The following is a 57,671-nucleotide window of genomic DNA, read 5'->3' on the forward strand; positions in this document are numbered from 1 at the left end:
CGCGGCGCAGGGGTTCGCCCTGCCAGTACACCTCGCCGCCGTCCGGGCGCGCCAGCCCGGTCAGCAGGCGCAGCAGGGTGGTTTTTCCGGCGCCGTTGCCGCCGGTGACCTGCACCCACTCCCCGGCCTCCACGGTGAACGACAGCCCGCGAAACAGCGTCCTCTCGTCCCGCTCGCAGTACAGATCTCTGGCTTCAAGCATTCCCACTCATCAACGTCCTGTCAGAAACCTGGTTTAACATCACGCATATCCGGCAGTTTATGCGCGATCCCTTTGTGGCAATCGATACAGGTCTGTCCATCTTTTACCGCCTGATCGTGCATTTTCGCCGCGACGCCTTTTTGCGCGGTCAGATCCATAAAGTCGAAATTGTGGCAGTTACGGCATTCCTGCGAGTTGTTGTCTTTCATGCGCCGCCACTCATTTTGTGCCATTGTCAGGCGATGAGCTTCAAATTTCTGCGGTGTATCTATCAGCCCAAATACCTTCGCATACAGCTCTTTACTGGCTTTGATCTTACGGATCATCTTCGGCCCCCACTCATGCGGCACATGGCAGTCAGGACAGGTGGCACGAACGCCGCTACGGTTGTTGTAGTGGACGGTTTCCATATACTCCTCATACACCGTGTTGCGCATTTCATGGCAGCTAATACAAAACTCTTCGGTGTTAGCCTTTTCCATTCCGGTATTGAAGCCGCCCCAGAAGATGATGCCGCCGATAAAACCGATTAACAGCAGCGTCCCCAACGCCAGGCGGCTGGGGCTGCGCCACCATCGCCAGACGCGCTTTATCCAGCCGGGTTTACGGTTAGAATTTTCCATAATGACCTCTTATTTCCCGTAACCTTGCGAGGGGGTAAAGGTATTGTCGATAATCGGCGCGGTATCAGACTGCGGTACGTGGCACTGCAGGCAGAAATAACGACGCGGCGCGACGTTGCCCGACACTTTACCGTCGCTGTCCATAAAGTGCGTCGGACTGATACGCGGCGCGCCCGTCGTACGATAACTTTCCACGCCGTGGCATTGCAGACAGCGGTTGGTATTGGTCGTCACCTGGTAGCCCTCGACGCTGTGCGGGATCATCGGCGGCTGGTTGACGTAATTTAGCGGCATACGTTCCTGCTCTTTCGGCATACGAATCGCCCCTTCCTGCGTCCCGGATACTTCCGGCGACTGGCTCAGATCCACTCCGTTTGCCGCCCAAACCGCACCACTTACCACCAGGGCAAGCGTGGCCATCCATTGACACAGCGCTTTCATCAGGTCATGGCTTTTCATTGTTTCGCTCCCGAACTCCATCGCATTTACACTTCATCCTTCGAGCTGCCTCTTTGTTGGCTGCGCTCGAAAATCCCAGTCACATCGTTATCTATGCTCCCGGGGATTTCCTCGCTTACCGCCGCGATGCATCCCGAATGATGTTGCGTATCGTTATTGTAAAAACATCCTCAGAACAGACATCCACGCAGCGACCGCAGGTCATGCAGTCGCGGTGAGTGACCTGCGCCGGGCTTTGCTCATCCAGCACCGGCGCACGTAGCACATGCGGTTCCGGGCAAACATGAAAACAATCCATACAGCGATTACATTTCTCACGTTTTTTGGCCGTCACGGTCACTACGCCTTTACTGCCTAGCACGCCATACAGCGCGCCCATCGGGCAAATATGACCGCACCAACCGTGCTCAACGACTAATAAATCAAATAAAAACAAAGCAATAATCAACAACGCGCCGCTACTAAATCCCATAATCAGACTACGACCTAACAGCGACACGGGATTAATCCATTCCCACAGCAGCGTGCCGGTCAACGCCGAACCGATTAACACCACCACCAGAAGGACGTACCGTATATGGCGTGGAATCGTCGCAGACTGGTTCAGGTCAAATTTCCTGCGCATCCAGTTAGCCAAATCGGTAACGGGGTTTAGCGGGCAAACCCAACTGCAAAATAATCGCTTTCCCGCCAGCGCATACAGCACAGCGATAATCACTGCTCCCGTCAGCGCCACGGTAGCGGGAAGATGTCCACTGGCGAGACTTTCCAGGGTAATCAGCGGATCGGTCAACGGGAGGGTATCGAACAGCAAACTACTGCTGTAGTTGCCATGCAAAACCCAAAAGCCCAGCCACGGGCCGCTGAGAAACATCCCCAGCACCATAAACTGGCTGATACGGCGTAACACCAGCCAACGGTGGCTACGCCACCAGCCTTTTTTCGCCCGCGCTTCTCGCCCGGCGTCGCGTTTACGATTTGCCATCTTTCCCCTCCAGCCAGCCGAAGCGGTAATGGTGTCCTAACTCCCCTTTCGCCAATGACAACGGCAACACTTTTATCGCTGGTTGCTCCAGTACGCAGACTTTTTCGCATTTGCCGCAGCCGGTACAGGCGTCGCTGTGTACGGTGGGCAGAAAGCGCGCATGTTTGCCGGTGCGCATGTTGCGATCCAGCTCCAGCGTGATGGCCTCATCGATTTTCGGGCATTCGCGGTAACAAACGTCGCAGCGCAGCCCCTGAAAGTTGAGGCAGTTTTCCTGATCCAGCAGCACCGCCAGCCCCATGCGCGAGTCATCAATGGAGGCGATATCTTTATTCAGCGCCCCGCTGGGGCAGACTTTGGCGCACGGAATGTCTTCACACATTTCGCAGGGGATGTCGCGAGCGACGAAATAGGGCGTGCCTGCCGATAGCCCGGAGGCCAGCGTCGCCAGTTTTAGCGTGTCGTATGGACACGCCTGAACGCACTGCCCGCAGCGCACACAGGCGCTGGCGAAGACATTTTCATTCAGCGCGCCAGGCGGACGCAGCCGCACGCCCGATGCGCGCGCGGTTTGCTGTTGCAAGCCCAGCGCCACGCCAACCGCCGCCAGCCCGCCCGCAGTGCGCACAACATCACGCAGGAAGCGGCGGCGGCCATTTTGGGGTTTCGCTGTACGGGACATAACGCGTTACACCTTCGCCAGCTTAACGGCGCACTTCTTGAAGTCCGTCTCTTTAGAGAGCGGGTCCGTCGCATCCAGCGTCAGGTTGTTCACTAGCTGAGCGGCATCGAAGAACGGCATATACACCAGTCCCTGCGGCGGACGGTTACGTCCACGCGTTTCGACAATCGAAATCACTTCGCCGCGGCGGGACGACACTTTAACCTTATCCCCACGACGCAGATCGCGCGCTTTCGCATCCAGCGGGTGAATAAAGACCACCGCTTCCGGGAAGGCGCGATGCAATTCAGGCACGCGGCGCGTCATACTGCCGGTATGCCAGTGTTCCAGCACGCGACCGGTGGAAAGCCACAGATCGTACTCGTTGTCCGGCGACTCCGCCGCGGGTTCAAATGGCAGCGCGAAGATCACCGCTTTGCCATCCGGTTTACCGTAGAATTTGTACCCTTCCCCCGCTTTTACATACGGGTCGTTGCCTTCGCTGTAACGCCATTGCGTCTCTTTGCCTTCGACGACCGGCCAGCGCAGACCGCGCGCGTTGTGGTAATCGTCGAACGGCGCCAGATCGTGCCCGTGGCCACGTCCAAACCAGGCGTATTCTTCAAACAGCCCTTTTTGCAGATAGAAGCCCAGCTCACGAGACTCATCGTTTAACTGATCCTCTTTCAGCTCGCTCAGCGGGAATTTGCTGACCGCCGGCGTGGCGAACAGAACGTCATACAGCGTTTTGCCGCGCAGCTCCGGCTTCTGAGCCAACAACGCCTCCGGCCAGACCTCCTCGGTTTTAAAACGACGGGAGAACTGCACCAGTTGCCAGAGGTCGGATTTAGCTTCGCCCGGCGCTTTAATTTGCTGACGCCAGAACTGCGTGCGGCGTTCGGCGTTGCCGTAAGCGCCTTCTTTCTCAACCCACATGGCGGTCGGCAGGATCAGATCCGCAGACAGCGCGCTCACCGTCGGGTAAGGATCGGAAACAATGATAAAGTTACGCGGATCGCGCCAGCCCGGCATCCGATCTTCATTGATGTTCGGCCCGGCCTGCATATTGTTATTACACATTACCCAGTAGACGTTCAGCTTGCCGTCTTTCAACGCGCGATCCTGCGCCACCGCGTGTAAACCCACTTTTGCCGGAATAGTGCCAGCGGGGATCTGCCAGTGTTTTTCGCAGATATCACGGTGTTTTTCGTTCGTCACGACCATGTCTGCGGGTAGACGGTGTGAGAAGGTTCCCACTTCACGCGCCGTACCGCAGGCGGAAGGCTGGCCTGTCAGCGAGAAAGGACCGCAGCCAGGCTGGGAGATTTTTCCGGTCAGCAGATGGAGGTTGTAAACCAGGTTATTCGCCCACACGCCGCGGGTATGCTGGTTAAAACCCATCGTCCAGTAAGAGATCACGCGCTTATTCGGATCGGCGTAGAGCTGTGCCAACTGTTCCAGTTGATCTTTCGGCACGCCGGTCATTTCAGCGGTCTTGTCCAGCGTATATTCTGCCACGAAGGCTTTATACTCGTCGAAGCTCATCGGCTCGGAAGCGTCGGAGCCCGGATTCTTCGCCGCTTTTTCCAACGGGTGCGTCGGGCGTAAGCCGTAGCCGATATCCGTCGCCCCTTTACGCAGGTTCACATGCTTTGTGAAGAAATCCTGATTTACCGCGTTGTTCTGAATAATGTAATTCGCGATATAGTTAAGGATCACCAGATCGCTTTGCGGGGTAAAGACAATACCGTTGTCCGCCAGTTCAAAGCTGCGGTGCTGGAAGGTGGAGAGGACGGCAACCTTCACGTTCGGGTCGGACAAACGGCGGTTAGTGATGCGCGACCATAAAATCGGGTGCATCTCCGCCATGTTGGAACCCCACAGCACAAACGCATCGGCCTGCTCAATATCGTCGTAGCAGCCCATCGGTTCATCCATGCCAAAGGTGCGCATAAAGCCCACCACCGCCGAGGCCATGCAGTGACGCGCATTCGGGTCGATGTTGTTAGAGCGGAAACCAGCCTTGAACAGTTTCGCGGCGGCATAGCCTTCCCAGATGGTCCATTGACCCGATCCAAACATGCCGATCGCTTCTGGTCCTTTCTCTTTCAGGGAGGTTTTAAACTTCTCTTCCATCACATCGAAGGCCTGTTCCCAGCTCACCGGCGTAAACTCGCCGTCTTTGTGATAGCTGCCGTCTTTCATGCGCAGCATCGGCTGCGTCAGACGATCTTTACCGTACATGATTTTGGGCAGGAAGTAGCCTTTAATGCAGTTCAGACCACGGTTGACCGGCGCGTCGGGGTCGCCCTGGCAGGCGACCACACGGCCCTGCTGCGTTCCCACCAACACACCGCAACCCGTTCCGCAAAAACGGCACGGCGCTTTATCCCATTTGATGGCTTCCTGCTGCCCGACAACGGCGCGGGCGACGCCCGGCACGCTCAGACCGGCAGCCGCCGCAGCGGCCGCAACGGCGTTAGCTTTCATAAAGCTACGACGACTGAGTTTCATGGTGTTTCCTCACCTTGCTCATCCTGCTGGTGATAAACCAGCGACACCGCCAGTACGCCCTCGACATTGCGTACTGACTCAATTGTTTGCATCAGCGTTTCACTCTGATCTGCTTCCGCCACCACGATCAGTTGCCCGCTTTCAACATCGCTTAACGCGACTTCGCAACCCGGCAACGTGTTCAACTGTGTGCCAATGGCGGCGATGTTCTGACTTTTGGCCTGCACGACCAGGCTACAGACCTGCCAGTTAGTGCGCATGGTGGTTCTCCGCTTTGATGGCTGACACGGGGCAGATAGCCACACACGCCCCGCATCCGTTACAGGCCTGCGAGTCAAGCTGCGGCTGGTAAATACCGGATAACGTGGGACGAAAGGTAATGGCCATAGGTTCACAACTGTCCTGGCAACGATGGCATTCAACCGATTGCCTGGCGAGGCAGTTTTCCGTGAGCGTAAAAACCAGATCCCAGGCCCTGGTGTGGCGCGGAAGAAAAAGCGATTCGGTACAGGCCTGCGCACAGGCATAACAAAAGCTGCACTCGCCCCGTTTGAAATCTACGCTCGGATATCCCCCCGCCCCTCGCTGCAGGATGTCGGCCTCACACGCCTGGATGCAGGCGTCGCAACGCAGACAATGTGCGAGAAAATAGGTCGTTTCTCTGGCCCACGGCGGAAGAATCCCATTGCTGGCGTTGCGCCAACTGCCGGTCAACATGCTTCGACGGGATAAATCAACCATGATATCGCCCTTCCATAACGACACGCTTCCATAGGGAGTGAATACCAATAAAAACCGTACAATTTATGAGTAGTTGTTTTTGTAAATAAGATATTTCAGGATGTGTAAGAGATGCATACCCCGATAGAGGTAAATGCTGTTGCCGGATCAAAAGAGTGCCGGGTAAAGACCCGTAAACGTGCTTTTTCTCACATTTCAATGAGTTATATAGATATTTATATAACGAAAACCACTAATAGCTGATAATTTCATTTACATTATCAATATCAGAATATTCCACTATATAAAAAGACGCTATTTTATTAATAATCTTGAAAATATGAGTAAATACAGATTAATAGATAATATGAATGTGTTAATCTGTTGTCAGTGAATACCGAAAACAGCAGAAAGGAAATACTGTGAACAATCAAATGAAGATGTTTGTCCCTGCCGTCGTCTTCGCCGCCCTCGCCAGCGCCTCTGCCTGGGCTAACAATGGCGATACCGCCCAGCCGCTGGAAAAAATCGCCCCCTATCCGCAGGCGGAAAAAGGAATGAAGCGGCAAGTGATAACCCTTACCCCTCAGCAGGATGAATCTACCCTCAAAGTGGAACTGTTGATTGGCCAAACGCTGAATGTGGATTGTAACCAGCATCGCCTCGGCGGCACGCTGGAAACAAAAACGCTGGAAGGCTGGGGCTATGACTATTATGTCTTTGATAACGTCACCTCTCCGGTATCAACCATGATGGCCTGCCCTGAAGGTAAGAAAGAGCAAAAATTCGTCACCGCCTGGCTGGGTGAAGACGGGATGCTGCGCTACAACAGCAAGCTGCCGATCGTGGTGTATACCCCGGCGAATGTGGACGTGAAATACCGCATCTGGAAAGCGGACGCTAACGTACAGAACGCCGTCGCGCGATGATGTTACGCTGCCCGGTCACACTTACCGGGCATCTGAACACGCCGACTCACGCAGCGCTCCGGGGTTCTTTTTAAAACACGTCTGGAAACCCGCTCGCCCGCAGCAAAAAATACCCCGATGCCTGGTGGCGACGCGTGGCATCTTATCAGGCCTACCCGCGTGCGGACGTAGGGCTGCCATCAGGCGGTTTATCCGGCGCCATAATCCATTACGCAGTACGCGCAACCGCATCACGCGAAGCGGCGTCACGTTCGTCGCCGGTGAGTTCGGTTAACTGCCCGTTACGCATTTCAAGCAGACGATCGGCGTGAATAAAATAGTGATCATCATGGCTGATGGCGAAAATGGTTTTGCCCATTTCCTGCATTAACGGCAACAGTACCTGATAAAACTCCCGGCGGAAATGCGGGTCCTGATCGGCGGCCCACTCATCCAGCAAAATAATATCGCGCTCTTCCGCCAGCGCCAGCAGCAGTGCAATGCGCTTTTTTTGCCCTTTCGACAGTTTAAGATTCAAGATGCGCCCGTCGTTTAGTTCCAGCTTGTGCGTCATTTTCAGGTGCTCAAGCCACTTTTCGACCAGCGCGGGATTGGCGGGTTTCCCCTGCGGCCCCAGCAGGCGGTCGAATAACCACACATCGGTGAACACCGCAGAAAACAGTTTGCGATAATCTTCCGGCTGCCCGGCGGCAATAGGTTGACCGTCAAGTAAAATCGTTCCCGATTGCGGCTGGTATAAACCGGTCAATAACATGGCCAGCGTCGATTTCCCGCTACCGTTGCCGCCAATTAAAAACAGCAGTTCGCCGCGGTGAATCGTCAGGTTGATGGGCCCCACGGAAAACGCGTTATCCTGATAGTGGAAAACCACGTTGCGCAGCTCCAGCGTCTTCCAGTCGGGAAAGGCTTTCGGCTGTGGAAAATCAGGCTTATACGGGGCGAGCGCGAATTTATTCAGTTTATTAAACGCCACCTGGGCGGTCAGTAGCGTTGGCAACGCCCCCACCGCAGACAGCAGCGGCGTGCGCAGGAACAGCAACGTCAGTGAATAGGTCGCCGCGACGTTGGTATCCGCCCAGCCGAGACTATTCGCCATCCAGAAGACCAGGCCTATCGCTCCCAGCATCATGATATTCGACCAGTTGACGGCGCTCAGATGAAAAGTATCGGCACGGATAATGTGATGACGGTACTCTTTGGCGTCCGGGGTATAGCATTGCTGAAAAATCTGCTCCGCACGCTCGCGGTTTAGCGTCAGCTCTTTGCGTCCTTCCAGCACCGTCTGATAGTCGTTGTACAGCTTATCTTCGGTCTCGCGCAGGGTCGCCATATGCTGGTAAACCCGCGCCACCAGCACAAATCCGCCCCAGATAGTGACCACCATCCAGATAGCCGTAACCAGCAGCATTTTTGTCGATAGCATCGCCAGATACGCCGCCGAGCCGACGGTGAGGATAATGCCCTGCACCAGCTCAGGCAGACGCACAAAGGCGATAGTAATATTGCGAATATCGCTGGTCAGACCGGCCAGTAAAGAGGCGCTGCCCAGTTGCTCAATGCGTTCAACGTGCGTATCCAGAATGCGCTTGATAAATTCGCTGCGCAGGCGGTAAACGAAATGGTGTCCCAGAGTGGTGAGCGCCAGTTGGGAACCTAATGTGACGACCATTAGTAACAGGAGCAGACCGAGAAATTCCGGCAGCACCATGACGGTGGTGTCCACCGTTTCAATCAGGCGCTGATTGATAAACGCGATCAGGCCAATCCCCAGCGCCGCGCTGGCGAGGCTCAGCGCCATCACGCTAATAAATGGCCAGCGGTACTGCCGCCAGACAAGAATAAGAAGTTCCATGCATACAACCCGGACCGATAATAACAGCCCGCAGTTTAACTAACTCCACCTGCACAGCAATAATAATTCTTATTTTTATTCTTTTTCAGCTGCCTGACGGAAGGTGAGATTGTAACGAAATTCACCGGTCATGGGATGAAAGCCCGCTTTAAGCGGCTGGATACCATGATAAAACAGCCGGGACTCGCCGCCCCAGACCACGATATCGCCATGCTCCAGTAAGATCCGCTGGATCGGGTCGCTGCGACGCAGGCCGCCAAACTGAAAAACCGCCGGCACCCCCAACGAAACTGAGACAATAGGCGCGCGCAGATCCGGCTCGTCTTTATCCTGATGCAGCGACAGTTTTGCGCCGGGCGCGTAGCGATTGATCAGGCAGGCGTCCGGTTGGAAGCTCGCATACCCTGCCGCGATTGCCGCCTGACGACATACGCTGGCAAACGATAACGGCAGCGCAGGCCAGGGTTTATCGGTCAACGGATCGCGCACGGCATAACAATAACCGTGACGATCGGTAGTCCACCCTAACGCGCCGCAGTTGGTCATCGCCACCGACATGGTGTAGCCGCCCGGCGTCACCATCTGACGAAACGGAGACTGACTGGCGACAAACCCGATATCGTCTAATAGCGACTGCGCCGCGCGAAACGCAAAGCGGCGCAACACCACCGCGCCAGGCGCCAGGGGCTCTTGCCAGGGCGCTTCATCAGCAAATAGATCCAGCATTGCTACTCCTCTTTTTGCGCTTCTCGCTTTAATAGCTGCGCTTTTCGACGCACGCCCCAACGATAACCGGAGAGCGCGCCATCGCGACGCACGACCCGATGACACGGGATCACCATCGCCAGTTTATTCGCGCCGCACGCGCTGGCGACCGCGCGTACCGCCGTGGGTTTGCCGATAGTCGCGGCAAGCTGTTGATAGCTTACGGTTTCGCCGCAGGGAATTGCGCATAACGCCTGCCAGACCTGCTGTTGAAACGCGGTTCCCTGGATATCCAGCGGCAACGAGAGCAGCACATCGCGTGTGTTGATAGCCGCGACAACCTGCCGCACCCGTTGCTGAAAAGGCGCGTCAGCAGGTTCGTGGCGGGCCGCCGGGAACAGGGTGTGTAATTCAGCCAGTAGCGCCTCGTCGCTATCACCGGGGAGAATCGCGCAAATCCCCCGCTCGCTCTCCGCCACCAGGCACCGTCCGTAAACCCAGTCCGTCAGCGCATAGCGAACGGAGACATTATCGCCGCCTTTGCGAAACTGTTTTGCCGTCATGCCCAGCGTCTGGTCGGCATGACGGTAGTAGCTACTGCTATCCGGGAAGCCAGCGCGGTAAATAGCCGCCGTGATCGGCTCTCCTTTCGCCAAAGCCTCACGCAGCCGCCGGGCGCGCCACGCCTGCTGCCACCCTTTCGGCGTCATTCCGGTGCTCGCTTTAAACAGACGGTGCAGATGAAACGGGCTCATCGCCACCGCCTGCGCCAGAGACGCCAGCGTTACCGGCGTCTCCTGCTCAAGCAAACGGCAGGCGCAGGCAATCTTATCCAACCGCCGTTGCTGCGCGCGCGCATTATCCGGCTGACAGCGCTTGCAGGGGCGAAAACCGGCGTCCAGCGCCTGCTGCGCGTTGGCAAAAAAGCGAACATTTTTACGTAACGCCCGCTTCGAGCGACAAGAAGGACGGCAAAAAACGCCGGTGGTTCGCACCGCAAAAACGAAACGCCCATCCGCGCTGGCATCGCGCGCCTGCACCCGCAACCAGCATTCATCATCGGTAAGTAACGCTTTTTTCATCATAGACTCCTTCATTAAGCATAGTGCTTGCTTACATGCAGTGTGTCCGTAAATCCGCCCACAAAAACCCGTAATCTTGCGTTTTAATTCTTATCGCTCACCATGAACGTTTTGAACTGCGGCGACATCCAGGTTTTAAAGCCTTCACCTTCTTTCATGATCATAAAGACCGCCAGCCCTTCCCGCCGCACGACCTCTTGCGCCTTTTGCGTACCAAGCACCATCAGGCCGGTGTCCCAGCCGTCCGCTTCCAGCGCCGTTGGCGCGATAACCGTAACCGATACCAGATTGTGTTCAATGGGGCGCCCCGTTTGCGGATCGATAACGTGCGAGATACGCTTGCCATCCAGCTCATAATAGTTGCGGTAGCTGCCGGAGGTGCTGATGCCATGCCCGTTGATATCCACAATCGCCTGCACCGCGTTTTCCCGGTCGGTCGGCTTCTGAATCGCGACGCGCCACGGCTGCCCCTGCGCATTCATCCCGCGACTGCTTAATGCGCCGCCCACCGAGACCAGATAACGCGCAATGCCCTCCTGCTCCATCAGACGCGCCAGATGATCCGCCGCATAGCCCTCCCCGACCGTGGAGAGATCAACATAAAGATCCGGCAGATCTTTTTGCAAAAACTGATGTCCAGCCCTGTCGATAACCTGCAAATGTTGTAGGCCTGTTTTCGCTTTTGCCGCATCGATTTGTGCTGGTGTTGGGATATGCAGCGGCTGCCGATCCGGTCCAAACCCCCACAGATTGACCAGCGGGCCCACGGTGATATCCATCGCGCCATCCGTCTTCGCGCCAATACGCAGCGCCGAGGTCACGATATCCGCCATGGCTTCGCTGACCGGCCAGGGCGCAAGGCTGCGTGAATGGTTAAAACGCATCAGCGCGGAGTTATTTTTATAGGTAGAAAGCAACCAATCATCAGCATCAAGCTGAGTCTGGATTTTAGTCTGTAACTCTGCGGCGCGTTTCGCATCGATACCAACCACGCTCACCCGCCAGAGGGTCCCCATCGTTTTACCTTTCAGCACCTGAGCGGCAGGTGACGCTGTTGTCGTTTCGGGAGCCTCATCGCAGCCCATAAGTAAAAAAGCCGCCGCCAGACACACGGCCCGGCAAAAAGTCATTTTCATCGCTGTTTATCCTCATTCGAATGGACGCAAGCGTATATCAAAACGTCGTATTTGTACGCCGGAATAAGGCATGAAAAAAGGGCCCGTAGGCCCTTTAGCAACATCTTTTGCTGATTAGAACTGGTAAACCAGACCCAGCGCTACGATGTCGTCGGTGTTGATGCCCGCATCGCGGGTAAAGTCGTTTTTATCCAGCAGGTTGATTTTGTAATCAACATAGGTGGACATGTTTTTGTTGAAGTAGTAAGTCGCGCCGACATCAACGTATTTTACGATGTCCTGGTCGCCATAGCTGGCGCCGTAACCGTTGCTGATGTCCTTACCTTTAGACTGCAGGTAAGCTACAGACGGACGCAGACCAAAGTCGAACTGGTACTGAGCAACCACTTCAAAGTTCTGCGCTTTGTTGGCAAAACCGTAAGAGGTGGACGGGTTGCTGCCGTTAGAGGTACCAAAACGGGTTGCGTTATAGGTCTGAGAATACTGCGCTGCCAGATAGATGTTGTTCGCATCGTATTTCAGGCCGCCGGTGTAAACCGTGGCGCGATCGCCGTTACCATACAGGCGAGCGTTAGCGGTGTTGTTCTGATCGGCAGTACGTTTAGACGTGGTGATAGCGCCACCGACAGAGAAGCCTTCGCCGATTGCATAAGTCAGCGATCCGCCGTAACCGTCACCGTTCTGGTTCAGCAGGCTGCGACCGTTGGTGTTTTCACCGCTCACGCTGCCGTTTTTGCCCTGATACTGCAACGCGAAGTCCAGACCATCCACCAGGCCGAAGAAGTCGGTGTTACGGTAGGTGGCATAGCCGTTACCACGCTGCTGCATAAAATTGTCAGCGCCGTAGGTGTCGCCGCCGAACTCCGGCAGAACGTCGGTCCAGGAGGTCACATCATAGGTTACGCCGTAGTTACGACCATAATCGAAGGAACCTGCGTCAGCGAATTTCAGACCCGCAAACGCCACACGCGTCCAGGAGTCGTTGCTGCCTTCAGTCTGGTTGCCCTGAATCTGATATTCCCACTGGCCATAACCGGTCAGCTGATCGTTAACCTGCGTTTCGCCTTTGAAGCCGATACGCATGTAGGTCTGGTCGCCGTCGCTGCCTTTGTCGTCAGAGAAGTAGTGCAGGCCATCAACTTTACCAAACAGGTCTAATTTGTTGCCGTCTTTATTATAAATTTCAGCCGCATTCGCTGCGCCCGCCACCAGCAGAGCTGGTACCAGGAGGGACAGTACTTTAACTTTCATGTTATTAACCCTCTGTTATATGCCTTTATTGCTTTTTTATGCCACTGCTTACTGGTTAACCCTCATTAACCAGTCGGCAAGTCCATTCTCCGCAAAAATACAGAATAATCCAACACGAATATGATACTAAAACTTTTAAGATGTTACAGTTATCTACATAGATGTTTCAAAATATGAATTTTACGGAACTTTTTTAAAGCAAAAATCAAGTAAAAATAAGCACAAATAGACAAAATATATTCACGAAACTTTTAAAATCAACGGGTTAAATTGATGAAATTCATAGCACTGAATGATAAAACAGAATCTTCATTCGCAACTAAAATAGTGACCGCTATCATCATTAACTTTATTTATTACCGTCATTCACTTCTGAATGTCTGTTTACCCCTATTTCAACCGGATGCTTCGCATTCGGTTTTTTTTACCCTTTTTCAGACACACCCGGCTGATTTATGCTACCTGCCTAAAACTATCACGGTTATTCACTACACTCCCCTGCTCGACCGTTCGTAAGACATTAGCAAATAATTTCTTGATATTTAGTGCTAAACATTTATAAGTAGTCTTTATATTTGTACCGTTCTGCGAAGGTTGTACGCTTTTCCCGTCCCGCCGACGGAGCGCGTGTTAAGTTGCCCGGCATGACGTAAGAGTCTGGAAATTCATTCATTACCCTTTATACTGCCCTTCACCTTCAGCGTTGCTTTTACAGGTCGTAAACATAAATGAGTCAGTCTGACACAACGGTCTCTACCCGATTCTCCCTTCTACCGGGAAGCATTACCCGTTTCTTCTTATTGCTGATCATTGTGCTGCTGGTAACGATGGGCGTTATGGTACAGAGCGCCGTCAACGCCTGGTTGAAAGACAAAAGCTATCAAATTGTCGATATCACCCACGCTATTCATAAACGCGTGGATACCTGGCGGTATGTTACCTGGCAAATTTATGACAACATCGCCGCGACCACTACGCCATCGACAGGTGAAGGACTTCAGGAAACGCGTCTGAAGCAGGATGTGTATTATCTTGAAAAGCCGCGACGTAAAACTGAAGCGCTGATTTTCGGTTCCCATGACAGCGCCACGCTGGAAATGACGCAGCGTATGTCAACTTATCTGGATACGCTGTGGGGCGCGGAAAACGTGCCGTGGTCAATGTATTACCTCAACGGACAGGATAACAGCCTGATTCTTATCTCTACCCTACCGTTGAAAGATCTCTCTTCCGGCTTTAAAGAGTCCACTATTGGCAATATCGTCGATTCCCGCCGGGCAGAGATGTTGCAGCAGGCGAATGCGCTGGATGAGCGCGAAAGTTTCTCCTCATTGCGAAAACTGGCCTGGCAAAACGGTCACTATTTTACGTTGCGCACGACCTTCAATCAGCCAGGACATCTGGCAACCGTGGTGGCGTTTGATCTGCCCATTAATGATTTAATCCCGCCGGGAATGCCGCTGGACAGTTTTCGGATAGAGCCTGACGCAACCCAGGCGACGGGGCGAAGCAGTGAAAAGGAAGCGCCTGATAGCGTCACGATTAGCTTTAACGGTTCAAAAATTGAGATCTCCTCAGCGCTTAACTCTACCGGAATGCGCCTGATCTGGCAGGTACCGTTCGGTACGCTTTTGCTTGATACGCTGCAAAATATTTTGCTGCCTTTACTGCTGAACATCGGGCTGCTGGCGTTGGCGTTATTTGGCTACGCCACGTTCCGTCATCAGCCGGGACGGACGACGGAATCGACATCCGGCAACGCGGCGAATAACGAGCTTCGCGTCTTACGCGCCATTAATGAAGAGATCGTTTCTCTGCTGCCGCTGGGTCTGCTGGTCTACGATCAGGAAGGCAACCGCACTGTGATCAGCAATAAAATCGCCGATCATCTATTGCCGCATCTTAACCTGCAAAATATTACCAGCATGGCGGAGCAGCATCAGGGCGTGATTCAGGCGACAATTAATAACGAACTGTATGAGATCCGTCTGTTTCGCAGCCAGATCGCTCCCCGCACGCAGATCTTTATTATTCGCGATCAGGACCGGGAAGTTCTGGTGAATAAGAAGCTTAAACAGGCGCAGCGTTTGTATGAGAAGAATCAGCAGGGCCGCGCCGCCTTTATGCAAAATATCAGCAACACGCTTAAAGAGCCCGTACGCCAACTGGCGGTTAACGCCGCGGCAGTCACCACGCCGGAAAGCCTGAAACTGGCGGATCAGGCGGATGTATTGGTACGTATGATCGATGAAATCCAACTGGCGAATATGCTGGAAAATGACGCATGGAAGAGCGAAGCAACACTGTTCTCCCTGCAGGATCTTATTGACGAAGTCGTGCCGGAAGTGCTACCCGCCATTAAGCGTAAAGGGCTGCAACTGCTGATTAATAACCATCTTAGCGGCAACGATGAACGCTGGGGCGATCGCGACGCCCTGCGCCGGATTTTGCTGCTGTTGATTCAATATGCCGTCACGACGACCGCTATGGGTAAAATTACGCTTGAAGTCGAGCAGGATGAATCTATCGCGGAGCGTCTGACTTTCCGTATTCTGGATACGGGCGAAGGCGTGACGTTAAACGAGATTGATAATCTGCATTTCCCGTATATGAATGAAACGCAGGGCGATCGTTACGGCAAAGCGAATCCGCTCACCTTCTGGCTGTGCAATCAACTGGCGCGCAAACTGGGCGGTCATCTCAACATTAAAGCGCGAGAAACGCTGGGCACGCGCTATACCGTTCATGTCAAAATGCTTCCTCACGATCAGCATACTCAGGTCGAAGAGCGCCTGCTGGACGACGTGAGCGTGATGGTCGATGTGACGTCCAACGAGGTTCGCGCGATTGTGCTGCGTCAGTTAGAAAACTGGGGCGCCACCTGCATCACGCCGGATGAAAGGCAGATAAGTCAAGAATATGATCTCTTTTTAACGGATAATCCGTCTAATCTTACTGCCTCGGGCTTGCTTTTAAGCGATGATGAGTCAGGCGTGCGGAAAATTGGCCCGGGTCAGTTGCGCGTCAACTTTAATATGAGCAATGCTATGCAGGAAGCTGTACTACAACTTATCGAAGAGCAGCTGGCGCAGGAAGAGATTCCCGCCTCCCCGCTCGGCGGAGATGAAAATGCCGAGCTTCATGCCAGCGGCTATTATGCGCTATTTGTAGACACAGTACCGGATGATGTTAAGAGGTTGTATACTGAGGCGGCAACCAGCGATTTCGCTGCGCTGGCCCAAACGGCCCACCGCCTGAAAGGGGTGTTTGCCATGCTTAATCTGGTACCCGGCAAGCAGTTATGTGAAACGCTGGAACATCTGATTCGTGAGAAAGATGCTCCAGGTATAGAAAAATATATCAGCGACATTGACGCCTACGTCAAAAGCTTGCTGTAGCAAGGTAGCCCAATACATGAACAATATGAACGTAATTATTGCCGATGACCACCCGATTGTACTGTTCGGTATTCGCAAATCACTTGAACAAATCGAGTGGGTGAATGTTGTCGGCGAATTTGAAGATTCCACAGCATTGATCAACAACCTGCCGAAATTAGATGCGCATGTGTTGATCACTGACCTCTCCATGCCGGGAGATAAATACGGCGATGGGATCACCTTGATCAAGTACATCAAGCGTCATTTTCCGAGCCTGTCTATTATCGTTCTGACCATGAACAACAATCCGGCGATCCTGAGCGCCGTGTTGGATCTTGATATTGAAGGGATCGTACTCAAACAGGGTGCGCCAACCGATCTGCCTAAGGCGCTGGCCGCGCTGCAAAAAGGCAAAAAATTCACCCCAGAAAGCGTTTCTCGCCTGCTGGAGAAAATCAGCGCAGGCGGTTACGGCGATAAGCGCCTGTCGCCAAAAGAGAGCGAAGTATTACGCCTGTTCGCCGAGGGTTTCCTGGTCACCGAAATCGCCAAGAAGCTCAACCGCAGCATTAAGACCATCAGCAGCCAGAAGAAATCGGCGATGATGAAACTGGGCGTAGAGAATGATATCGCGCTGCTCAACTATCTCTCTTCCGTCACCCTGAGTCCGACAGACAAAGAATAAATCGCTTTTATGTTACCCAGCCTGATGGCGCTACGCTTATCAGGCCTACCAGTCGACTCATCTTTTACAGGCCGGACAGGCGACGCCGCCATCCGGCATTTTTTATGCCCGCGTTTTACGTACCCGCTCGGCATACACCGCCAGCGTCTGTTTCAACACATCCAGCGTCACAGGTTTCGACAAACAGCTGTCCATACCGGACTCCAGGCAACGTTGTTTCTCTTCCGCCAGCGCGTTCGCCGTCACGCCGACGACCGGCAGCGTCAGCCCAAGCTGACGGATACGCTGCGTCAGGCGATAGCCGTCCATGTTCGGCATGTTCACATCGCTCAGAACAATATCGATAGCATTTTTACTCAGCACATTCAGAGCGTCCACGCCATCATTGGCTGTCTTACACTGATACCCCAGCGATCCCAATTGATCGGCCAGCAGACGGCGATTGATAGGATGATCGTCAACGACCAGAATCATCATATCGTCATTTGAATCTGCGGTTTTATCCGTCGTCGGCAATGCGCTGGAAAGCGCTTCACTATCCAGCTCAATACTATAAATACGCGCCAACAGCGCGGGCAACTCATGCACCGACGCCACACTATGCACCCACTCGCCCGGCGCTCTTTCCAACGGAATCCCGATATGACGGCGGCAAAAGACGACCGCAGCCCTCCCCTGCCAGGTATGCTCCAGCGCGTCATCGACAATCAAAATATCGTCTGCGGCGGGTTCTTGCCCTTCATAACGCTGCGTATGAACGCCGCTACGCGCCAGACTGGTCTCAATAAACTGGCACAAAGAAGTATTGCGCACCGCCAGCCAACAGCAGGTTCCGGCGAGTCCTTCCACGCTCTTTTTCACAGGGTATTGCGCGCCATAAAGCGGGATGCGCAGCGTAAACTGGCTTCCCATGCCCGGCTCCGAATCGACGGAAATATCGCCGTCCATCATGCTGATCAATTTTTCGCAAATCGCCAGCCCCAGACCGGTCCCCTGAAAGTTACGCTGTACGCCGGTTCCCACCTGGAAGAAGGGATCGAACAGGCGAACCACCTCTTTTGCCGGAATACCGACGCCGGTATCCCGCACGCGAATGCTGAGATAATCCCCATCACAGCGCACATGCAGCACGATGCAGCCAATATCGGTAAACTTAATGGCGTTGCTCAACAGGTTTGAAATGACCTGCTGTAAACGCATCGGGTCGCCGTTCAGCGATACCGGCACGTCAGGCTCAATAAAACAATACAGACCGAGCTGCTTACGCACCACCAGCGGCAGATAATTGGCAGTGATATGGTTCATCACCTCTCGCGGTGAAAATTCGCGCGGCTCAATCTTTAGCTGTTCCGACTCAATTTTCGAGAAGTCGAGAATGTCGCTGATAATTTTCAGCAACAGACTGGAGGAGTTATTCATCGCCGTGACCAGACGTTCCACGCCTTTTGGCAGCTCTTTGGTTTGCAGCAGATCGAGATTGCCAATGATACCGTACAGCGGTGTGCGCAATTCATGGCTGACCGTCGCAAGGAACATGGATTTAGACTGGCTTGCCTGCTCCGCCGCCTGCGCCATCTCTTGCAGCGACTCTTCCATTTTGACGCGCGTACTCACATCTACCAACACGCAAATCGCAACGTTTTCATTGCGATAGCGGGAATGGACGAAGCTAATTTGCAAATTGGTATTATTGCTGGTCAATACATCGACGAAGTTAACCTGCTGGCCGCAAATGATTTGCGTCAGGCGCTGTCTGTCTTCATGCGTGAGCATGTTCAGGTAGGTGTGCGCCAGTTCGTTACTCAGAATATTGACACCATCAATAGTGCGCAGAATACAGATCCCCACCGGCGCGGAGGCGACGATTTTACGGTTGAACTGTTCATGCTCTTCCAGACGCTGGGCATCGCTCTCCGCCGGAATGAAAATTCGCCGCTCATACATCCGCGCAAGCGTAAACAGCCCTGCCCCCACCAGCACGTTCAGCAGGATAGCGTTCAGGATAAGAATACGAATACGCTCCAGGACTAAATCTACAGGCACAGAATAGACAATACTGAGCGAGGATGGCGGCAGGCTTTTTTTGAGTACCAGTTCGCGAAAACCTGGCGTATAACCAAACCAGGAACGCTCCTGCATCCAGCGCGGCTCCGCTTTAATAATGCCGTCAGGACCGGTCAACGAAATCAGCGAATGGCCGTTCTCATCAATAATGGTGACGCCCATCGGCAAACTGCCCGGCGTGAAAAAATTTTCCATGCGGATGGACTGCTCGACGCCCAGCAACGCTTGCAGACGGTTGGCCAGATACACCGGCGTCAGCGCATAAAAGTAGCCCACGCCCTGACGCGCGCCCTGGCTTATCCAGAAAAGGTTATTCCCACTTTCTTCCTGCGGCGCGTTGCGGTATTTCATAATCCGCTCATGTAACGCTTTTAACGCATCATCGCGCTCCACGGGCATTTCACGCAGGCCGAAATTCGCCATACAGAGGTTATCGCTGCCAATCAGGAAAACGCGGTTAAGATCATACGCCGCTGAAAAGTTGTCGCGCCAGTAACGCATAAACCAGGCCAGCGACTCCAGCGAGCCGCGCCAGGCGGAGCCCATCGCCGCACAGTCTGAGTCGGCGAATAGCGGTTCAAAATCCGGCACCACCATTTTGTCATCACGCGCACGCGACGACATGACGCCGTTTTCCGCCGTTAAACGGTTCTCGGCGATATATTTGAGCTCTTTCATCACATCCGACGTGCGCTGGATAAAACGCTGCGCCTGATCGGAGCTAAGGTTGAACTCCTGACGAATTTCAGATTCCCGCTGGTGCAGGGCATTGACGATGTAAAACACCGAAACAAAGGCGATTAAGAGCCAAATGAGTAACGCTAACGCTCTGAATAAGTAGCGCGAGACTTTCAGCGTAGTTCGAAAGGAAGCAAGGTATTTCAAAGGGGCGAAGCTCCGCCTCAGGATGTAAATAGAGTGTGACTAAGGTAGCGGTAAATGACGTAGCCCGCAACGGCAAAGAAAAAGGGCCGGATATCCGGCCCTCGCACAGCAATAACATTACTCGTCAGCGTCATCCGCAACGTCGTCATCGCTTTCCGCTTCCGGGGCGATATCCTCATCCCCTTCCGCCACGCTGCCGTCGATAGCGTCGAGTTCTTCGTCATCTACCGGTTCAGCAACGCGTTGCAGACCCACCACGTTTTCGTCTTCCGCCGTGCGGATAAGGATAACGCCCTGGGTATTACGTCCCACTACGCTGATCTCAGACACTCGGGTACGCACCAGAGTACCGGCATCCGTGATCATCATGATCTGGTCGCAATCGTCTACCTGTACCGCACCGACAACGGAACCGTTGCGCTCGGTCACTTTGATAGAGATAACGCCCTGCGTCGCACGAGACTTGGTCGGGTACTCGTCCGCTGCGGTACGCTTCCCGTAGCCGTTTTGCGTTACGGTCAGAATAGCGCCTTCGCCGCGTGGGATGATCAGAGAAACTACTTTATCGTCTCCCGCCAGCTTAATACCGCGCACACCGGTCGCGGTACGCCCCATCGCACGGACGGCGTCTTCTTTGAAACGCACCACTTTACCCGCGGCCGAGAACAGCATGACTTCGTCAGAACCAGAAGTCAGGTCAACGCCAATCAGCTCGTCGCCGTCGTTGAGGTTCACCGCGATAATACCGGCGGAACGCGGACGGCTGAATTCGGTCAGCGCCGTTTTCTTCACGGTACCGCTGGCGGTCGCCATAAAGACGTTGACGCCTTCTTCGTATTCACGAACCGGCAGAATCGCGGTGATACGTTCGTTGGCTTCCAGCGGCAGCAGGTTAACGATCGGACGACCGCGCGCGCCACGGCTGGCTTCCGGCAACTGATAGACCTTCATCCAGTACAGACGGCCCCGGCTGGAGAAGCAGAGGATGGTGTCATGGGTGTTGGCCACCAGCAGGCGGTCGATAAAGTCTTCTTCTTTAATACGTGCTGCTGATTTGCCTTTACCGCCACGACGCTGTGCTTCGTAATCCGTCAGCGGCTGATATTTCACGTAGCCCTGATGAGACAAGGTTACGACAACATCTTCCTGGCTAATCAGATCTTCGATATTAATATCGGCGCTGTTGGCGGTGATTTCGGTACGACGCTCATCGCCGAACTGATCGCGAATTAACTCCATCTCTTCGCGGATCACTTCCATCAGGCGATCGGCGCTGCCCAGAATGTGCAGCAGTTCAGCAATCTGCTCCAGCAACTCTTTGTATTCGTCGAGCAGTTTTTCATGCTCCAGGCCGGTCAGTTTCTGCAAACGCAGATCCAGAATCGCCTGCGCCTGCTGTTCAGTCAGGTAGTACTGACCGTCACGCACGCCAAATTCTGGCTCCAGCCATTCCGGACGCGCGGCGTCATCACCAGCGCGCTCCAGCATCGCAGCAACGTTGCCCAGATCCCACGGACGCGAAATCAGCGCCGCTTTTGCTTCCGCCGGCGTTGGCGCGCGGCGAATCAGTTCGATAATCGGGTCGATGTTGGCCAGCGCAATCGCCAGAGCTTCAAGGATATGCGCACGGTCACGGGCTTTACGCAGTTCAAAAATAGTCCGACGCGTCACCACTTCACGGCGGTGGCGCACGAACGCTGAAATGATATCTTTCAGGTTCATGATCTTCGGCTGGCCGTGATGCAGCGCCACCATGTTAATACCGAAGGAAACCTGTAGCTGGGTCTGGGAGTAGAGATTATTAAGCACCACCTCACCCACCGCATCGCGTTTCACTTCAATCACGATGCGCATCCCGTCTTTATCGGATTCGTCACGCAGCGCGCTGATGCCTTCCACGCGTTTATCTTTCACCAGCTCGGCGATTTTCTCGATCAGGCGCGCTTTGTTCACCTGATAGGGAATTTCATGGACGATGATGGTTTCACGGCCCGTTTTCGCGTCAGCTTCAACTTCCGCGCGGGCGCGAATGTACACTTTGCCACGACCGGTACGGTAGGCTTCTTCGATACCACGACGACCGTTGATGATCGCGGCGGTCGGGAAGTCCGGCCCCGGAATATGTTCCATCAGCCCTTCAATGCTGATGTCTTCGTTGTCGATATACGCCAGGCAGCCGTTAATCACTTCCGTCAGGTTGTGCGGCGGGATATTCGTCGCCATACCTACTGCGATACCGGAAGAACCGTTCACCAGCAGATTCGGAATTTTGGTCGGCATGACGTCCGGAATTTTTTCCGTACCGTCATAGTTATCCACGAAATCCACCGTCTCTTTTTCGAGATCGGCCATCAGTTCGTGGGCGATTTTCGCCAGACGGATCTCCGTATAACGCATTGCCGCCGCGGAGTCGCCGTCAATAGAACCGAAGTTACCCTGACCATCCACCAGCATGTAACGCAGCGAGAATGGCTGCGCCATACGAACGATGGTGTCATACACTGCGAAATCGCCGTGGGGATGGTATTTACCGATTACGTCACCAACGACACGGGCAGATTTTTTATAGGCTTTGTTCCAGTCATTGCCCAATACGTTCATGGCGTAAAGTACGCGACGGTGTACCGGCTTCAGGCCATCTCGGACATCCGGCAGCGCACGGCCAACAATGACCGACATCGCATAATCCAGATAGGAGCTCTTCAGCTCTTCCTCAATGTTGACCGGTGTAATTTCTCTCGCAAGGTCGCTCATCTAACCGCTATCCCTCTACTGTATCCCGGATTCAAAGGTCGCAAATTATAACACATTCGCCCACGTACTGGTAAACGGAATGCAGCCAGACAATGCTTTATTCGGGTGCCGCATGCTCTCTTCATTTATAAGCGTGGTCTCGGCGTTTATCGGCGATCGGCTTCAGAGGCGACACAGAGGAGATCGGGGCCTGGCCAGGAAGAGGTTAGAAAATCAATACCTCCCGTGTATACCCGTCATACTTCAAGTTTCATATGCGTTGGCTGCGAGTTACTCGGCCCATCCCTGGGCCTCGCCCCGTCGCGGTTAGCGCAAGCGCTGTTCAAGACGGTTAACCATTTTATCCTGCAACTCGAATTATTTAGGGGATATGCCGGGAGGCATAAACCATAATCAGTATCACCAGATGCTATTTAATCACATAGGCCAGATATTCTTTCACTACCTCATCGTTTAATTCCTGACCCAATCCGGGCTGTTCCGGCGCGACATAATAGCCATTTTCCGGTTGATAATCGTGGGTACAAAGTTCCCGAATAGATGCTTTCATCGCATTGGTATGATGCTCATGAATAATAAAGTTGGGAATTGCTGTTTCCATATGCAGCGCGGCTACCGTGGAAACAGGACCGCCGCAAACATGCACCTGTACAGTGGTGTCATAAATATTAGCATAGTCACAGATTTTCTTTCCTTCGGTAATTCCGCCGCAGAGACACAAATCAGGTTGCGCTACGGCAATAGACTGCTTCTCCAGTAATTCCCTGTATCCCCATCTTGTGTAGGAACGCTCGCCAGTGGCGATTGGAATCGTTGTTGAACGGGAAACTTTCTGCATATTATCAGAATTTAATGGATGAATCGGTTCTTCATAAAGAAAGATACGATACTTTTCTATCGCCTTCGCAAATTGAATAGCTGAGTTTGTACCGAGAAGAGAATGGATTTCCACGATAATATCAGCATCATCCCCCATTGCTTCACGCATAGCGGCAATTCGCGCTTCCCCCATTTTTAATTGATCGGCCAGTAACAATCCTGAATAGTTACGATTTCTATTCTGAAAAACACAGTCATCGCCATTACGATCGATTTCGAGTGGATCCACTTTAATCGCATCATATCCATCGTCAAGAGCCGCACGCGCCGCCTCAGCATATTCCTCAGGTGTCACTAATATCTGGCGTTTATCCCCCCAACCAAATTGTAACTGACTAGCATAGGTTCTTAATTTTTCATTAGTTTTCCCGCCAAGGAGCTGATAAACAGGTACACCTAAATATTTACCTTTGATATCCCAAAGAGCAATATCAATAGCGCTCATTCCGGCATAAAAAACGTTCCCGCCCCCCATCCCCCAAAAAGTCTTTCTGAAAAAGAACTCCCAAATTTTTTCGATATTTAGTGGATCTTCACCCACAATCAATGGCGCCAGATCTCTGATGATCCCTACGCCAGCTTTAGCGCCTGCGCCATAGGCCAGTCCTACTTCGCCAATACCACTTAATCCTGAGTCGGTATTCACCCGGATAAGTACTGGATTATAGGAGGACATCGTTTGATCTCTTTTTTTTAATTCACAGTCAAAAACTTCAATAGACGTAATTTTCATAATTTCTCCATTTATCAGGTTCGTGATACAACATTTGTTTGTTGGCTTTTTTCTTTTTTCACATCAATTTTCATTAACGCCAAAACGGCTACCGCAGCGAAGCAAAGTATTGCCTCTACAATAAATATTCCTGTCGCACCATAATGAGTAGAAACGAATCCCAGTGATTTATTAATCAGGAATCCGCCAAGACTTGAACATGAGTTAATAAACGCAATGCTGATAGCCAACCCTGACGGCGACAATAATGCAGAAGGCAGCGCCCAGTAAGGTCCGTAATAGCTGAGGATCCCAACACCATAGAACGTTAGCCCCAGCATTCTCAGCGACACTGAGGGGACAAGAGCAATCATCAGAAAACCACAGCCTGCCAGAAACATGGGTAATGCAGCATGCCATTTTCGTTCATTCTTTTTATCGGAATGCCAGCCCCACCAGGGCATGCTGAACATAGCGAAAATAAACGGAATACTCATGATTAAACCAACGTCAGTATCCGTAAAATCAGCTGAAAATCCCTTCACCAACCCCGGCAACCAGTAGTTTGCCGCCAGAGCAGCCGCCTGAATCAACATGTAGGCGAAAGAAAGCTGAAGCAAAACTGGATTTTTGATTACGGAAAGAAAGGATGAGTTGGTATTTTTATTTAATGCAGCTGCGGTTTCATTGTCAGTACGTAATTTATTAACTAAGGCCGATATCTGCTGTGGCGTAAGCCATTTAGCCTTTTCTGGACTGTCAGGCAGTAAATAAAATGTCAGGATGCCAAGGAATACGGTAGGGATACCTTCAATAGCAAAAAGCCAGCGCCAGCCTTCATAATCCGGGGTATTCAAATGCTCGATGATCCAACCAGACATCGGTGCAGCCAATACCGATGCTACAGCAATAGATAACATGAAGAAACTATTGACTTTTCCGCGTTCACGAGCCGGAAACCAACATGCAAGATAATAAACCATGCCCGGGAAAAAGCCAGCTTCAAATACCCCCAAAAAAATGCGAGCCAGCAAAATATGTTGAGTATCTTTAGCAAAAAAAATCAGCCCAGTTACCGCTCCCCAGCCGATAATAATGGAACTAATCCATTTTCTTGCGCCAAGCTTTTGCAAGCCAATGCTACTCGGAATTTGAAAGATTAAATATGATATGAAGAATATAGAAGAAATATTAGCGAAATCCTCAGGCGTAATACCGAGAGATTCATTCATGCGTAATGCAGCAAACCCAATATTGACACGATCCATATAGTTAAAAAAGTAAAGAATAAACGCCAAAGGAATGATTTTCCTTTTTACAATACGAATTGCATCGTATAAATTTTCTTGTGGACTACTCATTTTGCATCACCTTTTATGATTCAATGAATAAGGGTATTGACCGGAATCGATGTTACGTAAAAAACAATACAATTCAAAAGCTAATGTGTCATATCTGATATATCAGCAAGCAAACTTAATGAAATATACAATAACAACAATAAAGTATGTAAATTTTCTTATATCTGATATATTAGATCCGTTAATTTTGAATAAATTAATTACAATGGAGCCGGGTTTAACCATGGAGGAGAAGAAAATGAAAAATAGATTAAAGCGTGACTTTAGTCACATATCAATTGAAATACCCAAATCCATCACCCAGGTGATTAAAGAGAAAATAAGGGAGATGATTATCCATGGCGATTTCGATCTTGGGCAAGCGATCAGTGAAAATGAACTATCAAATATTCTGATGGTAAGTAAAACACCAATTCGTGAAGCTTTTATTTGGCTGAGCTATAATGAAAACTTGGTCAACATCATTCCCCGCAGTGGGACATTTGTTTTTTCTGTCACCGACGAGGATATCAATGATCTCATCAAAATGAGGGTTATCCTTGAACAGGGCGCAATTCGTGAAGCGATGGAGAAAAATGCTAACAATGTCATAGTCGAATTAAGCAATATTTTATCGAAGTCAGCAAAAATTAATGCAGAGCGAGATACGCAAGCTTATCTCAAACTGGATCATGATTTTCATTATGTTTTTGTGAAATATGCCGATAATAAATACATTTCGCAAGCACACCTGTTGATCTCAGCACGTTTATTGGCAATTCGCTACAGACTGGATTTTACCGCTGAATATATCACCAGCTCTAACCGGGGACATGCCACTATTTTGGATATGTTAAAAAACAACAACGTCGAGGGCGTCTGTAATTTTATCACGCACCACATCGGTAGCGGTTTTACAGAACGCGCAAGAAAACTTCTTGCGCTGAAAGCGTAATAAAGACGGCAGCAGATATAACGCAGCGACTTTGCACCTGCTATACTGCCCCGATAGATCAATAGCGGAATCTCATGTACTCATGAACACTGAAAAACCGTCGGTAGCTCACAACGTTGACCATAATGAAATCGCCAAATTCGAAGCCGTCGCGTCGCGCTGGTGGGATCTGGAGGGCGAATTCAAGCCATTGCATCGCATCAACCCTCTACGCCTTGGCTACATTACTGAACGCTCAGGCGGCCTGTTTGGTAAAAAGGTACTCGACGTCGGCTGCGGCGGCGGCATTCTGGCGGAAAGTATGGCACGCGAAGGCGCAACCGTCACCGGGCTGGATATGGGCTTTGAGCCTTTGCAGGTCGCCAAACTGCATGCGCTGGAAAGCGGCATCGAGGTAGAGTACGTGCAGGAGACGGTTGAGGAACATGCGGCAAAACACGCTCAGCAATACGACGTCGTCACCTGTATGGAAATGCTGGAGCACGTTCCCGATCCGCAATCGGTCGTCCACGCCTGCGCCCAACTGGTTAAACCCGGCGGCGAGGTGTTCTTCTCAACGTTGAACCGCAATGGGAAATCCTGGCTGATGGCGGTCGTCGGCGCTGAGTATATTCTGCGCATGGTGCCAAAAGGCACGCACGACGTGAAGAAATTCATTAAGCCTGCTGAACTGTTAAGCTGGGTAGATGAAACCGTCCTGAAAGAGCAACATATCACCGGACTGCACTACAACCCGATAACCAATACTTTCAAACTCGGTCCCGGAGTAGACGTTAACTATATGTTGCATACCCGCGCTAAAAAAGCCTGACATCAAAGAATTTTCCTATAAGGGTTGCGTTAGATCATCGGGCGCAACCTTTCTCTTCGATGAAGAAATCAGCATTCGATCAAATTTTGATTTTTTTTTATGAATTGTTGACATCCTCTCCAGGCCTTATCAGACGCGCATTTAGCGATTCTTACGCTTTTGCAACCGCAATTTAACGCCAAAATCAACTCTTGTACTCAAAAGAATCCCTACTAGAATACTCACCATATAGCGTTTCACTTATCGATTACCCCCTATATATAGTATTTATCCACAGAGTTAGTCACAACGTGGCGTTGTGGATAAGCGGGGGGATATTTTTCTTTCACGGACAGGTAAACAGGTAGAAAACCACATGAATCAGAGTCTGCTGGTGACAAAGCGTGACGGCCGTACTGAGCGCATCAATCTCGACAAAATTCATCGCGTGCTTGATTGGGCGGCAGAAGGACTGAATAACGTATCGGTTTCTCAGGTCGAGCTACGCTCGCATATTCAGTTTTATGATGGGATTAAGACCTCCGATATCCATGAAACTATCATTAAGGCCGCCGCAGACCTGATCTCTCGCGATGCGCCGGATTATCAATACCTGGCTGCGCGTCTGGCGATTTTCCACCTGCGTAAGAAAGCCTTCGGCCAGTTTGAGCCGCCCGCACTTTACCACCATGTGGTAAAAATGGTTGAGCTTGGCAAATACGACAATCATCTGCTGGAAGACTACACGGAAGAAGAGTTCAAGCAGATGGATTCGTTTATCGTTCACGATCGCGATATGACCTTCTCCTACGCTGCCGTTAAGCAGCTGGAAGGGAAATATCTGGTGCAAAACCGCGTGACCGGTGAAATCTATGAAAGCGCGCAGTTCCTCTACATTCTGGTAGCGGCCTGCCTGTTCTCGAACTACCCGCGTGAAACGCGTCTTGACTATGTAAAACGTTTTTACGATGCGGTCTCTACGTTCAAAATCTCGCTGCCGACGCCCATCATGTCCGGCGTGCGTACCCCGACCCGTCAGTTCAGCTCCTGCGTACTGATCGAGTGTGGCGACAGTCTGGATTCCATCAACGCCACCTCCAGCGCGATTGTGAAATACGTTTCTCAGCGCGCCGGAATCGGCATCAACGCGGGACGCATTCGTGCGCTGGGTAGCCCGATTCGTGGCGGCGAAGCGTTCCACACCGGCTGTATTCCGTTCTACAAGCACTTCCAGACGGCGGTGAAATCCTGCTCGCAGGGCGGCGTGCGCGGCGGCGCGGCGACACTGTTCTACCCGATGTGGCACCTGGAAGTGGAAAGCCTGCTGGTACTGAAAAACAACCGTGGCGTGGAAGGCAACCGCGTACGTCACATGGATTACGGCGTACAGATCAACAAACTGATGTATACCCGCCTGCTGAAGGGCGGCGACATTACGCTGTTCAGTCCGTCCGACGTGCCGGGGCTGTATGATGCGTTCTTCGCCGACCAGGACGAATTCGAACGCCTATACGTGAAATATGAAAACGGCGACAGCATCCGCAAACAGCGTGTGAAAGCGGTCGAACTGTTCTCGCTGATGATGCAGGAACGCGCCTCTACCGGTCGTATCTATATCCAGAACGTTGACCACTGCAATACTCACAGTCCGTTCGATCCGGTTGTCGCCCCGGTACGCCAGTCTAACCTGTGTCTGGAGATTGCCCTGCCGACCAAACCGCTGAACGATGTCAACGATGAAAACGGCGAAATTGCGTTGTGTACGCTGTCTGCATTCAACCTGGGCGCCATTAAAACTCTGGACGAGCTGGAAGAACTGGCTATTCTGGCAGTACGCGCTTTGGATGCTCTGCTCGATTATCAGGATTACCCGATTCCGGCTGCCAAACGCGGCGCAATGGGCCGTCGTACGCTGGGCATTGGCGTGATTAACTTCGCCTACTGGCTGGCGAAAAACGGTAAGCGTTATTCCGACGGCAGCGCCAATAATCTGACGCATAAAACCTTCGAAGCCATTCAGTACTATCTGCTTAAAGCGTCCAACGAACTGGCGAAAGAGCAAGGCGCCTGCCCATGGTTCAACGAAACCACCTATGCAAAAGGCATTTTGCCGATCGACACCTACAAAAAAGATCTGGATGCGATTGTCAACGAACCGCTGCACTACGACTGGGAACAGCTGCGTGAGTCGATCAAAACCCACGGTCTGCGTAACTCCACGCTATCGGCGCTAATGCCGTCGGAAACGTCGTCCCAGATCTCCAACGCCACCAACGGCATTGAGCCGCCGCGCGGCTACGTCAGCATCAAGGCCTCGAAAGACGGTATTTTGCGTCAGGTCGTGCCGGATTATGAGCATCTGAAAGACGCTTACGAACTGTTGTGGGAGATGCCGAACAACGACGGTTATCTGCAACTGGTGGGTATCATGCAGAAGTTTATCGATCAGTCGATTTCCGCCAATACCAACTACGATCCGTCACGTTTCCCGTCAGGAAAAGTGCCGATGCAGCAACTGCTGAAAGATTTGCTCACCGCGTATAAGTTTGGCGTGAAAACTCTGTACTATCAAAATACCCGCGACGGCGCGGAAGATGCGCAGGACGATTTGGCGCCTTCTATTCAGGACGATGGCTGCGAAAGCGGCGCTTGTAAGATCTGATGAATAGTGCCGGGTAGCGCTATGCTTACCCGGCCTACGATTGTACGGTTTGTAGGCCGGATAAGGCGCTTGCGCCGCCATCCGGCGCTCATCCCATAAAGGATTCACTTCAATGGCATACACCACTTTTTCACAGACGAAAAACGATCAGCTCAAGGAACCCATGTTCTTTGGCCAGCCGGTCAACGTTGCACGCTATGACCAGCAGAAATATGACATCTTCGAAAAACTGATCGAAAAGCAGCTCTCTTTCTTCTGGCGTCCGGAAGAGGTCGACGTCTCCCGCGATCGTATCGATTATCAGGCGTTGCCGGAGCACGAAAAACATATCTTCATCAGCAACCTCAAATACCAGACGCTGCTGGATTCCATTCAGGGACGTAGCCCGAACGTCGCCCTGCTGCCGCTCATTTCCATCCCGGAGCTGGAGACGTGGGTAGAGACCTGGGCGTTTTCTGAGACGATTCACTCACGATCCTACACCCACATTATTCGTAACATCGTCAACGATCCGGCGGTCGTGTTTGACGATATCGTGACCAATGAGCAAATTCAGAAGCGCGCCGAAGGGATCTCCGCCTACTACGACGAACTTATTGAGATGACCAGCTACTGGCATCTGCTCGGTGAAGGCACCCATACCGTTAATGGCAAAACGGTTGTCGTGAATCTGCGTGAGCTGAAGAAAAAACTGTATCTGTGCCTGATGAGCGTGAACGCGCTGGAAGCCATCCGCTTCTACGTCAGCTTCGCCTGCTCTTTCGCATTTGCCGAGCGTGAACTGATGGAAGGCAACGCCAAAATTATCCGTCTGATCGCCCGTGACGAAGCTCTGCATCTGACCGGCACGCAACATATGCTGAACCTGTTGCGTAGCGGCGTGGACGACCCGGAGATGGCGGAAATCGCCGAAGAGTGTAAACAGGAATGTTATGACCTGTTCGTGCAGGCGGCGCAGCAGGAAAAAGAGTGGGCAGACTATCTGTTCCGCGACGGTTCGATGATCGGCCTGAATAAAGATATCCTGTGTCAATACGTTGAATATATTACTAATATTCGTATGCAGGCGGTAGGACTAGATCTGCCGTTCCAGACCCGCTCCAACCCAATCCCGTGGATCAATACCTGGCTGGTGTCCGATAACGTTCAGGTCGCTCCACAGGAAGTAGAAGTTAGCTCTTATCTGGTCGGACAAATCGATTCGGAAGTCGATACCGACGATCTGAGTAATTTCCAGCTCTGATGGGACGCGTCACGCTGCGTATCACTGGCACACAGCTGCTGTGCCAGGATGAACACCCTTCTCTGCTGGCCGCGCTGGAATCGCATAACGTTGAGGTGGAGTATCAGTGCCGCGAAGGTTATTGCGGCTCCTGTCGTACCCGGCTGGTTGCCGGTCAGGTTGACTGGATTACGGAACCTTTAGCGTTTATCCAGCCGGGAGAGATTTTGCCCTGCTGCTGCAGGGCAAAAGGCGATATCGAAATCGAGATGTAACTCAGTGCAACTCGCTGGTGGAAACCAAAGGCATCACGCCACGTTTTTTCATCTGCACGGCATACAGTGCGCCAGCGAGTACCACCAGCACCGCGCCAGCGACATAAATCATACGATAGCCAACCGACTCAACCATCATTCCCATGATAAAGGCGCCAATCGCCATTCCGGCATCCATCGCGTTAAAGAACAGTGAATTCGCCACGCCGATTTTATGCGGTTCAACCGAGCTGATAATTTGCGTCTGGAAAACCGGCGTGACCGAACCGTAGCCGATACCGATGAGACCGCCGGAAATAATCATCATGATGCTGCCATTGGTGTAGCCCAGCGCCACCAGACCGATGGTAAAAGCCAACAGGCATGGGAAAACAACGTATTTCGGCCCTTTTTTATCACAAATATTCCCGGTGAAGGTACGGCATATCATCAGGAAAATCGCGTAACACAGCAGGAAATTACTGGCCGCCGCCATTAAATCCAGCTCACGCGCATACAGCGCCAGGAAAGCCGACACGCCGGCATAGGAGAAAGTCATAAAAAAGGTGACCAGCGCAAAAGGCAAGGCGGCGCGGTCAAACATCGCGGCAAAACCCAGATTCGGTTTCGAACCATCGGCATGACGAATTACCGGAGGGACCGTCACAATCAGGGAAAGTACAATCCCTAACGCCGCTACAGCGGAACAAAGCCAGAATGCGGCAGTGAACGCGTTCCAGCGGGCCATATTCAAACCGATCCACGGTCCTACGACCATCGCAAGGCCCATCGCTAAAGAGAAAAAGCTGATGCCCTCTCCACGTCGGGAGGCCGGAATTAACCGCGCTGAAATAGTTCCTTTTACCGTAGTAATAACACCAAACGTAATCCCATGAAGTACGCGGATAAAGAGCAGCGACTCGATAGAATGGCAAACCGGATACAGCGCAGTAATCACCAAAAAAGCCAGAGAAGAGAGCACCAGAATCTTTTTATTCGAATATTTTCCCACCCACTGCCCGGCAAACGGCCGAATAACAATTGCCGCGGCCAGGAAACATGTCACTAACAGCCCGGCCTTATCTGCAGAAGCATGCAGGCGGTCAGCGATATAAATGGGTAATAAAGTTAGCAGTACATAAAAAACAAAAAAGATAATAAAACTGACTATGGTGATTGCCCAAAAATCCTTCGTCCATAATTTTTCTTTCATTCTTAACGACCCGCTCAGATGGCGCACGCAGGCAACGCTCAGCTCAACTGAACACCTATCAGGTGCGTCAAAATGTGATGTATTCGATAGAATCGCAGTATAAACAAGTGCACTCTATTAGAAAAATTAATCGTTTTAATTATATTGATTAGGTTTTACTAATGACACTAACCCAAATCCACGCCCTGCTTGCCGTACTGGAGTACGGCGGATTTACCGAAGCCAGCAAACGGCTATACATGACGCAATCCGCCGTCAGCCAGGCCATCTCCGCGCTTGAGGAGGAGCTCGGCGTTGACATATTGATTCGTGAGCGTCGTAAAGAGATTGAGCTTACCGCCGCCGGTAGCCGCATCGTCAGGCACTTACGCGCGATCCAGCGCGACGTCAACGCGGTAAAAGAGATTGCCGAACAAGAAAAAAAGAACCCGGCCCGTACGCTACGGATTGGCTGTTTTCCCAGCGCCTGCGCCTGCATTTTACCCGGCGTCATTCGCTATTTTGAAAGCCATCATCCAAATGTAAAAATTATCCCTTATGAAGAGAACAGTACGGCTATTATTGATTCGCTGCAGGACGGAAGTATTGATGCCGGTTTCGTTCCTTTTCCGGTCAACGGTATGTATTGCGTCCCCATTTACCGGGATAAATTCACCGTAGTGGTGCCTGAAAATCATCCCCTGGCGGCCAATAGTACAGTAACGGTCGAAGAACTGATGGACGAACCACTTATTGTCAGTAAAGGTCGTTATGAATTAAGCATTATGGCGTTGTTTAAAGAAAAGGGTATTGAGCCGATATTTAAATATGAATTTAACCATCCCGATACTGCGCTGAATTTTATTCGCCAGGGATTAGGTATCGCCTTATTGCCAGAATTAACCTTAAAAGCCACGGCAGGAAAATTATGCTCCGTGGCGCTGGAACCCACCTTTTATCGACAAATTTCCCTGTTAGCAAAAGAACCGCCGGTAGAAGGAAGTCCGCTATTTTTATTACAAAAATGTATGGAAACACTGACCGATGAGGGGTTGCTATAAAACAACCCCGCCTGATGGCATTGCGTTTACCAGACTTACGCTGGCAAACGTTGCGCCAGGCCGGATGAGGCGTTTATGCCCTCATCCGGCGCGTCACTTCGACTATGGCAAACCTTTAGTCATTTTTTTGCAGGAACATGACCGCCTTATCCGGGAAGTCAGTGAACAGCCCGTCGACGCCCGCCTTGTTATACAGGATGTCGTACAACTGATTGACGTCTGTGGCATAGTCCGGCAATTGATCGGCACGCACAGTGTAAGGATGCACTACCATCTTATTCTGATGCGCGTCTTGCACCATTCCAGTCAGCTTGATATTCCCTTTCGTTGAGCCTTCCGCGACCAGCATATGGTAATCCGGACCAATACCGTCCGCATATTCCGCCACCTGCTTCATAGCGCCCGGCTTAAACATCCAGTCGTAGTTGTAATTTACCCAACGACCGTCCGGCTGTTTCTGCTGTGTTTCATTCCAGTCGGTATACGCAATAAGTTGAACCAGATTGAGATCCATCCCCATTTTGGGTTCCAGTTCGTTCTTAATACGTTTCAGCTCAGCGACATCAAAACACTGCAAATAGACATTGTCCTGCTTGCCGGTGTAACCATACTTCTTCAGCACTTCCAGCGTTTTCGCGGCAATATCTTTCCCTTCCTGATGATGGAACCACGGCGCTTTAATTTCCGGATAAATACCGATATTTTTACCGGTAGAGTGATTTAATCCCTGAACGAATTCAATTTCCTCTTCAAAGGTATGAATGCGGAAATCAGATTTTCCCATCGGGAAACGGCCCGGATAAGTTTGTACTTTTTTGCCGTTTTCAATATCAAACCCTTCGGTAAACTTCAGGGATTTAATTTCATCCAGCGTAAAATCGATAGCGTAATAGCGCCCATCTTTACGCGCCCGGTCCGGAAAACGGTCAGCGACGTCAGTCACCCGGTCAAGGTAGTGGTCATGGAGGACGACCAGATGGTCGTCCTTTGTCATCACTAAATCCTGTTCCAGATAATCTGCCCCTTGCGCATACGCCATCGCTTTCGCCGGTAGCGTATGCTCCGGCAGATAACCGCTGGCACCACGGTGGGCGATAACGACTTTTTCAGCCGCCACGGCGCCGCTTCCGATGGTCATTCCTGCCAACATTAACGCCACGCTAAGGTTTTTCAGTGTGGTTTTCATGTTATTAGCCTCCGTTGCGTTTTAACTGCAGCTCATCATGATGGCGTTTTTCACCAATCATCACGACCACCAGCAGGATTACCGCCAGAATGCTGCCGCCAATCATCACCATAAAGCCGCCATCCCAACCGAAGAAGTCAACGGTATAACCCACAATGGCGCTTGCAGCGACAGAACCGCCCAGGTAACCAAACAGACCGGTAAAGCCCGCCGCCGTACCCGCCGCTTTTTTCGGCGCCAGTTCCAGCGCGTGCAGACCGATCAACATTACCGGGCCGTAGATCAGGAAGCCGATGATAATCATACAAGCCATATCAACGTTCGGGTTTCCTGCCGGGTTCATCCAGTAAACGATGGTCGCGATAGTCACCAGGGTCATAAAGAACACGCCGGTCGCGCCACGGTTGCCGCGGAAGACTTTATCCGACATCCAGCCACACAGCAGCGTGCCCGGAATACCCGCGTATTCATACAGGAAGTAGGCCCAGGAGGATTTATCCAGTGCGAAATGCTTCACTTCTTTCAGGTAGGTCGGCGACCAATCGAGGATGCCGTAGCGCAGCAGATAAACAAACACGTTGGCGATAGCGATGTACCACAACAGTTTGTTTGGCAGTACGTACTGCATGAAGATCTGCTTCGCAGTCAGCTCTTCTTCCGCTTTTTCGTTGTAGTCGTCCGGATAGTCGTTTTTATACTCTTCGATAGGCGGCAGACCGCAGGATTGCGGCGTATCGCGCATCATTGCGAAAGCGAACAGCGCCACCACAATCGCGCCAAAGGCTGGCATATAGAGCGCCGCTTTCCAGTCGTTAAACCACGCCATCCCCAGCAGGAACAGCAGTGGCGGGATCCCGCCGCCGACGTTATGCGCACAGTTCCAGACCGACACAATGCCGCCGCGTTCTTTCTGCGACCACCAGTGAACCATCGTACGTCCGCACGGCGGCCACCCCATCCCCTGGAACCAGCCGCAAAGGAACAACAGCACAAACATCACGGCGATGCTGGATGTCGCCCACGGCACAAAGCCCATAAACAACATGACTGCTGCGGCCAGAATCAACCCTGCCGGCAGAAAAACGCGCGGATTCGAGCGATCGGACACTGAACCCATTATAAATTTCGAAAAACCATAAGCGATGGAAATCCCGGACAGCGCAAAGCCCAGATCGCCGCGTGAAAAACCCTGTTCTACCAGGTAGGGCATCGCGAGGGCAAAGTTCTTGCGCACCAGATAATACGCGGCATAGCCAAAGAATATCCCCAGGAAAATCTGCCAGCGTAATCGGCGATAGGTCGGATCAATCTCCGCCGCTGGCAAGCGCGCTTTATGCGGCGCTGGTTTAAAAATACTCAACATATTGTAGCCTCCGTGGCCCGTATTTTATTTAGAGGTAAACACCGCAGTTTGTTCAAACAACCCCGCTGCTCCCAGTGTGGCCGCGATGTTAAGTAAAGATACGTCACGTTAATGTGAATTACAGCACATATTGTTACAGTTTTATGACCAATGTTCAGAAAGGCGCACGAAATCACGTTTCATTTTCGAATAGTGAGCGATTATGCGCGAAATCAAACATTCCATATGATTTGTATGGCTAAATGATAAAAAACGAACTGTGAGGAAAAACAATGAAAACTCGCGACTCGCAAGCAAGTGACGTGATTATCATTGGCGGTGGAGCAACAGGCGCAGGGATCGCCCGCGACTGCGCGCTGCGCGGTTTACGTGTCATTCTGGTGGAACGGCATGATATAGCGACCGGCGCGACCGGGCGTAACCACGGACTGCTGCACAGCGGCGCTCGTTATGCGGTTACCGACGCGGAATCCGCGCGCGAGTGCATTAGTGAAAACCAGATTTTAAAACGGATCGCCCGCCATTGCGTCGAACCGACGGATGGTCTGTTTATTACGTTGCCGGAAGATGATCTTGCGTTTCAGGCCACCTTTATTCGCGCCTGTGAAGCGGCGGGCATTCGCGCTGAAGCCATCGATCCGCAGCAGGCTCGCATCATCGAACCTTCCGTTAACCCTGCGCTCATCGGTGCGGTAAAAGTGCCGGATGGCACCGTGGACCCTTTCCGCCTTACCGCCGCCAATATGCTGGATGCCAGAGAACATGGCGCAATCGTGTTAACGGCGCATGAAGTGACCGGGCTCATTCGTGAAGGCGCAACGGTCTGCGGCGTCCATGTGCGCAACCATCTCACTGGCGAAACCCAGACGCTTCACGCGCCGGTGGTGGTCAATGCGGCAGGTATCTGGGGGCAACGGATCGCCGAATACGCCGACCTGAGTATTCGCATGTTCCCGGCGAAAGGCTCGCTGTTGATCATGGACCATCGGATCAACCAGCATGTCATTAACCGCTGCCGGAAACCATCGGATGCCGACATTCTGGTACCTGGCGATACGATTTCACTGATCGGCACTACCTCTACCCATATTGATTACAATGAGATAGACAGCAACCGCGTCACCGCAGATGAAGTCGATATCCTGCTGCGTGAAGGGGAAAAACTGGCCCCTGTCATGGCGAAGACGCGTATTCTGCGCGCGTATTCCGGCGTCCGCCCGCTGGTGGCCAGCGATGACGATCCCAGCGGTCGTAACGTCAGCCGCGGTATTGTGTTGTTCGACCACGCCGAACGCGACGGGCTTGATGGCTTCATTACCATTACCGGCGGGAAGCTAATGACTTACCGCCTGATGGCGGAATGGGCGACCGACGCCGTGTGCCGCAAGTTGGGTAATACTCGCCCCTGCATCACGGCGGATACGCCGTTGCCTGGCTCAAAAGAGTCTACGGAACATACGCTGAAACGCATTATCTCGCTTCCCGCGCCGCTACGCGGATCGGCGGTTTATCGGCATGGCGATCGCACGCCGGGGTGGCTGAGTGAAGGCCGCCAACACCGTAGCCTGGTCTGTGAATGCGAGGCCGTCACGGCGGGGGAAGTGCAGTATGCCGTCGAAAACTTAACCGTGAATAGCCTGCTGGATCTGCGCCGTCGCACCCGCGTAGGGATGGGCACTTGCCAGGGCGAACTGTGCGCCTGCCGCGCGGCCGGGCTATTGCAGCGTTTTAATGTGACGACCGCGGCGCAATCTATTACGCAACTCTCTGAATTTCTGAATGAGCGCTGGAAAGGCGTACAACCTGTCGCCTGGGGAGACGCGCTGCGCGAAAGCGAATTCACGCGCTGGGTTTATCAGGGATTATGCGGTCTGGAGAAGGAGCACCAGGATGAAATTTGATACGGTTATTATGGGCGGCGGTCTCGCCGGTTTGCTGTGCGGACTGCAACTCCAGCAGCATGGATTACGCTGCGCCATCGTCACCCGCGGACAAAGCGCGCTGCATTTTTCTTCCGGCTCGCTGGATCTGCTCAGCGCCCTGCCCGACGGCCAACCGGTGACCGACATTACCGCCGGGCTTGATGCGCTGCGCCGCCAGGCGCCTGAACATCCTTATTCGCGTTTAGGCGCGCAAAAAGTCCTTACGCTGGCGCAACAGGCGCAAACGCTACTTAACGCCAGCGGCGCGCAGTTATACGGCGACGTACAGCAGGCGCACCAGCGTGTCACGCCGCTTGGCACATTGCGTTCAACCTGGCTTAGCTCGCCGGAAGTACCGGTCTGGCCGTTATCCGCACAGCGAATTTGCGTCGTCGGCGTTAGCGGATTACTGGATTTCCAGGCGCACCTTGCGGCAGCGTCGCTGCGCCAACGCGACCTCAACGTGGAAACCGCAGAAATCGACCTTCCGGAACTGGACGTACTGCGTGATAACCCGACGGAATTTCGCGCGGTCAATATTGCGCGTCTACTTGATAACGAAGAAAAATGGCCACTGCTGTACGACGCGCTGTCGCCAATAGCGACAAACTGCGACATGATCATCATGCCCGCCTGTTTCGGGCTGGCGAACGATACGCTGTGGCGCTGGCTTAACGAACGTCTGCCCTGCGCGCTCACGCTGCTGCCGACGCTGCCGCCATCGGTGCTCGGTATTCGTCTGCACAATCAACTCCAGCGCCAGTTTGTCCGTCAGGGCGGCATCTGGATGCCGGGCGATGAAGTGAAGAAAGTCACCTGCCGTCGCGGTACCGTGAGCGAAATATGGACCCGCAACCATGCCGATATCCCACTGCGCCCGCGTTTTGCCGTACTTGCCAGCGGTAGCTTCTTTAGTAGCGGGCTGGTTGCCGAGCGCGAAGGGATCCGCGAACCTATTTTAGGGCTCGACGTACAGCAAACGGCCACCCGCGCCGAATGGTATCAACAACATTTCTTCGACCCACAGCCCTGGCAGCAGTTTGGCGTCGTGACGGATGACGCTTTCCGCCCCTCCCTTGCGGGCAACACGGTAGAAAATCTGTATGCAATAGGTTCTGTGCTGGCGGGATTCGATCCTATAGCTGAGGGATGCGGCGGCGGCGTCTGCGCAGTCAGCGCCCTCCAGGCCGCGCACCATATCGCTGAGCGTGCAGGAGAACAGCAATGAGCGACACACGTTTTGAAAGTTGTATTAAATGTACGGTGTGCACCACCGCGTGCCCGGTCAGCCGCGTTAATCCTGGCTACCCTGGCCCTAAACAGGCCGGACCGGATGGCGAACGCCTGCGTCTGAAAGACGGCGCGCTGTATGATGAGGCGCTGAAATATTGCATTAACTGCAAACGGTGTGAGGTCGCCTGTCCGTCGGACGTGAAGATTGGCGATATCATCCAGCGCGCCCGCGCGAAATACGATACGACGCGCCCGTCATTGCGTAATTTTATTCTTAGCCATACCGATCTGATGGGCAGCGTTTCAACGCCGTTCGCGCCGGTGGTCAATACCGCCACCGCATTAAAGCCAGTGCGCCAGTTGCTTGATTACGCGCTCAAAATCGATCATCGCCGCACCTTACCAAAATACTCTTTCGGCACCTTCCGCCGCTGGTATCGTAGCGTGGCGGCGCAGCAGGCTAAATACAAAGATCAGGTCGCCTTTTTCCATGGCTGTTTTGTGAATTACAACCATCCGCAGCTCGGAAAAGATCTGATTAAGGTGCTGAACGCAATGGATACCGGCGTACAGTTACTGAGTAAAGAGAAATGTTGCGGCGTGCCGCTGATCGCTAACGGTTTTACGGATAAAGCTCGCAAGCAGGCTATCAGCAATGTGGAGTCGCTACGCGAGGCGATTGCCGTCAAAGGTATTCCGGTCATCGCCACGTCATCCACCTGTACGTTTGCGTTGCGCGATGAATATCCTGAAGTGCTGGACGTGGACAACGCCGGGCTGCGCGAACATATCGAGCTGGCCACCCGCTGGCTATGGCGCAAACTGGATGCCGGGAAAACGCTGCCGCTTAATCCTTTGCCGCTGAAAGTGGTCTACCATACGCCGTGTCATATGGAAAAAATGGGCTGGACGCTTTACACGCTTGAACTGTTGCGGCAAATTCCGGGGCTTGAATTGACGGTACTTGATTCACAGTGCTGCGGCATTGCCGGTACGTATGGATTTAAAAAGGAAAACTATCCGACATCACAGTCCATCGGCGCGCCGCTGTTCCGCCAGATTGAAGAGAGCGGCGCCGACATTGTCGTCACCGATTGTGAAACCTGTAAGTGGCAAATTGAGATGTCTACAAGCAAACGCTGCGAACACCCCATTACGCTACTGGCCCAGGCGCTCGGCTAAGTAAAAAGCGCCGGAGCCCCTCCGGCGCTATTACCCTACTCACCAGGGACGATTTTCCATCAGACATATACCCTTCATACTTCAAGTTGCTTATGTGTTGGCTACGGATTATTTTGGGTATAAACGCGGATGTCTCTTTGCAATAACCTGCCCTATTTGGTTAACCATGACCGCTAACCCACGGTGGCATGACAGATAACGACGTTACTGTTTATAGAGCAATATCTCTTGTATCGCCGCGTTACCAGCCTCCTTTAAAGAGGGGGATAACTGAATATCTCCAATAATAATTGAGTGTTATGTGAATAATAATAAAATCAGGTCTATGCCTGATTTAATATATTTCCCACTAACAATAATATTTTTACAAATAATTATACATGACATCATATTCGTTACTTTCACCTACCAGGAAACAGAGCAAAATGAATATATGTGTAAATTCACTTTACCGATTGAGCACACCGCAATTTCACAGTTTATATTCAGAAGATGTGAGCGATGAAGCGCTTGCGTTGTTGATTGGCGAAGTAGAGAACGGTAATCAGAATTGTATTGATCTGTTATGCAATCTTGCGTTACGCAACGATGACCTGGGACATAAAGTTGAGAAATTACTTTTTGATCTCTTTAGCGGAAAAAGATCGGGATCACCAGATATAGACAAAAAAATCAATCAGGCTTGCCTTGTATTACATCAAATCGCCAATAACGATATAACAAAAAATAATACTGAGTGGAAAAAGCTACATGCCCCTTCCAGATTACTTTATATGGCCGGTTCAGCGACAACCGACCTTTCTAAAAAAATAGGAATAGCACATAAAATTATGGGCGACCAGTTCGCTCAGACAGATCAAGAACAGGTAGGAGTTGAAAATCTTTGGTGTGGTGCGCGAATGTTGTCGTCAGATGAGCTGGCAGCTGCAACGCAAGGTCTGGTTCAAGAATCACCTCTTCTCTCGGTAAACTATCCTATTGGGCTGATTCATCCTACCACCAAAGAAAATATATTAAGCACTCAGCTACTTGAAAAGATTGCTCAATCAGGATTATCTCACAATGAAGTCTTCCTGGTAAATACAGGAGATCACTGGCTTCTCTGTTTATTTTATAAACTTGCAGAAAAAATAAAATGCCTTATATTTAATACTTATTATGATTTAAATGAAAATACTAAGCAAGAGATTATAGAAGCAGCAACAATTGCAGGCATATCAGAAAAAGAAGATATTGATTTTATTGAAATGAATTTACAAAATAATGTACCCAACGGCTGTGGTCTATTTTGTTACCATACAATTCAACTCTTATCGAATGCCGGGCAAAACGATCCTGCTACCACACTACGAGAATTTGCGGAAAATTTCTTAACGCTTTCAATAGAGGAACAAACACTATTTAACACCCAAACCCGGCGGCAAATATATGAATACAGTCTCCAGTAATGGTGAGTACTTAGAGCCTATCCCATTAGGCTCTTATCCTGAAATGATGCTCTGCGAAGAATTTATAAGTATATAAGGGTGGGAAGGCCAGGCCTTCCCACTAAAAGTTCTATGCCGTCAATGATTCAACCACGTCTATCCAGCCATGCTCGCTGGTAATGTCCTCGCCATTAAGCCAACGGCGCAGCATATTTAGCGCCATCACCGCACAAACCTCCTGACGTATTGCCAGACTATACCGATAGGCGCTAAAACGCATGCGTAAGGCATACGTGCCATCCGGCATTTTTCTCAATAACTACGTTTTGCCGTGCTTACTGACTGAACAGATTTAAACATCGCCAACCTGCTGTCCAGCGCCTCGGTGTAGAGCATCGTATCTACCCCGACCGCGACAAAATTCGCGCCCCACGCCAGACATTTCTGCGCCATTGCCGGATCGACCGCCAAAAAACCCGCCGCTTTTCCGGCGGCGCGAATACGATAAATACACGATTCAATGATTCGCTGCACTTCCGGGTGTCCGGCATTATCGGGGTAACCCAATGAAGCAGAGAGATCTGCCGGACCGATAAAGACGCCATCAATGCCTTCAACCTCCAGAATCGCGTCAAGGTTTTCCAGCGCCACTTTGCTTTCAACCTGCACCAACAGGCAGAGCGACTCATTGGCCTGTGCCATATAGTTGTCGATTCTCCCCCAGCGCGCCGCACGCGCCACGCTCGCGCCAACGCCTCGTTGCCCCAACGGCGGGTATCGGGTAGCGGAAACGACCTGGCGCGCCTGTTCTGCGGTGTCAACCATCGGGATCAGTAGCGTTTGCGCCCCGATGTCCAGTACCTGTTTAATGAGCGCTTTACTTCCCTCGATCGGGCGAATCACCGGCTGGCTGGCGTATGGGGCGATGGCCTGTAACTGATGATACAAGTCCTGCACCGTATTAGGCGCGTGCTCGCCATCTATTAACAACCAGTCATAACCCGACGTCGCCGCAATCTCCGCCATATAAGAGGTGGTTGAACTGAGCCACAAACCAATTTGCGTATCCCCTTTACGTAATCCTTCTTTAAAAGGATTTGATAACAATGCGTTCATAGCGATCCTTACAACGTAGATAAGATTAATGATGCGCAGCGCCGGATTGCGCCACCGGACGATTAACGCTCAGCGTGAAGATAATTAATGAGCCAATGATGGCGACTCCGGACAGCGTCAGCAGGCCCGCCGCATCGCTGGCAAACAACGTTTCCGCTTTTACGCGCAGAATTGGGGCAATAAAACCGCCCACAGCGCCAAACAGATTAACGAAACCAATTCCTGCCGCCAGAGCCGTACCGGAAAGTAACTGCGTTGGCATGGTCCAGAATACGGGCTGAACGGCAATAAATCCTACTGCTGCAACACAGAGCGCCAGAATAGCGAGCACCGGAGAAACCAGACCTGACAGGCCAATGCCAATGCCCGCAGCCAGTAGCGTCACTGCCGCAACGTTACGGCGATCGCCGGTACGGTCGGAGTAGCGAGGAATAAGCCATGTGCCAAGCAAAGCCGCCACCCAGGGAACCGCTGTTACCACCGAAGCGGTAAAGCCCACTTTAGTGCCCAATAGCGCGGCAACCTGGGTCGGCAGGAAAAAGATGAGTCCGTATACCGCCACCTGAATCGTCAGATAAATAATAGCCAGTTGCCAGACGCGTCCATTACGCAGCGCATCCGCAAGCCTTGACGTGACCTTTTTCTCTTCTTCGCTCGCCAGTTGCCTGATAAGCGCGTTCTTTTCTTCCAGGCTAAGAAAACGCGCCTGCTGCGGAGTGTCATCAAGCCAGAAAAAGGTGAATATCCCTGCGCCAATCGCCAGTAGGCCTTCGATAACGAACATCCAGAACCATCCCGGGTGCCCCATAAAACCATGCATCTCCAGCAGAGCGCCGGAGAGCGGCGAACCCAACGTTAACGCCAGCGGCGCGCCCATATAAAATAGCCCCATAATGCTGGCACGGTTACGCTGCGGGAACCATTGTGAAGTTAGATAGATCATGCCGGGGAAAAATCCAGCCTCCGCCGCGCCCAATAGCGTGCGGATTATCAGAAATTTTGCTTCACTATCCGCCCAGGCCATCGCAGCAGAGAGAAAGCCCCACAGCAGGGTAGTCGTGCCGATCCAGGTTCTTACGCCAAATTTGCGCATCAGCAGGTTAGCCGGTACGCCAAGGAAAGCGTAAACCACAAAGAAAATACCGGCCCCTAGCGCGTAGGCTTCATTACTTAGCCCGGTATCTATCTGATAGGTCTCTTTGGCAAAACCAATATTTGAACGATCCAGAAACGCCAGTACATACAGCGCCAACATAAAAGGAATTAAACGTGCGCGGTTTTTCTTCACTACGCCGTCAAGTAAAGTGATGCTCATAGCAATATCCTCAACAGGATGAGGGCGTTGCCGTACAAAGGCAACGCACGAGTTATTAGTGGCTATAAGGGCGTTTCAAGTGACAGTCACGGTTAAGCTCGACGCCGAAGCCCGGCTTATCCAGCACTGATTTATGGATGCGTCCATTCACCGGCACCGGCTCATCCAGGAGAATCGGGGCAAATTGCGGACGCAGGGTGGAGCAGTCCGGGCTGGTCATCAGGAACTCGCTGAAAGGGGTATTAGTGAAAGTAATAACTGCATGGTGCGAATAGACAGACGAACCGTGCGGCACCACCAGTTGCCCGCGCGATTTGGCAAGCGCGGCGATCTCAACCAGCGTGGTTAATCCGCCGCACCAGCCAACATCCGGCTGCATAATATCAATGCCGGTTTCTGACAGAGTGCGGAAGGATTGCAGCGTACCATGGTGTTCGCCGCTGGTAACCATCATCCCTGCAGGCGCGTTGCGTTTTAATTCGCGATAGCCTTCATACTGCTGCGGCGGCAGACACTCTTCAATCCATTTGAGATTAAATGGCGCACAGGCGTGAGCCAGTTTAGTCGCATAGTTCACATCCTGACTCATCCAGCAGTCGAGCATCAGCCAGAAATCCGGCCCGCACTTTTCACGCATATCCGCCACCATCGCGGCATCTTTACGGATCCCCGCATCACCATCGTGCGGTCCCCAGTGAGTCGGCATTTTACCGCCGATAAAGCCCATTTCTTTAGCCAGATCCGGGCGTGCGCCGGTGGCGTAAAACTGAATTTCATCGCGCACCGCTCCGCCCAGCAATTTATAAACCGGCAGCCCAACCACCTTGCCAAACAAATCCCACAACGCCAGATCCACACAGGAAATCGTGTTCATCACCAGACCGCCGGAACCGGAGTAGTACATGGTCGCGCCGAGCATCTGATCGTGAATAAGTTTGATATCGCTTACGCATTTGCCTTCAATAAACCGGTTAAGATGTTTTTCTACGATAAAACAGCCCATCTCCCCTGCTGTCGAAACGGCGAACCCCGTCTGCCCATTTTCCGCCTCTACTTCGACAATCAGCGTCCCTAACACGTTGATCCCAAAAGACTGACGAGACTGCTCATAGTCGCGATATTTGCTCATGGGAGTGGCGATATGGTCATCAATCCAGTGATTTCCTCCCTGGTCGTGATAATCCCCGCCGCCAGCCCCTTTCTCTGCGGTAGCGCCCCCAATAAACCAGGCTCGAACGTGTTTAATTTTAGGAAGAGTCATAATATTCTCCATTTTAAGATGCGAGTGAGTCGAAGGGACTTTTCCATCCCAACAGGCGTGAAATATCTTTGGCACAGGCAATAGCTTTACCGGCCAAATAATCTAGATTCTCTTCGTTGATTTGCAGGCGCGTGCCGACCACTGAAATTGCCGCGGTCAGTTCGTTTCTGGCATTAAATACCGGTGCGGCAACGCAGCGGACATCCGGATAATCCTCCCCGTTATCAAAGCTCCATCCACGCTGGCGAATGCGTTCCAGCTCATCATTCAATTGTTGCGGCTCGGTGATGGTGGTCAGCGTGGCTCGCTCCCATACCAGTTGTTCAATAATGGCTTTGCGTACGGCGGCCGGCTGCCATGCCAGCAGGCATTTGCCGATGCCGGAACGATAAAGAGAGAGGCTTTTCCCCTCATGCGAGCGCACGCTGATAGTGGATGAGGATTCCACTTTCAGTATGTAATACGCATTTTCGTGGTCGATGATCCCCAAGTGACACAGCAGCCCGGTTTCATCCATCAGTTGTGTTAGACGAGGACGCGCCAGCTCCCGCAGATCCATCTTGCTGAGCGCATGACCCGACAATTCAACGAGCTTAGTCCACAGGCAGTAGTTATCCTGATGATCGAGGCTAATAAATCGCTGACGTTTTAATTCATTCAACAGCAGGTACGCGGTGCTTTTTGGAATACGCAGCGTTTCAATAATGATTGCCGCGCTGCATGGGCCAATACGCGCGATCAAATTGAGGATGTCGATTGCGCGAGTAAGAGCCGGGACTTTACTTGATTCCAACATATTGGACTCCAGTCTGAGACACTGGAATCAGTGTGAAAGGTCAGTAGGGAAAAAATTGTGAAGCGCGTCAAAGCTTATCCGCCTTCCAACGGAGTGGAAGGGTTAACCATATAAATGTGAATTAACGCACGTATTACTTTGTATTCAGTACAATTGGCTGGACAAAAAAGCAGATAATATTGCCGGATAATGGCATAGCGGCCTTATCCGGCTCACGATGTCGTTCCCATCGCAGATAAGAGAAAGGGATTATGATGTCAATGATTCAACCACGTCTATCCAGCCATGCTCGCTGATAATGTCCTCGCCATTAAGCCAGCGGCGCAGCATATTTAGCGCCATCATCGCGCAGACCTCCTGACGTATTGCCAGACTATACCGATTGGCGCTAAAACGCACGCGTAAGGCATACGTGCCATCCGGCGTCGCCAGCGCGAAATTAAGATGTTCGTTTTCCAGCCCCGACACGGCCAGCGCCAGACCGGCATAATGATTGCTGCGTCGTTCTGTCGTCCAGTGCGCCGTTTGCGCCAGCGTCTCTTCCTGAGAAGGAACGACTTCGCTGGCAAGAACAGGCGCCCCGGCGCGGGAAAGCTGTAGCGCCAGTAAGCCGCTGGTGTATTGCTCGCTCAACGTCAGACTCAACTGCCTTTCCTGCAGGCGGCGGGCTATTTGCGCCGGCAGGTTTTCCGTACCTTCAAAAATCAGGTTCTGCCCGGCAACCCGTTTGACCTCTGGCCATAACGCCAGCATCGCCTCCCGTTGCGTAGCCGGGCCGGTCAATTTCAGTTCAATGATCGGCATTGATGAGCGATACCCCATCGTCACGCCGGGCGGCAACGGCAGTGAATCGAGACGCTGCGCGAGGTCACTTTCTGAACGTCCAAAAGTCGTTAACCGCAGGCAAAGCGGCGGCTCCGGCAGCGAAAAACGCGCGCGTAACCGCGGTAAGATTTCCTTCTCCACCATAACCTTAAATTCCGACGGTACGCCGGGGGTGAAAAACATCAGGCAGCGGTTGAGCTGTAGCGCAAATCCACAGGCAGTGCCGACCGGATTATTAATAAACTCCGCGCTGGCAGGCAGTTCCGCCTGTTTACGGTTGCTCGGCGCCATCACGCGGCCACGCTGCTGAAAGTAGCGTTCCATTTCGGTCAGCCACGCCTGGTGCAGTACTAATCCTTCGCCTTTTGCCGTTGCCGCGGCGAGCGCGCTTAAATCATCGCTGGTCGGCCCTAACCCGCCATTAACAATCAAAACATCAGCATGTTGACTGCGTTCACGCAAGATAGCGACCAGACTGTCCAGATTATCGCCTACCGTATTTCGCCGTGATAACGGAACGCCCTGATGAAAGAAAAAATCAGCCAGCCAGGCGGCATTGGTGTCAACGATTTGTCCGTGCAACACCTCATCCCCGGTGGATAGCATTTCCACATTTAGCATTGTGTTCTCCTGCTCTTATGATGAAAACACTATAACGCAAAGAGGAATAGGACGTGGAAAGAAGAATGACGGGAAAAGGAGGAATATGGCGCGACGATTGCCGCGCCGTTAGCATCAAAAGCTGGCGTTTACGCCAACATAAGGGCCGTCAGCAATCGCATTATCGCGGTTGCCGTCTTTACCCGCCAGGTTCAGGTAACGATAACCGGCTTCAATGCTCAGCGGGCGCATAATGGTGAAACGCGCGCCTGCATTCGCTTCTTCATAACTGTCGATACCGCTGGACAGCGAATCTGGTGAATAATAATACTCGCCGAACAGACGGAAGCTGTTGCCGATTTTCCATTGTAGCCCACCGCCGACAGCCGCCGCATAGCCTTCATCGCTGTCTTTCGGATTGGTATAAATACCTTTACCGCCGACCGTCGCCAGCAGCGGTCCCACCGGAATGTTCAGCCCCAGACCCACGCCCGCAGCATCGCCATCATCATCGTTGTGCATCCAGTTGCCGCTTAGCGCCAGTCCCGTCGATTCCGTACCAAAACCCACGCCAATGTTGGTGTAATCTTCGCCCGCCTGGCCGCTAATACTGATGGCCTGCGCCGATGCAGAAACGAACAGCATTCCGGCAAAACCTAATAATATGCTTTTTTTCATTTTTACCCTTTCCAGCAAGCACATAAAGAAAAACTCCCCAAAACGGCAGAATTGTACTGCCAGACGCTGAGGAATCAATGCACTAAAAAACCATTCCAAAAGCATATTGTAACGAAATACTACTTTCTCCATGCCGCATCATTGCGCCATCACATGGCGACGCCTGCATCAACAGGATTAACAAAAAACGCAGTCTGCGTTATCGCTTCCATTTTTCACAAAGAATTTCGCAGAACGATTTGTTAAGCTGATGACCTGGTGGTTTAAGGAAGCGACTTATGCGTCAACGAACTATAGTTTGCCCATTAATTCAAAATGATGGCTGTTATCTGCTGTGCAAAATGGTCGACAACCGCGGCGTCTTTCCCGGTCAGTGGGCGCTGTCGGGCGGCGGGGTCGAGCCAGGCGAACGTATTGAAGAGGCGCTGCGTCGGGAGATTCGGGAGGAACTCGGCGAGCAACTGATTCTGAGCGATATTACGCCGTGGACCTTTCGCGACGATATCCGTGTTAAAACCTACGCTGATGGCAGACAAGAAGAGATTTATATGATTTATCTCATCTTCGACTGTGTTTCCGCTAACCGCGATATATGTATTAACGACGAATTTCAGGACTACGCCTGGGTCAAGCCAGAAGAACTGGCGCTGTATGATTTGAATGTAGCGACACGCCACACATTAGCATTGAAAGGGTTATTATAATGACGACAGCCGCTTCAGGCTGTCTTTACGCTTTTAACATGCGGCTAGCCGGGAACAAATTCACCATCTAAAAAGAGTTTTCCGTTTTCCGCATGCATAACGAGCGCATTAAGATAGTCCGGATCAAACTTTACGCCGCGCTTATTTTTTGCAATATACGTCAAACAATGATTATGGGTAAAAATGACTATATTTTTATTCTGCGACTTTTTCAGTAACGTATTGATTGAAGCATAAATACCGCTGCCGCAATCCATCATTTTTTTATCCACCGTAAGCGACCTGCCCGCAGAAAACCAGGTTGCCGACTGGATGGTGCGCACCGTATTACTGGAATAGAGATTGTAATTTTGTATATCGGCACTGAAGGCTTTACCCAGCGCTCTGGCATCTTGCGCACCGTTGACCGTAATCCCCGTGCTGTCTGACAGGCAGGTATTATCGGAACGATCGCACCGCTCGGCATGGCGGAATAACACGACTACCGGATGCTGCTTCGCCAGCGCCGCCAGCGCTTTACCGTTAATCTGCGGTAGACCGTTACCACTCCAGGCATGTTGTGAGGTCAACCCGGCGATAATAACCAACGCCCCCGCCAGAGTCGCGAGATAGCGTTTGTTTTTAATAAAGCGTAGGGTAAATGCCAGCACATTAACCTCTCAGGCAGACAGTGCAGCTAACTTAATAGCAATACGATTAAAATGAAATTCCGCAACGGAAGACCAGGCCAGAAACATAAAAACAGCTTTTGGGCATGCATAAAATGCCTTAAACTTTCGGCGAAAGCAAAGCATAATTCCGTTAAAAATTATCTTTTTACTTCACCTTAATTTCTTAATGTTAATTTAATATTCATCCAGTAGGGTTCAGCTAAATGCGTTAAAAAATAAGCCCTTTTCTATTGCCGAAATATTTGAAAAGCGGCTTTCAATGGCTGAAGGAAAAATGATGTCGGACTTTTTGCCTTTCTCCCGTCCGGCGATGGGCGCGGAAGAGCTTGCTGCCGTTAAGACCGTACTGGACTCAGGTTGGATAACAACCGGCCCGAAAAATCAGGAACTGGAAGCGGCGTTTTGTCGGCTAACTGGCAATCAATATGCCGTTGCCGTCAGTTCAGCCACTGCCGGTATGCACATCGCGTTGATGGCGCTGGGCATTGGTGAAGGCGACGAGGTCATTACACCGTCAATGACGTGGGTTTCTACGCTAAATATGATCGTTTTACTCGGCGCGAACCCCGTCATGGTCGATGTCGATCGCGATACGCTGATGGTCACGCCTGAACATATCGAAGCCGCGATTACGCCACAAACCAAAGCAATTATCCCCGTCCACTACGCTGGCGCGCCCGCCGATCTGGACGCTATTTACGCTCTTGGCGAGCGTTATGGCATTCCAGTGATTGAAGACGCGGCGCACGCGACAGGAACCAGCTACAAAGGTCGCCACATTGGCGCCCGGGGCACCGCGATTTTCTCCTTCCACGCCATTAAGAACATTACCTGCGCTGAAGGCGGTATCGTCGTCACGGATAACCCGCAATTCGCCGATAAACTGCGCAGTCTCAAGTTTCACGGGCTTGGCGTTGATGCCTGGGATCGACAGAGCGGGGGACGCGCGCCACAAGCGGAAGTCCTGGCGCCGGGCTACAAATATAATTTGCCCGACCTCAACGCCGCTATCGCGCTTGCTCAGTTACAGAAACTGGATGCGCTTAACGCTCGCCGCGCCGCCATCGCAGCGCAGTACCACCAGGCAATGGCAGACCTGCCTTTTCAGCCTCTGAGCCTTCCGTCGTGGGAGCATATTCACGCCTGGCATTTATTCATTATCCGGGTCGATGAAGCCCGCTGCGGTATTACCCGGGATGCTCTGATGGCATCGCTGAAAACGAAAGGCATCGGCACAGGGCTGCATTTCCGCGCCGCGCATACGCAAAAATATTATCGCGAACGTTTCCCAACGCTCACGCTGCCTGACACCGAGTGGAACAGCGAGCGGATCTGCTCACTGCCGCTCTTCCCGGACATGACCGAGAGTGACTTTGATCGAGTCATTACCGCCCTTCATCAGATAGCAGGACAATAAGCATGTTTGACGCCGCCCCCATAAAAAAAGTCTCGGTGGTTATTCCTGTCTATAACGAACAGGAAAGCCTGCCGGAATTGATAAGACGCACCACCACCGCCTGCGAGAGCCTGGGCAAAGCGTGGGAGATTTTATTGATAGATGATGGTAGCAGCGATAGCTCGGCGGAGCTGATGGTTAAGGCGTCCCAGGAGGCCGATAGCCATATCATCTCTATTTTACTCAACCGTAACTACGGTCAACATGCAGCGATTATGGCGGGGTTTAGCCATGTAAGCGGCGATCTTATCATTACGCTGGATGCCGATCTGCAAAACCCGCCGGAAGAGATCCCGCGCCTGGTGGCGAAAGCCGATGAAGGGTTCGATGTGGTAGGCACCGTGCGCCAGAACCGACAGGACAGCCTGTTTCGCAAATCGGCGTCAAAAATCATTAATCTACTGATCCAGCGCACAACGGGCAAAGCGATGGGCGATTACGGCTGCATGTTACGCGCCTATCGCCGCCCTATTATCGATACCATGTTGCGCTGCCATGAACGCAGCACCTTTATCCCTATTCTGGCCAACATTTTCGCTCGTCGGGCTACCGAAATCCCGGTGCATCACGCTGAACGTGAATTTGGCGACTCTAAATACAGTTTTATGCGTCTCATTAACCTGATGTATGACCTGGTGACCTGCCTGACGACGACGCCTCTGCGCCTGTTGAGCCTGCTGGGCAGCGTTATCGCCATCGGCGGGTTTAGCCTGTCGGTATTGCTTATTGTACTTCGCCTGGCGCTGGGACCGCAGTGGGCGGCGGAAGGCGTATTTATGCTCTTTGCCGTCCTATTTACCTTCATCGGCGCGCAATTCATCGGTATGGGACTGCTGGGAGAATACATCGGTCGCATTTATAACGATGTCCGCGCCCGCCCCCGCTATTTTGTTCAACAAGTTATCTACCCGGAAAGCACGCCGTTTACTGAGGAAAGTCACCAATGAAAGCCGTTATTTTTGCCTATCACGATATGGGATGTCAGGGCGTGCAGGCCGTACTGGATGCAGGATATGAGATTGCCGCGATTTTCACTCATGCCGACAATCCTGCGGAAAACACCTTTTTTGGCTCCGTCTCCCGGCTGGCGGCAGGATTAGGGATTCCGGTTTATGCGCCGGATAACGTAAACCATCCTATCTGGATCGACCGCATCGCTGAGCTTGCGCCGGATATTATTTTTTCGTTCTATTACCGCAACCTGTTAAGCGAAGAAATTCTTCACCTCGCCCCGGCTGGCGCGTTCAATCTGCACGGTTCTCTATTGCCTGCCTATCGTGGCCGTGCGCCGCTAAACTGGGTTCTGGTTAACGGCGAAAGCGAAACGGGCGTAACGCTGCATCGTATGGTCAAACGTGCCGACGCCGGAGAGATTGTCGCCAGTCAACGCGTCGCTATTGCGCAGGACGATGTTGCGCTTACCCTGCATCATAAGCTATGTCAGGCCGCGCGCCAGTTGCTTAATAGCATCCTGCCCACCATGAAATGCGGCGATATACCTTCTGTTCCTCAGCGTGAGTCTGACGCTACATATTATGGTCGCCGCAGGCCGGAAGATGGCCTTATCGACTGGCACAAACCGGTTTCCACGGTGCATAACCTGGTGCGGGCGGTAGCCGCCCCCTGGCCCGGCGCGTTCAGCTATAACGGCTCGCAAAAATTCACTATCTGGTCTTCCCGAATTTGTCCGGATGCGCAGGGCGCGCTTCCCGGCTCGGTAATTTCGGTCTCTCCGCTGCGGGTCGCCTGCGCCGATGGCGCGCTGGAGATTATTACCGGCCAGGCCGGAGACGGCATTACTGTACAGGGCTCGCAGCTTGCACAGACGCTTGGTCTGGTGGCGGGCGCGCGTTTGAACCGTCCACCAGCGACCAGCGGTAAACGTCGCATTCGCGTTCTCATCCTCGGCGTCAACGGTTTTATCGGCAATCATTTGACCGAACGGTTACTGAATGAAGAGAATTACGAGGTCTACGGTATGGATATCGGCAGCAACGCCATTAGCCGATTCCTGCTCCACCCTCGATTTCATTTCGTGGAGGGAGATATCAGCATCCACTCAGAATGGATCGAATATCATGTCAAAAAATGCGATGTCGTACTGCCGCTGGTAGCAATTGCAACCCCGATTGAATACACCCGCAACCCGCTGCGCGTCTTTGAACTTGATTTTGAAGAAAACCTGCGGATTATCCGTTATTGCGTGAAATACCGTAAACGCGTGGTTTTCCCGTCTACCTCTGAAGTGTACGGCATGTGTACGGACGCCTCTTTTGACGAGGACAAATCGAATCTGATCGTCGGGCCGGTGAATAAGCCGCGCTGGATTTACTCCGTTTCCAAACAGCTTCTCGACCGGGTGATTTGGGCTTATGGCGAAAAAGAGGGATTGCGCTTCACGCTTTTCCGTCCCTTTAACTGGATGGGGCCGCGGCTGGATAGCCTGAACGCGGCGCGTATCGGCAGTTCACGCGCGATAACGCAGTTGATTCTGAACCTGGTAGAAGGGACGCCGATCAAGCTTATCGACGGCGGTCAGCAGAAGCGCTGTTTTACCGATATTCGCGATGGGATCGAAGCATTATTCCGCATTATTGTGAATGATGGCGATCGGTGCGATGGCAAAATCATTAATATCGGCAATCCTGACAACGAAGCCAGTATTCAGGAACTGGCGACGCTGTTGCTCGACAGTTTTGATAAGCATCCGCTGCGCTGCCATTTCCCACCATTTGCCGGTTTCCAGGTCGTCGAAAGCCGTAGTTATTACGGCAAGGGTTATCAGGATGTCGCACACCGGAAACCCAGTATCGACAATGCCAGGCGCTGTCTGGGCTGGGAACCGTCTATTGCGATGCGTGATACGGTTGAAGAAACGCTGGACTTCTTCCTGCGCAGCGTAGATGTCGCGGAACGCGCATCATGACGAAAGTCGGTTTACGCATTGATGTTGATACCTTGCGAGGAACGCGTGAAGGTGTTCCCCGGCTGCTGGCGACATTGCATCGCCACGGCGTTCAGGCCAGCTTTTTCTTCAGCGTCGGGCCGGACAATATGGGACGTCATCTTTGGCGTCTGATAAGACCGCGATTTTTATGGAAAATGCTACGTTCAAACGCCGCTTCGCTCTACGGCTGGGATATCCTGCTGGCCGGTACCGCCTGGCCGGGAAAAAATATCGGCAACGCCAATGCCGGGATTATTCGTGAAACGGCAACATACCATGAGACGGGACTACATGCCTGGGATCACCATGCGTGGCAGACTCACAGCGGCCACTGGAGTATCCGCCAGCTTGAAGAAGATATCGCGCGCGGCATAACGGCGCTTGAGGCCATTATCGGAAAACCCGTCACCTGCTCAGCCGCGGCCGGCTGGCGAGCGGATGGGCGCGTTGTTCGTGCGAAAGAGCCGTTCAACCTGCGGTATAACAGCGATTGCCGTGGAACCACCTTATTCCGTCCGCTACTGATGCCGGACCAGACAGGGACGCCGCAAATCCCCGTCACCTTACCCACATGGGATGAGGTTATCGGCCCCGCCGTTCAGGCGCAGTCGTTCAATACCTGGATTATCTCCCGTATGTTGCAGGACAAAGGCACGCCGGTATATACCATCCATGCGGAAGTCGAAGGTATTGTCCATCAGCCGCTGTTTGAAGATTTGCTCGTTCGTGCACGTGACGCGGGGATCACCTTTTGTCCTCTGGGCGAACTGCTGCCGACATCGCCTGAGTCTCTGCCGTTGGGGCAAATTGTACGTGGACACATCCCTGGCCGTGAAGGTTGGCTGGGGTGTCAACAGGCAGCGAGCGCCTCATGATGAAATCGATACGCTATTATCTGGCTTTCGCCGCATTTATCGCGCTCTACTATGTTATTCCTGTCAATAGCCGCCTGCTCTGGCAGCCGGATGAAACGCGCTATGCCGAAATAAGTCGGGAGATGCTGGCGTCTGGCGACTGGATAGTGCCGCATTTTCTGGGATTACGTTATTTTGAAAAACCGATAGCTGGTTACTGGATAAACAGTCTGGGTCAGTGGCTTTTTGGCGCTACCAATTTTGGCGTGCGGGCTGGCGCTATTTTAACGACATTGCTGGCCGCAGCGCTGGTGGCGTGGCTGACGTTCCGCTTATGGCGGGATAAACGTACCGCGTTGCTCGCCTCCGTTATCTTTCTCTCCCTCTTTGCCGTTTACAGTATCGGAACGTATGCGGTACTCGACCCGATGATCGCGCTTTGGCTTACGGCCGGGATGTGTTGTTTCTGGCAGGGGATGCAGGCCACGACCCGAACGGGCAAGATTGGGATGTTTTTGCTACTGGGTGCAACCTGCGGTCTGGGTGTATTAACTAAAGGCTTCCTCGCCCTGGCCGTACCGGTAGTGAGCGTGCTGCCGTGGGTCATTGTCCAGAAACGCTGGAAGGACTTTTTGCTATACGGCTGGCTGGCGGTCTTGAGCTGCTTTATGGTTGTCCTTCCCTGGGCGATCGCCATTGCGCGACGCGAAGCCGATTTCTGGCATTACTTTTTCTGGGTGGAGCATATCCAGCGATTCGCCATGAGCGATGCCCAGCATAAAGCCCCTTTCTGGTACTATCTGCCGGTACTGCTCGCGGGAAGTTTACCGTGGCTGGGGTTACTGCCTGGCGCGCTTAAACTGGGCTGGCGCGAGCGAAACGGCGCATTCTATTTGCTCGGATGGACGATCATGCCGCTTCTCTTTTTCAGCATTGCGAAAGGGAAACTGCCCACCTATGTTCTTTCCTGTTTCGCACCGATAGCGATACTCATGGCGCGCTTCGTCCTGCATAACGTAAAAGAAGGCGTCGCCGCGCTACGTGTCAACGGCGGGATCAACCTGGTGTTCGGGTTAGTCGGGATCGTCGCGGCGTTTGTCGTCTCCTCATGGGGCCCGTTGAAATCGCCGGTGTGGACACATATCGAAACCTATAAAGTTTTTTGCGTCTGGGGCGTCTTTACTGTTTGGGCGTTTGTGGGCTGGTATAGCCTCTGTCATAGCCAAAAATACCTATTACCCGCGTTTTGTCCGCTGGGACTGGCGCTGCTGTTCGGCTTTTCCATCCCCGACAGGGTGATGGAGTCCAAACAGCCCCAGTTTTTTGTCGAAATGACCCAGGCGCCTTTGGCATCAAGCCGCTATATTCTTGCCGACAACGTCGGCGTCGCCGCCGGTCTGGCCTGGAGTCTGAAACGAGACGATATTATGCTCTACGGACACGCGGGCGAACTCAGGTATGGTCTTAGCTATCCTGATGTGCAGGATAAATTCGTTAAAGCCGACGATTTTAACGCCTGGCTCAACCAGCATCGTCAGGAGGGCATTATTACGCTAGTACTTTCAATAGCCAAAGATGAAGACATCAGCGCTCTTTCCCTTCCCCCTGCGGACAATATTGATTATCAGGGGCGTCTGGTGTTAATTCAGTATCGGCCTAAATGATCGGCATCGTTCTGGTGCTTGCCAGTCTGCTCAGCGTTGGCGGTCAGCTCTGCCAGAAGCAAGCGACACGGCCATTGACGACGGGCGGACGCCGCCGTCACCTGATGCTGTGGCTGGGCCTGGCGCTGATATGCATGGGTGCAGCGATGGTGCTGTGGCTGCTGGTGCTACAAACCCTGCCGGTGGGAATTGCTTACCCGATGTTGAGTCTGAATTTTGTCTGGGTCACGCTGGCGGCCTGGAAAATCTGGCATGAACAGGTTCCGCCCCGCCACTGGTTGGGCGTCGCATTGATTATCAGCGGCATTATCATTCTGGGGAGTGCGGCATAATGGGCGTAATGTGGGGACTGATAAGCGTTGCGATTGCCTCCCTCGCCCAGTTGAGTCTGGGATTCGCCATGATGCGGCTGCCATCGATAGCGCATCCGCTGGCGTTTATTTCCGGGCTGGGCGCTCTTAATGCCGCGACCCTGGCGCTATTCGCCGGTTTGGCGGGGTATCTGGTTTCCGTCTTC

General features: G+C 52.4%; 49 protein-coding genes (1 of these 49 running past the window's edge). 21 read left to right on the top strand and 28 right to left on the bottom strand.

What is annotated here, in order from left to right; all coding sequences use genetic code 11:
- The 8 genes from ACH0VJ_RS13770 to napF form a co-directional block, all read right to left on the bottom strand.
- On the bottom strand, window positions 1–202 hold a 202-nt coding region (locus ACH0VJ_RS13770), incomplete at its 3' end, for an ATP-binding cassette domain-containing protein (RefSeq protein WP_116560536.1).
- A gap of 20 nt (window positions 203–222) precedes the next feature.
- The gene (napC, locus tag ACH0VJ_RS13775; protein ID WP_000431778.1) at window positions 223–825 is read right to left on the bottom strand and encodes a cytochrome c-type protein NapC; all 603 of its coding nucleotides are present in this window, start codon (window positions 823–825) and stop codon (window positions 223–225) included.
- A gap of 9 nt (window positions 826–834) precedes the next feature.
- The gene (gene napB / locus ACH0VJ_RS13780) at window positions 835–1,284 is read right to left on the bottom strand and encodes a nitrate reductase cytochrome c-type subunit (protein ID WP_000835182.1); all 450 of its coding nucleotides are present in this window, start codon (window positions 1,282–1,284) and stop codon (window positions 835–837) included.
- Between the two features lie 115 nt (window positions 1,285–1,399).
- A complete protein-coding gene (gene napH, locus ACH0VJ_RS13785) occupies window positions 1,400–2,269 on the bottom strand; it encodes a quinol dehydrogenase ferredoxin subunit NapH (RefSeq protein ID WP_000013529.1) in 870 nt (289 codons plus the stop codon).
- Window positions 2,256–2,951: a ferredoxin-type protein NapG gene (napG, locus tag ACH0VJ_RS13790; RefSeq protein ID WP_000091673.1), complete on the bottom strand. Its 696-nt coding sequence runs from the start codon at window positions 2,949–2,951 to the stop codon at window positions 2,256–2,258. The genes napH and napG overlap by 14 nt, the downstream gene beginning before the upstream one ends.
- A gap of 6 nt (window positions 2,952–2,957) precedes the next feature.
- Window positions 2,958–5,444: a nitrate reductase catalytic subunit NapA gene (napA, locus tag ACH0VJ_RS13795; RefSeq protein ID WP_000778097.1), complete on the bottom strand. Its 2,487-nt coding sequence runs from the start codon at window positions 5,442–5,444 to the stop codon at window positions 2,958–2,960.
- Window positions 5,441–5,704 (bottom strand): chaperone NapD, encoded by a 264-nt coding sequence (gene napD / locus ACH0VJ_RS13800; RefSeq protein ID WP_001260058.1) that lies wholly within the window; start codon window positions 5,702–5,704, stop codon window positions 5,441–5,443. The genes napA and napD overlap by 4 nt, the downstream gene beginning before the upstream one ends.
- The gene (napF, locus tag ACH0VJ_RS13805; RefSeq protein WP_000228070.1) at window positions 5,694–6,185 is read right to left on the bottom strand and encodes a ferredoxin-type protein NapF; all 492 of its coding nucleotides are present in this window, start codon (window positions 6,183–6,185) and stop codon (window positions 5,694–5,696) included. Before napF ends, napD begins: the two co-directional genes overlap by 11 nt.
- Window positions 6,186–6,598: 413 nt before the next feature.
- On the opposite strand from napF, the gene eco reads away from it, so the two are divergent.
- Window positions 6,599–7,093: a serine protease inhibitor ecotin gene (eco, locus tag ACH0VJ_RS13810; protein ID WP_000781589.1), complete on the top strand. Its 495-nt coding sequence runs from the start codon at window positions 6,599–6,601 to the stop codon at window positions 7,091–7,093.
- Between the two features lie 208 nt (window positions 7,094–7,301).
- Here eco and ACH0VJ_RS13815 read toward each other — a convergent pair whose 3' ends face one another.
- From ACH0VJ_RS13815 to ACH0VJ_RS13835, 5 genes are all read right to left on the bottom strand, one after another.
- Window positions 7,302–8,945: a multidrug ABC transporter permease/ATP-binding protein gene (locus tag ACH0VJ_RS13815; RefSeq protein ID WP_000421590.1), complete on the bottom strand. Its 1,644-nt coding sequence runs from the start codon at window positions 8,943–8,945 to the stop codon at window positions 7,302–7,304.
- Between the two features lie 75 nt (window positions 8,946–9,020).
- Window positions 9,021–9,671, bottom strand: a complete 651-nt coding sequence (gene alkB / locus ACH0VJ_RS13820; RefSeq protein WP_000884990.1) for a DNA oxidative demethylase AlkB — start codon at window positions 9,669–9,671, stop codon at window positions 9,021–9,023.
- Between the two features lie 2 nt (window positions 9,672–9,673).
- Window positions 9,674–10,735, bottom strand: a complete 1,062-nt coding sequence (ada, locus tag ACH0VJ_RS13825) for a bifunctional DNA-binding transcriptional regulator/O6-methylguanine-DNA methyltransferase Ada (protein WP_000975972.1) — start codon at window positions 10,733–10,735, stop codon at window positions 9,674–9,676.
- 80 nt (window positions 10,736–10,815) lie between these two features.
- On the bottom strand, window positions 10,816–11,868 hold the full coding sequence (gene apbE, locus ACH0VJ_RS13830) for an FAD:protein FMN transferase ApbE (RefSeq protein ID WP_000784314.1): 1,053 nt from the start codon (window positions 11,866–11,868) through the stop codon (window positions 10,816–10,818).
- Window positions 11,869–11,982: 114 nt separating this feature from the next.
- Window positions 11,983–13,119: a porin OmpC gene (locus tag ACH0VJ_RS13835; RefSeq protein WP_000865526.1), complete on the bottom strand. Its 1,137-nt coding sequence runs from the start codon at window positions 13,117–13,119 to the stop codon at window positions 11,983–11,985.
- Between the two features lie 728 nt (window positions 13,120–13,847).
- On the opposite strand from ACH0VJ_RS13835, the gene rcsD reads away from it, so the two are divergent.
- A complete protein-coding gene (gene rcsD / locus ACH0VJ_RS13840) occupies window positions 13,848–16,517 on the top strand; it encodes a phosphotransferase RcsD (protein WP_000083205.1) in 2,670 nt (889 codons plus the stop codon).
- Between the two features lie 16 nt (window positions 16,518–16,533).
- Window positions 16,534–17,184 (top strand): response regulator transcription factor RcsB, encoded by a 651-nt coding sequence (gene rcsB / locus ACH0VJ_RS13845; RefSeq protein ID WP_001061919.1) that lies wholly within the window; start codon window positions 16,534–16,536, stop codon window positions 17,182–17,184.
- A 102-nt stretch (window positions 17,185–17,286) separates the two neighbouring features.
- On the opposite strand, the gene rcsC is transcribed toward rcsB, so the two are convergent.
- The 4 genes from rcsC to ACH0VJ_RS13865 form a co-directional block, all read right to left on the bottom strand.
- Window positions 17,287–20,133, bottom strand: a complete 2,847-nt coding sequence (gene rcsC, locus ACH0VJ_RS13850) for a two-component system sensor histidine kinase RcsC (RefSeq protein ID WP_000876078.1) — start codon at window positions 20,131–20,133, stop codon at window positions 17,287–17,289.
- A 117-nt stretch (window positions 20,134–20,250) separates the two neighbouring features.
- Window positions 20,251–22,887, bottom strand: coding sequence for a DNA topoisomerase (ATP-hydrolyzing) subunit A (gyrA, locus tag ACH0VJ_RS13855; RefSeq protein WP_001281212.1), 2,637 nt, complete (start codon window positions 22,885–22,887; stop codon window positions 20,251–20,253).
- Window positions 22,888–23,296: 409 nt separating this feature from the next.
- Complete coding sequence (locus ACH0VJ_RS13860; protein ID WP_000705589.1) at window positions 23,297–24,499, bottom strand: mandelate racemase/muconate lactonizing enzyme family protein; 1,203 nt, start codon at window positions 24,497–24,499, stop codon at window positions 23,297–23,299.
- Window positions 24,500–24,513: 14 nt separating this feature from the next.
- Entirely contained in the window at window positions 24,514–25,839 is a 1,326-nt protein-coding gene (locus tag ACH0VJ_RS13865) for an MFS transporter (protein WP_000098082.1), read from the bottom strand.
- Window positions 25,840–25,888: 49 nt separating this feature from the next.
- On the opposite strand from ACH0VJ_RS13865, the gene ACH0VJ_RS13870 reads away from it, so the two are divergent.
- The 5 genes from ACH0VJ_RS13870 (at window position 25,889) to yfaE (ending at window position 31,722) form a co-directional block, all read left to right on the top strand.
- Window positions 25,889–26,773, top strand: coding sequence for a GntR family transcriptional regulator (locus ACH0VJ_RS13870; RefSeq protein ID WP_000944714.1), 885 nt, complete (start codon window positions 25,889–25,891; stop codon window positions 26,771–26,773).
- An 82-nt stretch (window positions 26,774–26,855) separates the two neighbouring features.
- Window positions 26,856–27,584 carry a bifunctional 2-polyprenyl-6-hydroxyphenol methylase/3-demethylubiquinol 3-O-methyltransferase UbiG gene (gene ubiG, locus ACH0VJ_RS13875; protein WP_001091009.1) on the top strand — a complete coding sequence of 243 codons (729 nt, stop codon included), beginning with the start codon at window positions 26,856–26,858 and terminating at the stop codon, window positions 27,582–27,584.
- A gap of 355 nt (window positions 27,585–27,939) precedes the next feature.
- Window positions 27,940–30,225: a class 1a ribonucleoside-diphosphate reductase subunit alpha gene (gene nrdA, locus ACH0VJ_RS13880; protein ID WP_001076496.1), complete on the top strand. Its 2,286-nt coding sequence runs from the start codon at window positions 27,940–27,942 to the stop codon at window positions 30,223–30,225.
- Between the two features lie 112 nt (window positions 30,226–30,337).
- The gene (gene nrdB, locus ACH0VJ_RS13885; protein WP_000332026.1) at window positions 30,338–31,468 is read left to right on the top strand and encodes a class Ia ribonucleoside-diphosphate reductase subunit beta; all 1,131 of its coding nucleotides are present in this window, start codon (window positions 30,338–30,340) and stop codon (window positions 31,466–31,468) included.
- Complete coding sequence (yfaE, locus tag ACH0VJ_RS13890; protein WP_000533921.1) at window positions 31,468–31,722, top strand: ferredoxin-like diferric-tyrosyl radical cofactor maintenance protein YfaE; 255 nt, start codon at window positions 31,468–31,470, stop codon at window positions 31,720–31,722. The genes nrdB and yfaE overlap by 1 nt, the downstream gene beginning before the upstream one ends.
- A gap of 1 nt (window position 31,723) precedes the next feature.
- Here yfaE and ACH0VJ_RS13895 read toward each other — a convergent pair whose 3' ends face one another.
- Window positions 31,724–32,914 (bottom strand): MFS transporter, encoded by a 1,191-nt coding sequence (locus ACH0VJ_RS13895; protein ID WP_000660247.1) that lies wholly within the window; start codon window positions 32,912–32,914, stop codon window positions 31,724–31,726.
- A 161-nt stretch (window positions 32,915–33,075) separates the two neighbouring features.
- Here ACH0VJ_RS13895 and ACH0VJ_RS13900 point away from each other — a divergent pair, with 161 nt between their 5' ends.
- The gene (locus ACH0VJ_RS13900) at window positions 33,076–33,954 is read left to right on the top strand and encodes a LysR family transcriptional regulator (protein WP_000176718.1); all 879 of its coding nucleotides are present in this window, start codon (window positions 33,076–33,078) and stop codon (window positions 33,952–33,954) included.
- A 115-nt stretch (window positions 33,955–34,069) separates the two neighbouring features.
- On the opposite strand, the gene glpQ is transcribed toward ACH0VJ_RS13900, so the two are convergent.
- Entirely contained in the window at window positions 34,070–35,140 is a 1,071-nt protein-coding gene (glpQ, locus tag ACH0VJ_RS13905) for a glycerophosphodiester phosphodiesterase (RefSeq protein WP_000858952.1), read from the bottom strand.
- A gap of 4 nt (window positions 35,141–35,144) precedes the next feature.
- Window positions 35,145–36,503, bottom strand: coding sequence for a glycerol-3-phosphate transporter (glpT, locus tag ACH0VJ_RS13910; RefSeq protein WP_000948739.1), 1,359 nt, complete (start codon window positions 36,501–36,503; stop codon window positions 35,145–35,147).
- Window positions 36,504–36,775: 272 nt separating this feature from the next.
- On the opposite strand from glpT, the gene glpA reads away from it, so the two are divergent.
- From glpA to sseL, 4 genes are all read left to right on the top strand, one after another.
- The gene (gene glpA / locus ACH0VJ_RS13915; protein ID WP_000857205.1) at window positions 36,776–38,404 is read left to right on the top strand and encodes an anaerobic glycerol-3-phosphate dehydrogenase subunit A; all 1,629 of its coding nucleotides are present in this window, start codon (window positions 36,776–36,778) and stop codon (window positions 38,402–38,404) included.
- Window positions 38,394–39,653, top strand: a complete 1,260-nt coding sequence (gene glpB / locus ACH0VJ_RS13920) for a glycerol-3-phosphate dehydrogenase subunit GlpB (protein ID WP_000667152.1) — start codon at window positions 38,394–38,396, stop codon at window positions 39,651–39,653. The genes glpA and glpB overlap by 11 nt, the downstream gene beginning before the upstream one ends.
- Window positions 39,650–40,840, top strand: coding sequence for an anaerobic glycerol-3-phosphate dehydrogenase subunit GlpC (gene glpC, locus ACH0VJ_RS13925; RefSeq protein WP_001285721.1), 1,191 nt, complete (start codon window positions 39,650–39,652; stop codon window positions 40,838–40,840). Before glpB ends, glpC begins: the two co-directional genes overlap by 4 nt.
- A 425-nt stretch (window positions 40,841–41,265) precedes the next feature.
- Entirely contained in the window at window positions 41,266–42,288 is a 1,023-nt protein-coding gene (gene sseL, locus ACH0VJ_RS13930; RefSeq protein WP_001017737.1) for an SPI-2 type III secretion system effector deubiquitinase SseL, read from the top strand.
- Window positions 42,289–42,397: 109 nt separating this feature from the next.
- On the opposite strand, the gene ACH0VJ_RS13935 is transcribed toward sseL, so the two are convergent.
- The 7 genes from ACH0VJ_RS13935 to ACH0VJ_RS13965 form a co-directional block, all read right to left on the bottom strand.
- A complete protein-coding gene (locus tag ACH0VJ_RS13935; protein ID WP_001112763.1) occupies window positions 42,398–42,574 on the bottom strand; it encodes a hypothetical protein in 177 nt (58 codons plus the stop codon).
- 5 nt (window positions 42,575–42,579) lie between these two features.
- A complete protein-coding gene (yfaU, locus tag ACH0VJ_RS13940; protein ID WP_000992943.1) occupies window positions 42,580–43,383 on the bottom strand; it encodes a 2-keto-3-deoxy-L-rhamnonate aldolase in 804 nt (267 codons plus the stop codon).
- 25 nt (window positions 43,384–43,408) lie between these two features.
- Window positions 43,409–44,698 (bottom strand): MFS transporter, encoded by a 1,290-nt coding sequence (locus ACH0VJ_RS13945; RefSeq protein ID WP_000028941.1) that lies wholly within the window; start codon window positions 44,696–44,698, stop codon window positions 43,409–43,411.
- Window positions 44,699–44,753: 55 nt separating this feature from the next.
- Window positions 44,754–45,959, bottom strand: a complete 1,206-nt coding sequence (rhmD, locus tag ACH0VJ_RS13950) for an L-rhamnonate dehydratase (protein ID WP_001536255.1) — start codon at window positions 45,957–45,959, stop codon at window positions 44,754–44,756.
- A gap of 13 nt (window positions 45,960–45,972) precedes the next feature.
- On the bottom strand, window positions 45,973–46,755 hold the full coding sequence (locus tag ACH0VJ_RS13955) for an IclR family transcriptional regulator (protein ID WP_000894170.1): 783 nt from the start codon (window positions 46,753–46,755) through the stop codon (window positions 45,973–45,975).
- Between the two features lie 249 nt (window positions 46,756–47,004).
- Window positions 47,005–48,201: a nicotinamide mononucleotide deamidase-related protein YfaY gene (locus ACH0VJ_RS13960; RefSeq protein ID WP_000935683.1), complete on the bottom strand. Its 1,197-nt coding sequence runs from the start codon at window positions 48,199–48,201 to the stop codon at window positions 47,005–47,007.
- A gap of 114 nt (window positions 48,202–48,315) precedes the next feature.
- Window positions 48,316–48,858 carry a YfaZ family protein gene (locus ACH0VJ_RS13965; RefSeq protein ID WP_001670658.1) on the bottom strand — a complete coding sequence of 181 codons (543 nt, stop codon included), beginning with the start codon at window positions 48,856–48,858 and terminating at the stop codon, window positions 48,316–48,318.
- 278 nt (window positions 48,859–49,136) lie between these two features.
- Between ACH0VJ_RS13965 and nudI the strand changes: the two genes are divergently transcribed.
- Entirely contained in the window at window positions 49,137–49,562 is a 426-nt protein-coding gene (gene nudI / locus ACH0VJ_RS13970) for a nucleoside triphosphatase NudI (RefSeq protein ID WP_001249906.1), read from the top strand.
- A gap of 44 nt (window positions 49,563–49,606) precedes the next feature.
- Here nudI and pmrG read toward each other — a convergent pair whose 3' ends face one another.
- Window positions 49,607–50,212, bottom strand: a complete 606-nt coding sequence (pmrG, locus tag ACH0VJ_RS13975) for a lipopolysaccharide core heptose(II)-phosphate phosphatase PmrG (RefSeq protein WP_000879258.1) — start codon at window positions 50,210–50,212, stop codon at window positions 49,607–49,609.
- A 298-nt stretch (window positions 50,213–50,510) separates the two neighbouring features.
- Here pmrG and arnB point away from each other — a divergent pair, with 298 nt between their 5' ends.
- The 7 genes in view from arnB to arnF are tightly spaced (at most 2 nt apart) and all read left to right on the top strand, a layout consistent with a single transcriptional unit that may run on beyond the window.
- Window positions 50,511–51,650 (top strand): UDP-4-amino-4-deoxy-L-arabinose aminotransferase, encoded by a 1,140-nt coding sequence (gene arnB / locus ACH0VJ_RS13980; protein ID WP_001279284.1) that lies wholly within the window; start codon window positions 50,511–50,513, stop codon window positions 51,648–51,650.
- A 2-nt stretch (window positions 51,651–51,652) separates the two neighbouring features.
- Window positions 51,653–52,636 (top strand): undecaprenyl-phosphate 4-deoxy-4-formamido-L-arabinose transferase, encoded by a 984-nt coding sequence (arnC, locus tag ACH0VJ_RS13985; RefSeq protein WP_000458893.1) that lies wholly within the window; start codon window positions 51,653–51,655, stop codon window positions 52,634–52,636.
- Entirely contained in the window at window positions 52,633–54,615 is a 1,983-nt protein-coding gene (gene arnA, locus ACH0VJ_RS13990) for a bifunctional UDP-4-amino-4-deoxy-L-arabinose formyltransferase/UDP-glucuronic acid oxidase ArnA (protein WP_000648770.1), read from the top strand. The genes arnC and arnA overlap by 4 nt, the downstream gene beginning before the upstream one ends.
- Window positions 54,612–55,511: a 4-deoxy-4-formamido-L-arabinose-phosphoundecaprenol deformylase gene (gene arnD, locus ACH0VJ_RS13995; protein WP_000169764.1), complete on the top strand. Its 900-nt coding sequence runs from the start codon at window positions 54,612–54,614 to the stop codon at window positions 55,509–55,511. Before arnA ends, arnD begins: the two co-directional genes overlap by 4 nt.
- A complete protein-coding gene (arnT, locus tag ACH0VJ_RS14000) occupies window positions 55,508–57,154 on the top strand; it encodes a lipid IV(A) 4-amino-4-deoxy-L-arabinosyltransferase (protein WP_000978041.1) in 1,647 nt (548 codons plus the stop codon). Before arnD ends, arnT begins: the two co-directional genes overlap by 4 nt.
- A complete protein-coding gene (arnE, locus tag ACH0VJ_RS14005; protein WP_000579484.1) occupies window positions 57,151–57,486 on the top strand; it encodes a 4-amino-4-deoxy-L-arabinose-phosphoundecaprenol flippase subunit ArnE in 336 nt (111 codons plus the stop codon). Before arnT ends, arnE begins: the two co-directional genes overlap by 4 nt.
- Window positions 57,486–57,671 carry the beginning of a 4-amino-4-deoxy-L-arabinose-phosphoundecaprenol flippase subunit ArnF gene (arnF, locus tag ACH0VJ_RS14010; RefSeq protein WP_000538696.1) on the top strand. The gene runs 192 nt beyond the window's last position, so the window shows 186 of its 378 coding nt (coding positions 1–186); its start codon is at window positions 57,486–57,488; its stop codon lies off the right edge, out of view. The genes arnE and arnF overlap by 1 nt, the downstream gene beginning before the upstream one ends.

This window comes from Salmonella sp. 2020_1459 (assembly GCF_043847915.1).
GTDB classification, from domain to species: Bacteria; Pseudomonadota; Gammaproteobacteria; order Enterobacterales; family Enterobacteriaceae; genus Salmonella; species Salmonella enterica.

Excerpts from the sequence above, each read along its gene's own strand:
- rcsD (WP_000083205.1), top strand. The coding sequence starts at position 13,848 with ATGAGTCAGTCTGACACAACGGTCTCTACCCGATTCTCCCTTCTACCG.
- glpA (WP_000857205.1), top strand. The coding sequence starts at position 36,776 with ATGAAAACTCGCGACTCGCAAGCAAGTGACGTGATTATCATTGGCGGT.
- ada (WP_000975972.1), bottom strand. The coding sequence starts at position 10,735 with ATGATGAAAAAAGCGTTACTTACCGATGATGAATGCTGGTTGCGGGTG.
- eco (WP_000781589.1), top strand. The coding sequence starts at position 6,599 with ATGAAGATGTTTGTCCCTGCCGTCGTCTTCGCCGCCCTCGCCAGCGCC.
- arnA (WP_000648770.1), top strand. The coding sequence starts at position 52,633 with ATGAAAGCCGTTATTTTTGCCTATCACGATATGGGATGTCAGGGCGTG.
- rcsB (WP_001061919.1), top strand. The coding sequence starts at position 16,534 with ATGAACAATATGAACGTAATTATTGCCGATGACCACCCGATTGTACTG.
- gyrA (WP_001281212.1), bottom strand. The coding sequence starts at position 22,887 with ATGAGCGACCTTGCGAGAGAAATTACACCGGTCAACATTGAGGAAGAG.
- ACH0VJ_RS13965 (WP_001670658.1), bottom strand. The coding sequence starts at position 48,858 with ATGAAAAAAAGCATATTATTAGGTTTTGCCGGAATGCTGTTCGTTTCT.
- arnB (WP_001279284.1), top strand. The coding sequence starts at position 50,511 with ATGTCGGACTTTTTGCCTTTCTCCCGTCCGGCGATGGGCGCGGAAGAG.
- nrdA (WP_001076496.1), top strand. The coding sequence starts at position 27,940 with ATGAATCAGAGTCTGCTGGTGACAAAGCGTGACGGCCGTACTGAGCGC.
- napF (WP_000228070.1), bottom strand. The coding sequence starts at position 6,185 with ATGGTTGATTTATCCCGTCGAAGCATGTTGACCGGCAGTTGGCGCAAC.
- glpC (WP_001285721.1), top strand. The coding sequence starts at position 39,650 with ATGAGCGACACACGTTTTGAAAGTTGTATTAAATGTACGGTGTGCACC.
- alkB (WP_000884990.1), bottom strand. The coding sequence starts at position 9,671 with ATGCTGGATCTATTTGCTGATGAAGCGCCCTGGCAAGAGCCCCTGGCG.
- napA (WP_000778097.1), bottom strand. The coding sequence starts at position 5,444 with ATGAAACTCAGTCGTCGTAGCTTTATGAAAGCTAACGCCGTTGCGGCC.
- napB (WP_000835182.1), bottom strand. The coding sequence starts at position 1,284 with ATGAAAAGCCATGACCTGATGAAAGCGCTGTGTCAATGGATGGCCACG.
- napG (WP_000091673.1), bottom strand. The coding sequence starts at position 2,951 with ATGTCCCGTACAGCGAAACCCCAAAATGGCCGCCGCCGCTTCCTGCGT.
- ACH0VJ_RS13865 (WP_000098082.1), bottom strand. The coding sequence starts at position 25,839 with ATGAGTAGTCCACAAGAAAATTTATACGATGCAATTCGTATTGTAAAA.
- ACH0VJ_RS13900 (WP_000176718.1), top strand. The coding sequence starts at position 33,076 with ATGACACTAACCCAAATCCACGCCCTGCTTGCCGTACTGGAGTACGGC.
- arnC (WP_000458893.1), top strand. The coding sequence starts at position 51,653 with ATGTTTGACGCCGCCCCCATAAAAAAAGTCTCGGTGGTTATTCCTGTC.
- arnD (WP_000169764.1), top strand. The coding sequence starts at position 54,612 with ATGACGAAAGTCGGTTTACGCATTGATGTTGATACCTTGCGAGGAACG.
- yfaU (WP_000992943.1), bottom strand. The coding sequence starts at position 43,383 with ATGAACGCATTGTTATCAAATCCTTTTAAAGAAGGATTACGTAAAGGG.
- ACH0VJ_RS13815 (WP_000421590.1), bottom strand. The coding sequence starts at position 8,945 with ATGGAACTTCTTATTCTTGTCTGGCGGCAGTACCGCTGGCCATTTATT.
- yfaE (WP_000533921.1), top strand. The coding sequence starts at position 31,468 with ATGGGACGCGTCACGCTGCGTATCACTGGCACACAGCTGCTGTGCCAG.
- ACH0VJ_RS13860 (WP_000705589.1), bottom strand. The coding sequence starts at position 24,499 with ATGAAAATTACGTCTATTGAAGTTTTTGACTGTGAATTAAAAAAAAGA.
- nudI (WP_001249906.1), top strand. The coding sequence starts at position 49,137 with ATGCGTCAACGAACTATAGTTTGCCCATTAATTCAAAATGATGGCTGT.
- ACH0VJ_RS13935 (WP_001112763.1), bottom strand. The coding sequence starts at position 42,574 with ATGCCGGATGGCACGTATGCCTTACGCATGCGTTTTAGCGCCTATCGG.
- sseL (WP_001017737.1), top strand. The coding sequence starts at position 41,266 with ATGAATATATGTGTAAATTCACTTTACCGATTGAGCACACCGCAATTT.
- arnE (WP_000579484.1), top strand. The coding sequence starts at position 57,151 with ATGATCGGCATCGTTCTGGTGCTTGCCAGTCTGCTCAGCGTTGGCGGT.
- napD (WP_001260058.1), bottom strand. The coding sequence starts at position 5,704 with ATGCGCACTAACTGGCAGGTCTGTAGCCTGGTCGTGCAGGCCAAAAGT.
- ACH0VJ_RS13895 (WP_000660247.1), bottom strand. The coding sequence starts at position 32,914 with ATGAAAGAAAAATTATGGACGAAGGATTTTTGGGCAATCACCATAGTC.
- ACH0VJ_RS13835 (WP_000865526.1), bottom strand. The coding sequence starts at position 13,119 with ATGAAAGTTAAAGTACTGTCCCTCCTGGTACCAGCTCTGCTGGTGGCG.
- ACH0VJ_RS13960 (WP_000935683.1), bottom strand. The coding sequence starts at position 48,201 with ATGCTAAATGTGGAAATGCTATCCACCGGGGATGAGGTGTTGCACGGA.
- napC (WP_000431778.1), bottom strand. The coding sequence starts at position 825 with ATGGAAAATTCTAACCGTAAACCCGGCTGGATAAAGCGCGTCTGGCGA.
- nrdB (WP_000332026.1), top strand. The coding sequence starts at position 30,338 with ATGGCATACACCACTTTTTCACAGACGAAAAACGATCAGCTCAAGGAA.
- rhmD (WP_001536255.1), bottom strand. The coding sequence starts at position 45,959 with ATGACTCTTCCTAAAATTAAACACGTTCGAGCCTGGTTTATTGGGGGC.
- glpQ (WP_000858952.1), bottom strand. The coding sequence starts at position 35,140 with ATGAAAACCACACTGAAAAACCTTAGCGTGGCGTTAATGTTGGCAGGA.
- ubiG (WP_001091009.1), top strand. The coding sequence starts at position 26,856 with ATGAACACTGAAAAACCGTCGGTAGCTCACAACGTTGACCATAATGAA.
- glpB (WP_000667152.1), top strand. The coding sequence starts at position 38,394 with ATGAAATTTGATACGGTTATTATGGGCGGCGGTCTCGCCGGTTTGCTG.
- glpT (WP_000948739.1), bottom strand. The coding sequence starts at position 36,503 with ATGTTGAGTATTTTTAAACCAGCGCCGCATAAAGCGCGCTTGCCAGCG.
- ACH0VJ_RS13945 (WP_000028941.1), bottom strand. The coding sequence starts at position 44,698 with ATGAGCATCACTTTACTTGACGGCGTAGTGAAGAAAAACCGCGCACGT.
- arnT (WP_000978041.1), top strand. The coding sequence starts at position 55,508 with ATGATGAAATCGATACGCTATTATCTGGCTTTCGCCGCATTTATCGCG.
- napH (WP_000013529.1), bottom strand. The coding sequence starts at position 2,269 with ATGGCAAATCGTAAACGCGACGCCGGGCGAGAAGCGCGGGCGAAAAAA.
- ACH0VJ_RS13955 (WP_000894170.1), bottom strand. The coding sequence starts at position 46,755 with ATGTTGGAATCAAGTAAAGTCCCGGCTCTTACTCGCGCAATCGACATC.
- ACH0VJ_RS13870 (WP_000944714.1), top strand. The coding sequence starts at position 25,889 with ATGTTACGTAAAAAACAATACAATTCAAAAGCTAATGTGTCATATCTG.
- apbE (WP_000784314.1), bottom strand. The coding sequence starts at position 11,868 with ATGAAAATGACTTTTTGCCGGGCCGTGTGTCTGGCGGCGGCTTTTTTA.